Annotated in this window: 53 protein-coding genes and 2 pseudogenes (2 of these 55 cut by a window edge); 36 read left to right on the forward strand and 19 right to left on the reverse strand. The window is 67.3% G+C overall.

Annotated elements, in window-relative coordinates; all coding sequences use genetic code 11:
* The 8 genes and pseudogenes from putA to ACP694_RS13490 all read left to right on the forward strand — a co-directional run.
* On the forward strand, positions 1 to 3,002 hold the 3' portion of the coding sequence (gene putA / locus ACP694_RS13455; protein WP_426013126.1) for a bifunctional proline dehydrogenase/L-glutamate gamma-semialdehyde dehydrogenase PutA. Its footprint begins 91 nt before the window's first position; 3,002 of the gene's 3,093 nt are visible here — the last part of the coding sequence; its start codon lies off the left edge, out of view; the stop codon is at positions 3,000 to 3,002.
* A gap of 36 nt (positions 3,003 to 3,038) precedes the next feature.
* Positions 3,039 to 3,299: an antitoxin gene (locus ACP694_RS13460; protein ID WP_426013128.1), complete on the forward strand. Its 261-nt coding sequence runs from the start codon at positions 3,039 to 3,041 to the stop codon at positions 3,297 to 3,299.
* A gap of 190 nt (positions 3,300 to 3,489) precedes the next feature.
* A complete protein-coding gene (locus ACP694_RS13465; protein ID WP_426013129.1) occupies positions 3,490 to 3,594 on the forward strand; it encodes a hypothetical protein in 105 nt (34 codons plus the stop codon).
* A gap of 29 nt (positions 3,595 to 3,623) precedes the next feature.
* A pseudogene (locus ACP694_RS13470) lies at positions 3,624 to 3,722 on the forward strand (hypothetical protein); the annotation flags it as partial.
* Between the two features lie 36 nt (positions 3,723 to 3,758).
* The gene (locus ACP694_RS13475; RefSeq protein WP_426013131.1) at positions 3,759 to 4,013 is read left to right on the forward strand and encodes an antitoxin; all 255 of its coding nucleotides are present in this window, start codon (positions 3,759 to 3,761) and stop codon (positions 4,011 to 4,013) included.
* A 19-nt stretch (positions 4,014 to 4,032) separates the two neighbouring features.
* Entirely contained in the window at positions 4,033 to 4,308 is a 276-nt protein-coding gene (locus tag ACP694_RS13480; RefSeq protein ID WP_426013272.1) for a type II toxin-antitoxin system RelE/ParE family toxin, read from the forward strand.
* 238 nt (positions 4,309 to 4,546) lie between these two features.
* Positions 4,547 to 5,869 carry a glycoside hydrolase 5 family protein gene (locus tag ACP694_RS13485; protein ID WP_426013132.1) on the forward strand — a complete coding sequence of 441 codons (1,323 nt, stop codon included), beginning with the start codon at positions 4,547 to 4,549 and terminating at the stop codon, positions 5,867 to 5,869.
* 220 nt (positions 5,870 to 6,089) lie between these two features.
* The gene (locus ACP694_RS13490) at positions 6,090 to 7,685 is read left to right on the forward strand and encodes a carboxylesterase/lipase family protein (RefSeq protein ID WP_426013134.1); all 1,596 of its coding nucleotides are present in this window, start codon (positions 6,090 to 6,092) and stop codon (positions 7,683 to 7,685) included.
* 143 nt (positions 7,686 to 7,828) lie between these two features.
* Here ACP694_RS13490 and carA read toward each other — a convergent pair whose 3' ends face one another.
* Positions 7,829 to 8,995, reverse strand: coding sequence for a glutamine-hydrolyzing carbamoyl-phosphate synthase small subunit (gene carA, locus ACP694_RS13495; RefSeq protein WP_426013135.1), 1,167 nt, complete (start codon positions 8,993 to 8,995; stop codon positions 7,829 to 7,831).
* A gap of 267 nt (positions 8,996 to 9,262) precedes the next feature.
* On the opposite strand from carA, the gene ACP694_RS13500 reads away from it, so the two are divergent.
* The 3 genes from ACP694_RS13500 (at position 9,263) to ACP694_RS13510 (ending at position 10,847) form a co-directional block, all read left to right on the forward strand.
* The gene (locus ACP694_RS13500; protein WP_426013137.1) at positions 9,263 to 9,550 is read left to right on the forward strand and encodes a DUF1272 domain-containing protein; all 288 of its coding nucleotides are present in this window, start codon (positions 9,263 to 9,265) and stop codon (positions 9,548 to 9,550) included.
* Positions 9,551 to 9,723: 173 nt separating this feature from the next.
* Positions 9,724 to 10,419, forward strand: a complete 696-nt coding sequence (locus ACP694_RS13505) for an HAD family hydrolase (RefSeq protein ID WP_426013139.1) — start codon at positions 9,724 to 9,726, stop codon at positions 10,417 to 10,419.
* A 131-nt stretch (positions 10,420 to 10,550) separates the two neighbouring features.
* Positions 10,551 to 10,847: a hypothetical protein gene (locus ACP694_RS13510; RefSeq protein WP_426013141.1), complete on the forward strand. Its 297-nt coding sequence runs from the start codon at positions 10,551 to 10,553 to the stop codon at positions 10,845 to 10,847.
* Between the two features lie 84 nt (positions 10,848 to 10,931).
* On the opposite strand, the gene ACP694_RS13515 is transcribed toward ACP694_RS13510, so the two are convergent.
* The 4 genes from ACP694_RS13515 to ACP694_RS13530 form a co-directional block, all read right to left on the reverse strand.
* Entirely contained in the window at positions 10,932 to 12,053 is a 1,122-nt protein-coding gene (locus ACP694_RS13515; protein ID WP_426013142.1) for an acyltransferase family protein, read from the reverse strand.
* A 132-nt stretch (positions 12,054 to 12,185) separates the two neighbouring features.
* A complete protein-coding gene (locus tag ACP694_RS13520) occupies positions 12,186 to 13,595 on the reverse strand; it encodes a peptidoglycan DD-metalloendopeptidase family protein (protein ID WP_426013273.1) in 1,410 nt (469 codons plus the stop codon).
* Positions 13,596 to 13,824: 229 nt separating this feature from the next.
* Positions 13,825 to 14,520, reverse strand: coding sequence for a response regulator transcription factor CtrA (gene ctrA, locus ACP694_RS13525; protein ID WP_426013144.1), 696 nt, complete (start codon positions 14,518 to 14,520; stop codon positions 13,825 to 13,827).
* 429 nt (positions 14,521 to 14,949) lie between these two features.
* Complete coding sequence (locus ACP694_RS13530) at positions 14,950 to 15,708, reverse strand: LytTR family DNA-binding domain-containing protein (RefSeq protein WP_426013146.1); 759 nt, start codon at positions 15,706 to 15,708, stop codon at positions 14,950 to 14,952.
* Positions 15,709 to 15,831: 123 nt separating this feature from the next.
* On the opposite strand from ACP694_RS13530, the gene ACP694_RS13535 reads away from it, so the two are divergent.
* The 4 genes from ACP694_RS13535 (at position 15,832) to ACP694_RS13550 (ending at position 19,988) form a co-directional block, all read left to right on the forward strand.
* Entirely contained in the window at positions 15,832 to 16,815 is a 984-nt protein-coding gene (locus ACP694_RS13535) for an alpha/beta hydrolase family protein (protein ID WP_426013148.1), read from the forward strand.
* A 290-nt stretch (positions 16,816 to 17,105) separates the two neighbouring features.
* On the forward strand, positions 17,106 to 18,443 hold the full coding sequence (fliI, locus tag ACP694_RS13540) for a flagellar protein export ATPase FliI (protein ID WP_426013150.1): 1,338 nt from the start codon (positions 17,106 to 17,108) through the stop codon (positions 18,441 to 18,443).
* Entirely contained in the window at positions 18,443 to 18,862 is a 420-nt protein-coding gene (locus ACP694_RS13545; protein ID WP_426013152.1) for a flagellar export protein FliJ, read from the forward strand. The genes fliI and ACP694_RS13545 overlap by 1 nt, the downstream gene beginning before the upstream one ends.
* A 70-nt stretch (positions 18,863 to 18,932) precedes the next feature.
* Entirely contained in the window at positions 18,933 to 19,988 is a 1,056-nt protein-coding gene (locus ACP694_RS13550) for an endo-1,4-beta-xylanase (protein ID WP_426013154.1), read from the forward strand.
* A gap of 100 nt (positions 19,989 to 20,088) precedes the next feature.
* Here ACP694_RS13550 and ACP694_RS13555 read toward each other — a convergent pair whose 3' ends face one another.
* Both ACP694_RS13555 and ACP694_RS13560 read right to left on the reverse strand, forming a co-directional pair.
* Complete coding sequence (locus tag ACP694_RS13555; RefSeq protein WP_426013156.1) at positions 20,089 to 20,361, reverse strand: GNAT family N-acetyltransferase; 273 nt, start codon at positions 20,359 to 20,361, stop codon at positions 20,089 to 20,091.
* 119 nt (positions 20,362 to 20,480) lie between these two features.
* A complete protein-coding gene (locus tag ACP694_RS13560) occupies positions 20,481 to 21,671 on the reverse strand; it encodes an acetyl-CoA C-acyltransferase (RefSeq protein ID WP_426013157.1) in 1,191 nt (396 codons plus the stop codon).
* Between the two features lie 303 nt (positions 21,672 to 21,974).
* Between ACP694_RS13560 and ACP694_RS13565 the strand changes: the two genes are divergently transcribed.
* Entirely contained in the window at positions 21,975 to 22,478 is a 504-nt protein-coding gene (locus ACP694_RS13565; protein WP_426013159.1) for a winged helix-turn-helix transcriptional regulator, read from the forward strand.
* A gap of 608 nt (positions 22,479 to 23,086) precedes the next feature.
* On the opposite strand, the gene mnmA is transcribed toward ACP694_RS13565, so the two are convergent.
* Genes mnmA through ACP694_RS13585 form a run of 4 tightly spaced genes read right to left on the reverse strand, consistent with a single transcriptional unit; the run spans position 23,087 to position 27,568 of the window.
* Positions 23,087 to 24,310: a tRNA 2-thiouridine(34) synthase MnmA gene (gene mnmA / locus ACP694_RS13570; protein WP_426013160.1), complete on the reverse strand. Its 1,224-nt coding sequence runs from the start codon at positions 24,308 to 24,310 to the stop codon at positions 23,087 to 23,089.
* A gap of 57 nt (positions 24,311 to 24,367) precedes the next feature.
* Positions 24,368 to 25,291: a flagellin gene (locus ACP694_RS13575; protein ID WP_426013162.1), complete on the reverse strand. Its 924-nt coding sequence runs from the start codon at positions 25,289 to 25,291 to the stop codon at positions 24,368 to 24,370.
* Positions 25,292 to 25,300: 9 nt separating this feature from the next.
* Positions 25,301 to 27,415, reverse strand: coding sequence for a flagellar hook-associated protein FlgK (gene flgK / locus ACP694_RS13580; RefSeq protein WP_426013164.1), 2,115 nt, complete (start codon positions 27,413 to 27,415; stop codon positions 25,301 to 25,303).
* A gap of 3 nt (positions 27,416 to 27,418) precedes the next feature.
* A complete protein-coding gene (locus tag ACP694_RS13585) occupies positions 27,419 to 27,568 on the reverse strand; it encodes a hypothetical protein (RefSeq protein ID WP_426013166.1) in 150 nt (49 codons plus the stop codon).
* Positions 27,569 to 27,818: 250 nt separating this feature from the next.
* Between ACP694_RS13585 and ACP694_RS13590 the strand changes: the two genes are divergently transcribed.
* The 15 genes from ACP694_RS13590 to ACP694_RS13660 all read left to right on the forward strand — a co-directional run bounded on the left by ACP694_RS13590 (position 27,819) and on the right by ACP694_RS13660 (position 43,102).
* Positions 27,819 to 29,513 (forward strand): flagellar hook-length control protein FliK, encoded by a 1,695-nt coding sequence (locus ACP694_RS13590; RefSeq protein WP_426013168.1) that lies wholly within the window; start codon positions 27,819 to 27,821, stop codon positions 29,511 to 29,513.
* An 11-nt stretch (positions 29,514 to 29,524) separates the two neighbouring features.
* On the forward strand, positions 29,525 to 30,220 hold the full coding sequence (locus ACP694_RS13595; protein WP_426013169.1) for a flagellar hook assembly protein FlgD: 696 nt from the start codon (positions 29,525 to 29,527) through the stop codon (positions 30,218 to 30,220).
* 117 nt (positions 30,221 to 30,337) lie between these two features.
* A complete protein-coding gene (gene flgE, locus ACP694_RS13600) occupies positions 30,338 to 32,008 on the forward strand; it encodes a flagellar hook protein FlgE (RefSeq protein ID WP_426013171.1) in 1,671 nt (556 codons plus the stop codon).
* A gap of 169 nt (positions 32,009 to 32,177) precedes the next feature.
* Positions 32,178 to 32,459, forward strand: a complete 282-nt coding sequence (locus tag ACP694_RS13605) for a DUF1153 domain-containing protein (protein WP_426013173.1) — start codon at positions 32,178 to 32,180, stop codon at positions 32,457 to 32,459.
* Between the two features lie 345 nt (positions 32,460 to 32,804).
* The gene (gene fliF / locus ACP694_RS13610) at positions 32,805 to 34,454 is read left to right on the forward strand and encodes a flagellar basal-body MS-ring/collar protein FliF (RefSeq protein WP_426013175.1); all 1,650 of its coding nucleotides are present in this window, start codon (positions 32,805 to 32,807) and stop codon (positions 34,452 to 34,454) included.
* On the forward strand, positions 34,454 to 35,473 hold the full coding sequence (gene fliG, locus ACP694_RS13615; protein WP_426013177.1) for a flagellar motor switch protein FliG: 1,020 nt from the start codon (positions 34,454 to 34,456) through the stop codon (positions 35,471 to 35,473). The genes fliF and fliG overlap by 1 nt, the downstream gene beginning before the upstream one ends.
* A gap of 12 nt (positions 35,474 to 35,485) precedes the next feature.
* Positions 35,486 to 36,133: a flagellar assembly protein FliH gene (locus ACP694_RS13620; RefSeq protein ID WP_426013179.1), complete on the forward strand. Its 648-nt coding sequence runs from the start codon at positions 35,486 to 35,488 to the stop codon at positions 36,131 to 36,133.
* A 5-nt stretch (positions 36,134 to 36,138) separates the two neighbouring features.
* Positions 36,139 to 36,474, forward strand: a complete 336-nt coding sequence (gene fliN, locus ACP694_RS13625; RefSeq protein ID WP_426013181.1) for a flagellar motor switch protein FliN — start codon at positions 36,139 to 36,141, stop codon at positions 36,472 to 36,474.
* 90 nt (positions 36,475 to 36,564) lie between these two features.
* Positions 36,565 to 37,932, forward strand: coding sequence for a sigma-54 interaction domain-containing protein (locus tag ACP694_RS13630; RefSeq protein WP_426013183.1), 1,368 nt, complete (start codon positions 36,565 to 36,567; stop codon positions 37,930 to 37,932).
* Between the two features lie 138 nt (positions 37,933 to 38,070).
* Positions 38,071 to 40,182, forward strand: coding sequence for a flagellar biosynthesis protein FlhA (gene flhA / locus ACP694_RS13635; RefSeq protein WP_426013185.1), 2,112 nt, complete (start codon positions 38,071 to 38,073; stop codon positions 40,180 to 40,182).
* 208 nt (positions 40,183 to 40,390) lie between these two features.
* Positions 40,391 to 40,909 (forward strand): hypothetical protein, encoded by a 519-nt coding sequence (locus ACP694_RS13640; protein WP_426013187.1) that lies wholly within the window; start codon positions 40,391 to 40,393, stop codon positions 40,907 to 40,909.
* Between the two features lie 117 nt (positions 40,910 to 41,026).
* Positions 41,027 to 41,419 (forward strand): DUF4282 domain-containing protein, encoded by a 393-nt coding sequence (locus ACP694_RS13645; protein WP_426013189.1) that lies wholly within the window; start codon positions 41,027 to 41,029, stop codon positions 41,417 to 41,419.
* A gap of 100 nt (positions 41,420 to 41,519) precedes the next feature.
* Positions 41,520 to 41,975: a helix-turn-helix domain-containing protein gene (locus ACP694_RS13650; protein ID WP_426013191.1), complete on the forward strand. Its 456-nt coding sequence runs from the start codon at positions 41,520 to 41,522 to the stop codon at positions 41,973 to 41,975.
* 310 nt (positions 41,976 to 42,285) lie between these two features.
* Positions 42,286 to 42,921, forward strand: coding sequence for a glutathione S-transferase family protein (locus ACP694_RS13655; protein WP_426013193.1), 636 nt, complete (start codon positions 42,286 to 42,288; stop codon positions 42,919 to 42,921).
* 28 nt (positions 42,922 to 42,949) lie between these two features.
* Entirely contained in the window at positions 42,950 to 43,102 is a 153-nt protein-coding gene (locus ACP694_RS13660; RefSeq protein ID WP_426013195.1) for a hypothetical protein, read from the forward strand.
* Positions 43,103 to 43,211: 109 nt separating this feature from the next.
* Here the strand turns inward: ACP694_RS13660 and clpB are convergent, their stop codons facing one another.
* From clpB to prmC, 4 genes and pseudogenes are all read right to left on the reverse strand, one after another.
* Positions 43,212 to 45,800, reverse strand: a complete 2,589-nt coding sequence (gene clpB / locus ACP694_RS13665; protein ID WP_426013197.1) for an ATP-dependent chaperone ClpB — start codon at positions 45,798 to 45,800, stop codon at positions 43,212 to 43,214.
* 94 nt (positions 45,801 to 45,894) lie between these two features.
* Complete coding sequence (locus tag ACP694_RS13670; protein WP_426013199.1) at positions 45,895 to 46,635, reverse strand: M48 family metallopeptidase; 741 nt, start codon at positions 46,633 to 46,635, stop codon at positions 45,895 to 45,897.
* 1,077 nt (positions 46,636 to 47,712) lie between these two features.
* Positions 47,713 to 47,970 (reverse strand): annotated as a pseudogene (locus tag ACP694_RS13675) (DUF4167 domain-containing protein); the annotation flags it as partial.
* 301 nt (positions 47,971 to 48,271) lie between these two features.
* Positions 48,272 to 49,120, reverse strand: a complete 849-nt coding sequence (gene prmC, locus ACP694_RS13680) for a peptide chain release factor N(5)-glutamine methyltransferase (protein WP_426013201.1) — start codon at positions 49,118 to 49,120, stop codon at positions 48,272 to 48,274.
* Positions 49,121 to 49,204: 84 nt separating this feature from the next.
* Between prmC and ACP694_RS13685 the strand changes: the two genes are divergently transcribed.
* A complete protein-coding gene (locus ACP694_RS13685; RefSeq protein ID WP_426013203.1) occupies positions 49,205 to 49,453 on the forward strand; it encodes a type II toxin-antitoxin system ParD family antitoxin in 249 nt (82 codons plus the stop codon).
* A gap of 4 nt (positions 49,454 to 49,457) precedes the next feature.
* Complete coding sequence (locus ACP694_RS13690) at positions 49,458 to 49,760, forward strand: type II toxin-antitoxin system RelE/ParE family toxin (protein WP_426013205.1); 303 nt, start codon at positions 49,458 to 49,460, stop codon at positions 49,758 to 49,760.
* On the opposite strand, the gene ACP694_RS13695 is transcribed toward ACP694_RS13690, so the two are convergent.
* Positions 49,752 to 50,528, reverse strand: coding sequence for an MOSC domain-containing protein (locus tag ACP694_RS13695; protein ID WP_426013207.1), 777 nt, complete (start codon positions 50,526 to 50,528; stop codon positions 49,752 to 49,754). The two genes, ACP694_RS13690 and ACP694_RS13695, sit on opposite strands and share 9 nt — an antisense overlap.
* A 109-nt stretch (positions 50,529 to 50,637) precedes the next feature.
* On the opposite strand from ACP694_RS13695, the gene ACP694_RS13700 reads away from it, so the two are divergent.
* Positions 50,638 to 51,900, forward strand: a complete 1,263-nt coding sequence (locus tag ACP694_RS13700; protein WP_426013209.1) for a YihY/virulence factor BrkB family protein — start codon at positions 50,638 to 50,640, stop codon at positions 51,898 to 51,900.
* Positions 51,901 to 51,987: 87 nt separating this feature from the next.
* Entirely contained in the window at positions 51,988 to 52,518 is a 531-nt protein-coding gene (locus ACP694_RS13705; RefSeq protein ID WP_426013211.1) for a GNAT family N-acetyltransferase, read from the forward strand.
* Between the two features lie 600 nt (positions 52,519 to 53,118).
* Here the strand turns inward: ACP694_RS13705 and prfA are convergent.
* The 3 genes from prfA to ACP694_RS13720 form a co-directional block, all read right to left on the reverse strand.
* Entirely contained in the window at positions 53,119 to 54,186 is a 1,068-nt protein-coding gene (prfA, locus tag ACP694_RS13710) for a peptide chain release factor 1 (RefSeq protein WP_426013213.1), read from the reverse strand.
* Between the two features lie 73 nt (positions 54,187 to 54,259).
* Entirely contained in the window at positions 54,260 to 54,736 is a 477-nt protein-coding gene (locus ACP694_RS13715) for a molybdopterin-dependent oxidoreductase (RefSeq protein WP_426013215.1), read from the reverse strand.
* A 64-nt stretch (positions 54,737 to 54,800) separates the two neighbouring features.
* Entirely contained in the window at positions 54,801 to 55,400 is a 600-nt protein-coding gene (locus tag ACP694_RS13720; protein ID WP_426013217.1) for a LysE family translocator, read from the reverse strand.
* Between the two features lie 96 nt (positions 55,401 to 55,496).
* On the opposite strand from ACP694_RS13720, the gene ACP694_RS13725 reads away from it, so the two are divergent.
* Positions 55,497 to 56,669: the 5' portion of a PLP-dependent aminotransferase family protein gene (locus ACP694_RS13725; protein WP_426013219.1), read on the forward strand. The gene runs 207 nt beyond the window's last position; only the first 1,173 of its 1,380 coding nucleotides appear in the window; the start codon lies at positions 55,497 to 55,499; its stop codon lies off the right edge, out of view.

Raw genomic sequence — 56,669 nt, forward strand, 5'->3', positions numbered from 1 at the left:
AGGATCGCGCCGCCATCCGCGCCGAGGCCGAGGCCCTGGTGCGCGGCGCCCGCCGCAGCGTCCGCAAGCAGGGCGTGGTCGAAAGCTTCCTGCAGGAGTTTTCGCTCGGCACCCGCGAGGGCCTGGCCCTGATGTGCCTGGCCGAGGCCCTGCTGCGCACCCCTGACGACGACACCCGCGACAAGCTGATCGCCGAGAAGATCGGCTCGGCCGACTGGGCTTCCCACTTGGGCGGCAGCGACAGCCTGTTCGTCAACGCCTCGACCTGGGGCTTGATGCTGACCGGCAAGCTGGTCGAGCCCGACGACCAGGCCCAGCGGGATTTGCCGGCGTTTATCAAAAAGATCGCCGGCCGCCTGGGCGAGCCGGTGATCCGCGCCGCCGTCGGCCAGGCCATCCGCATCATGGGCGAGCAGTTCGTGCTGGGCCGCACCATCGAGGCGGCCATCAAGCGCGCCGCCCACGACAACGACATCTGCAGCTTTGACATGCTGGGCGAAGGCGCCCGCACCGCCGCCGACGCCGCCCGCTATGAGAAGTCCTATGCCGACGCGATTCAAACCGTCGGCAAGCTGTCCAACCGCGCCGGCCCGGAAGCCGGCCACGGCGTGTCGATCAAGCTGTCGGCCTTGACCCCGCGCTATGAGGCCACGCAAGAGGCCCGCGTCTGGGACGAACTCTATCCGCGCATCCTGCGCCTGGCGCTGATCGCCGCAGAGCATGATTTAAGCTTCACGATCGACGCCGAAGAGGCGGACAGACTGGCGTTGTCGCTGAAGCTGCTGGACCGCCTGTGCCGCGAGCCGGAACTGGGCGACTGGACCGGCCTGGGCCTGGCTGTCCAGGCCTATCAGAAGCGCTGCCCCGAGGTGATCGCCCGCCTCACCGCCCTCTCCAAGGAAACCGGTCGCCGCCTGATGGTCCGCCTGGTCAAGGGGGCCTACTGGGACAGCGAGATCAAGCGCGCCCAGGTCGCCGGCCGGCCGGACTATCCGGTCTACACCACCAAGCCCGCCACCGACCTGTCGTACCTGGTCTGCGCCAAGGCCCTGGTCGCTGCCGCGCCCCACCTCTATGCCCAGTTCGCCACCCACAACGCCCACACGCTGGCGGCCGTGGTGCGCATGGCCAAGAATTCCGGCGTCAAGATCGAGCACCAACGCCTGCACGGCATGGGCGAGGCGCTCTATGCCGCCGCCGACGACCTCTATGACGGCGTCACCCTGCGGGCCTACGCCCCGGTGGGCGGCCACGAGGACCTGTTGCCCTACCTGGTCCGCCGCCTGCTGGAGAACGGCGCCAACACATCGTTCGTCCACGCCCTGCTCGACGAGCGGGTGCCGGTTGAGCAGGTGGTGGTCGATCCGATCACCGCCGTGGAAGCCCACCCCGACCGCCACGCCAAGATCCCGACGCCGACCGATATCTACGGTCCGTGGCGCCGCAACAGCGCTGGCGTCGACCTGTCGGTGAAGGCGGCGCGCGACCGCCTGGCCGCCCACCTCGTCGAACTGGACAAGCTGACCCTGTCGTCCGGCCCGCTGATCGGCGGCAAATTCACGGCCGGCGCGCCGCCGATGCCGGTGGTCAGCCCCGCCGATCCCGACCGCGTGGTGGGCGTCGTCTCCGAGGCCCAACTGCCGCAGATCGACCAGGCTTTCAAGCTGGCTCGCGCCGCCCAGCCCGCCTGGGATCAGGCCGGCGGCCCCGCCCGCGCCGTGGTCCTGCGGTCGATGGGCGACGCCCTGGAAGCCAATATCGAGCGCCTGATCGCCATCCTGTCACGCGAAGCCGGCAAGACCCTGCCCGACGCCGTGGCCGAGGTGCGCGAAGCGGTCGATTTCTGCCGCTACTACGCCAAGCTGGCCGAGGAGCAGTTCGGCCTGGCTGGCGAGACCCTGACTGGACCGGCCGGCGAGACCAACACACTGCGCTTGGCGGGCCGGGGCGTCTTCGTCTGCATCAGCCCGTGGAACTTCCCGCTGGCGATCTTCACCGGCCAGATCGCCGCCGCCTTGGCGGCCGGCAACGCCGTGCTGGCCAAGCCTGCCGAGCAGACGCCGCTGGTCGCCTATGAGGCGGTAAAGCTCTATCACGCCGCCGGCCTGGACCACCGCCTGCTGGCCCTGCTGCCAGGTCGCGGCGAGACGGTCGGCGCGGCCCTGACCGCCCATGACGGCCTGGACGGCGTGGCCTTCACCGGCGGCACCGACACCGCCTGGCGGATCAACCAGACGCTGGCCCAACGCCAAGGCCCGATCGTGCCGTTCATCGCCGAGACCGGCGGCCTGAACGGCATGTTCGTCGATACCACCGCCCAGCGCGAACAGGTGATCGACGACGTGATCCTGTCGGCCTTCGGCAGCGCCGGCCAGCGCTGCTCGGCCCTGCGGCTGCTGTTCCTGCCGGAAGACACCGCCGACGGCTTGATCGAGGGCCTGAAGGGGGCCATGGACGCCCTGGTGATCGGCGACCCGGCCCTGGCTGCCACCGACGTCGGCCCGGTGATCGACGCCGAGGCCAAGGCGGCGCTAGACAAGCATCTCGTCCGCCTGAGACACGAGGCCAAGGTCCTGCACCAGCTTACGGCCCCGGAAGCCGGGACCTTCTTCGCCCCGGTCCTGGCCGAGATCCCCGCCGCCGACTTCCTGGAGCGCGAGGTGTTCGGCCCGGTGCTGCACGTGGTGCGCTATCGGCCCGAGGACCTGGAGCAGGTGGCCGGCGCCCTGGCGGCCCGCCGCTACGGCCTGACCCTGGGCGTTCACTCGCGGATCGAGCGCTTCGCGGCCGACGTGCAGCGCCTGGTCCCAGCCGGCAACTGCTACGTCAACCGCTCGATGACCGGCGCCGTGGTCGGCGTCCAGCCGTTCGGCGGCGAGGGCCTGTCGGGCACCGGCCCCAAGGCCGGCGGGCCCCATGCGCTGCTGCGCTACGCCGTGGAGCGGGCGCTGAGCGTCAACATCACGGCCCAGGGCGGGGATCCGGCGCTGCTGAATCTGTGAGTTGACGATCTCGGCCAGGGGCGGGATTCTGCGTCCATGGCCGATGGATTTGATCTTCACCTGGACGACGAACGGGCCGCCAAACTCAAGGCTCTGGCAGACCGGCTCAACATGTCACCGGAGGACTATGCGGGCCTGTTGATCGATCGGGACCTCGCGAACAGTAATTCGGGGTGGGTCGATCCAGACCCCGCCATCGATGAAGCCATAGCGGACGAGGTTGAGCGCACGGGCGAGGCCATTTCCTGGCCAGAATTTCAGGTGCGGCTCCGGACGTTCGGCGGCCGAGAGGGGTGATCTATTCCATCACCGTCTCTCCTCGGGCAGGCAAGGACGCCGAACGCCTGAACGGGAGACTGATGGAATACGACACCGCCATAGCCGCCCGTTTCGGCGATCTAATGGGCCAGATGCTTATCAGCCTGACCAGACATCCTTTGAGAGGCCGCCCCGTCGGCCCCACGACCCGCGACCCGCGACCCGCGAAGTGAATATTCCTTTCGGACAAGGTGGCTACATCATCCGCTACCGGGTCACTTCCGACCGGGTGATCATCACCCGGATCTGGCACGGGCTAGAAGAACGCCGGTGAGGCTGGACCGCCGCCACTCGGACCTGTCGGCCGGCGGGCCGCATGCCCCGCTGCGCTATGCGGTGGAGCGGGCGCTGAGCGTCAACATCACGGCCCAGGACGGGCATCCGGTGTCGTTGAATCTGTGACTTGACGCCGCCGGCCCAGGGCGGGATTCTTCGCTCATGGCTGACGGCTTTGATCTTCATGTGAACGCTGAAAAGACCGCCAAGCTGAAGGCTTTGGCGGATCGGCTGGACATGTCTCCGAAAGACTATGCCGCCTTGCTGATCGATCGAGAGATCGATCAGGCCGGGCAAGCGCCGATCGATCCTGATCCGGCTATTGACCGGGCTATCATTGAACGCATGAAACGGACCGGCGAGGGAACGGCTTGGCCCGAACTGCGCGATCGGCTTCGCGCGCGCCACCGCCTGTAACGCTCTGCCCCGCCCGGTCATCCTTTCACGCGAAGCGCACGCCGATGTGGCACGCGTCCACGACTGGCTGTTCGAGAAGCATCCTCTCGCGGCCGATCGCTTGCTCGACGTGCTGGCCCAGGCCTTCGAAAGTCTCGGCGAGATTTCGGATCGGGGACGCCCCATCGATGCCGACGGTCTTCGCGAGTTGATCGTGCCCTTCGGCTCATCAAGCTACGTCGTGCGTTACGAACCCGCTGGTGACAGGGTGCGCGTTTCTAGGGTCTGGCATGGGCTGGAAAAACGAACGCCTTGAGTTAGCAAGCCGTCGCTTCTCTGGCCGGCCTCTCGCAGGGCTCGGCGGTCAAGGGCGTAAGGATCAATCCGGCATCGCACTTCTTCGACAACAGCTGTCGCGCCGATCGAACGGGCCGACCACGCTGTACAAAGGCTAAAGGGAGCAGCCTGGGCCATTCTTTCAGAAATCAAGTTCTGGAGTCCCCTCCCCCGCGCCACCGCCCTCCGCTAGTGTAGGCAAAACGGGGGAGCCAACCATGCTGTCGAGACGCCACCTGATGATGGCCGGAGCCGCCCTGATGGCCGTTGGCGACGCGCAGGCCGCCACGCCCGCAAAGGGCTTCGTCACCGTCCGCGACGGCCACCTGACCCTCGACGGCAAGCCCTATCGCTTCGTCGGCGCCAATCTCTGGTACGGGGCCTGGCTGGGCTCCCCAGGCAAGACCGGCGACCGCGCCCGCCTGGGGCGCGAGCTGGACCGGCTGAAGGCCTTGGGCGTCACCAATCTGCGGGTGCTGGGCGCGGGCGAGCGGTCGCCGGCCAAGGTGGCGATCGACCCGACCTTCCGTGGGCCCGGCGAGGACTATGACCAGGATCTGCTGACCGGCCTCGACGTGCTGTTGGCGCAAATGGCCGAGCGCGGCATGAAGGCGGTGATCTATCTCAACAACTTCTGGGACTGGTCAGGCGGCATGCCGGCCTATCTGCGCTGGACCGGCAATGGCGACTGGTTTCAGCAGGGCGATCCGGCCCACCCGTGGCCAGAGTTCGCCGACTATTCGGCGCGCTTCTATGGCGACGCCAAGGCCCAGGTCCTGTTCCAGAACTATGTCCGCGCCTTGGTGACCCGCACCAACGGCGTCACCGGCAAGGCCTATCGCGATGACCCGACCATCATGGCCTGGCAGCTGGCCAACGAGCCGCGGCCGGGCGGCAGCGAGGCGTTCGGGGTCGCCAACCTGCCGACCTATTATCGCTGGATCGCCGAGACCTCGGCCTTCATCAAGGCGCTGGACCGCCGCCACCTGGTGAGCACCGGCAGCGAGGGCGACATGGGCTGCCTGCAGCGCGAGGCCTGCGTGGTCGAGGCCCACAAGCCCGCTAGCATCGACTACCTGACCCTGCACGTCTGGCCCAACAACTGGAACTGGATCGACTTCAAGGATCAGCCCGCGACCTACGCCGCCGGCGAGGCGAAGTGCCGCGACTACATCGCTCGCCACATCGCGCTGGCCAAGGGGCTGGGCAAGCCCCTCGTGATCGAGGAGTTCGGCCTGATCCGCGACGATCGCGCCTTCACGCCCGGCGCTCTGGCCACGTTCAAGGACCGGTTCTACGGCATGGTCTTCGACACCGCCCTGGCCGACATGAAGGCCGGCGGCCCGATCGCCGGGACCAACTTCTGGGCCTGGAACGGCGAGGCCCGCGCGGCCCATCCGGACGCCTGGTTCAAGATGGGCGACCAGGCCTATGTCGGCGATCCGCCGCAGGAGGAGCAGGGGTTGTTCGGGGTGTTCGACGCGGATGTCTCGACGTTGGAGATCATCCGCGAGCACGCAGAGGCGGTGGACGCACTCTAAGTCCTCCCCCTGTGGGGGAGGTGTCGGCGAAGCCGACGGTGGGGGGAGTGTCGGTGAGGTGGGTCTACTCCCGCCACCGGCGCCTTCGCGCCGCCTCCCCCACGGGGGGAGGACCTGCTCGGCTGGCGCTCCGCCCTCCCCAAAAAGTGGATGTCACCGGTGTCATGATCCGTGATAGCCCTTCTTCCGAGCGCGAGCCCAACCGCGCCGGAGCAAGCTCATGGACCACCTGAATGTCGATCGCCGCGGCCTGATCGCCGGCGCGGGCGCGGCCCTGGCCTTGGCCTCGACGCCGGCCTTCGCCGCCGCCAAGGCCGGTCCCGTCGTCGCCACCACGGCGGGCAAGGTGCGTGGAGCCAGCGCCACGGGCGTCCAGGTGTTCAAGGGTCTGCGTTACGGCGCCGACACCGGCGGCGCGGCGCGGTTCACGCCGCCCGTCAAGCCCAAGCCTTGGACCGGCGTCGCCGACGCCCTGGCCTTCGGCGCGGCGTCACCGCAAAGCGGCAAGGGCGAGGAGGGCGAGACGCTCAGCGAGGACTGCCTGTTCCTCAACGTCTGGACCCCAGCCTCAGAGGGCAAGAAGCGCCCGGTGATGGTCTACATCCACGGCGGCGCCTACAACACCGGCTCGGGGGCCAGCCCCTGGTATGACGGCACGAAACTGGCCAAGCGCGGTGACGTGGTGGTGGTGACGGTCAATCACCGCCTCAACGCCTTTGGCTACCTCTATCTGGCCCGCCTCTTCGACGACCCTTCCGTGGCTGACAGCGGCAATGCCGGCCAGCTGGACCTCGTCCTGGCGCTGCAATGGGTGCGCGACAATATCGCCGCGTTTGGCGGGGATCCCGGTAATGTCATGCTGTTTGGCCAGTCCGGCGGCGGCGCCAAGATCGCCACCCTGATGGCCATGCCGTCGGCCAAGGGCCTGTTCCACCGCGCCGCGACCATGAGCGGCCAGCAGGTCACGGTCGGCGGCCCGTTCAACGCCACCAAGCGCGCCAAGGGCTTCGTGGACAAGCTGGGGGTCAAGGACCTGGCCGCCCTGCGCGCCCTGCGCGCCGACCAGTTCCTGGCCGGCCTGAAGGCCGTCGATCCCATCGCCGGCAGCGGCGGGGTCTATATGGGTCCGGTGCTGGACGAGCGGAGCCTGACCCGCCACCCCTTCTTCCCCGACGCCGCGCCCCAGAGCCTGGACGTGCCGATGATGGTCGGCAACACCCATGACGAGACGCGCGGCTTCGTCGGTTATGACAAGAGCCTGCTGGACCTGACCTGGGACCAGGTCATCGCCAAGTTGCCCAGCCAGTTCAACGCGCGCGTCGACATCGACCCCGCCACGGTGGTGGCGGCCTATCGCAAGATCTATCCGGCCTATGCCCCGTCCGACGTCTATTTCGCCGCCGCCACGGCCGGCCGCTCGTGGAAGGCGGCGATCATCCAGGACGAGGAACGCGCCAAGGCCGGCGCCCCCGCCTTCGCCTATCAGCTCGACTGGCGCGCCCCCAAGGACGGCGGCGTCTGGGGCGCCCCCCATACGCTGGACATGCAGCTGGTGTTCGGAAATCTCGACGCGCCCGGCGTGATCACCGGCTCAGCGCCCGACGCTGTGGCCTTGCATGAGCGCCTGGCCGACGCCTTCATCGCCTTCGCGCGGACGGGTGATCCCAACTGCCCGGCGATCCCGAAGTGGGAGCCCTACACCCTGCCGAGGCGGCAGACGCTGGTGTTCGACAACACCACCCGGATGCAGGACGACCCGCGCGGGGCGGAGCGCGAGCTGTTCAACAAGGTCCCGTTCACGCAGTTCGGGACGTAAAATCCTCCCCCGATGGGGGAGGCGATCGCGAAGCGATCGGTGGGGGGAGTTTTAGGGTCGGCAATCCTGCAGGCGGTCACCTGCCGAACACTCCCCCCCTCTGTCGCCCTTCGGGCGACACCTCCCCCACAGGGGGAGGATTTTTACTTCGCCTGATCCATCAGACCCGCGAACCGCTCGAACAGGTACAGACTGTCCGTCGGCCCCGGCGAGGCCTCAGGATGGTGCTGCACGCTGAAAACCGGTTTCCCCGTCACGGCGATGCCGGCATTGGTGCCGTCGAACAGCGAGACGTGGGTCTCGGTCACCGCCTCGGGCAGGCTCGCGCTGTCCACCGTGAAGCCGTGGTTCATCGAGACGATCTCGACCTTGCCGGTCGTCAGGTCCTTCACCGGGTGGTTGGCGCCGTGGTGGCCCTGTTCCATCTTCACGGTCTTGGCGCCGACAGCCAGGGCCAGCATCTGGTGGCCCAGACAGATGCCGAACACCGGCTTGCCGCTGGCGACGAGCTTCTGGATCTCGGGCACCGCATATTCGCCGGTCGCGGCCGGATCGCCCGGGCCGTTTGACAGCAGCACGCCATCGGGATTGCGCGCCAGGATGTCCTCGGCCGAGGTGTCGGCCGGCACGACCGTGGCGCGGGCGCCGACATGGGCCAGGGCGCGCAGGATGTTGCGCTTGACGCCATAGTCGAGGACCACGACCTCATATTTGGGCTTGTCCAGCTTGGCGTAGCCTTCCGGCCAGGACCACAGGCCCTCGTCCCAGGTGAAGGTCTGGGTGGTGGAGGCGTCCTTGGCCAGGTCGAGGCCTTCCAGTCCGGCCCAGGCCTTGGCCTTGGCGACCAGGGCGTTGAGGTCGAACTCACCGCTCGGGCTGTGGGCGATGACGCCGTGCGGCATGCCGGTCTCGCGGATCTTGCGGGTCAGGGCGCGGGTGTCGACGCCCGACAGGCCGATCATGTTGCGGCGCTTCATCCAGCCGTCGAAGTCGCTGTCGGCGCGCCAATTGGCTTGGTGGGTCGGGGCGTCGCGGAAGATCGCGCCGCGGGCCGCCGTCTCGGCCCCGCCGGCCATCTGTTCGAGGTCCTCGACATTGGTCCCGACATTGCCGATGTGCGGGAAGGTGAAGGCGACGATCTGGGCCATGTACGAGGGGTCGGTGAGGATCTCCTGGTAGCCGGTCATGGCGGTGTTGAAACACACCTCGCCGACCGCGTCGCCCGTCGCGCCGCAGCCGAGGCCTTGCAGGATCGTGCCGTCGGCCAGGGCCAAAATTCCGGTGACGCCGGGGAGAAGGTCTTGGGACATCTCGGAAAGCGCCTCCAGAACGCTGGCCCCGAAGGGCCGATCATTGTCGCAAAAAGGCGGGTCGGAGATAACCCCCACCCGCCGCGCAAACGGCGGCGTGTCTAGGGGGGTATGACGGGGGGGTCAACCCTTTCGATCACGGCGCGGCGAGCGCGCTCCCACATTCCCGTGATCGGCGAACTTGCTCTCTCGCGTTCGCGCGCCATCGGCCCTTATGGTGCGCGGGTCAACGCGTATCAAGACACGCGATCAAGGGAGGAGGCGACCATGCTCGAACTTCGTCCCAATTGCGAGTGCTGCGATCGCGACCTGCCGCCCAGCAGCGACCAGGCCCTGATCTGCACCTTCGAATGCACCTTCTGCATCGACTGCGTGGAGAGCCGCTTTTCCGGCGTCTGTCCCAATTGCGGCGGCGGATTGTCGGCGCGGCCGATCCGGCCCGCGTCGGCCCTGCACCGTTTCCCGGCCTCGCTGAAGCGCGTCTACAAGGCCCATCCCGCCTGCGCCAGGCTGCGACCACCGTCGCCCCAGGCGTCTGCGCCCTCCTGGGCCTAGAGCATCGCGCGGAAAAGTGGCCACCGGTTTTCCGCAAAAGCGATGCGAAAACAAAAGTCTAGAGCAAGCCGCGCGATTCCTATATTGCGCGGCTTGCTCTAGGAGGAACGCCGCCGACCCTTCCCTCCTCTCCGGACCCGTCGTATCACCCGCCTCCGATCCGGAGCGCTTCCATGCCCATCACCACTGTCGGCGTCGATGCCGACGACACCCTCTGGCACAACGAGACCCTCTTCCGCCTGACCCACAAGCGGTTCGTCGAGCTGCTGGCGCCCTATGGCGATGAGGCCCAGATCGACGCCAGCCTGGTCGAGACCGAGCAGCGCAACCTGCGGCTCTATGGCTACGGGGCCAAGGGCTTCACCCTGTCGATGATCGAGACCGCCATGGACCTGACCGACAGCCAGGTCAGCATCGGGGTGATCCGCCAGATCCTGGCGGCCGGCCGCGAGATGCTCAGCGAACCCGTCGAGCCGCTGCCCGGCGTCGAGAAGGCCCTGGCGACTTTGTCCGAACGCTACCGGCTGGTGCTGATCACCAAGGGCGATTTGCTACACCAGGAGCAGAAGCTGGCGGCTTCCGGTCTGGGCGACCTGTTCGCCGCCGTCGAGATCGTCTCGGAGAAGGACGCCGGCACCTATCGCCGGGTTTTCGCCCGCCACGGGACCGGACCCGAGCAGGCGGTGATGGCCGGCAATTCGGTGAAGTCCGACATCCTCCCGGCCCTTGAGGCCGGCGCCTGGGCGGCGCTGATCCCCTACCCGCTGGTCTGGGCGCACGAGGCGGCGACCGCGCCAAAGGACCATGCGCGGTACGGCGAGTTGGGGTCGATTTCGGCGCTGCCGAGCTGGGTGGACAGTCTTTCTTGAACCCTCTCTCTTTGAGAGAGGGAGGGGCCCATGGCGAAGCCATGGGAGGGTGAGAGGTTACACCGCTGACCGGCGTGCCGGCAGGGCATGACGGATAGCGCCCGGTCTGCTTTCGACCCGTTGCGGATTCCGTGAAGCTGCCGCAAACATCGCGTATGCCTGAGCTACTCCACGAGTATTGGGAAAGCGGACACGGCGGCGAATTCGGACCGGTCCGTGAGCGCAGCGATCAGCTGCGCCCTGGCCTGACACCTCACGCCCGCAGGGTTTTTGAACTCCGCGCGTCGTCATGGTACGAGGCGATGCAGCTCTACAATGAACAGCTTGACTATGGCGATTACGTGCCTGTCGAGGGGCTCGACGATCACTTCTACACAGATGAAGAGGCGGCCCAACAAGAAGCCTATCTAGCTGTCCGCCACGTCTGAAACCTACCCATAACTGACCGTCCGAGCGCCCATTGCGGGCGCGGCGCGAAATCGTCCAAGGTGTAACCTCTCACCCTCCCACCGCTACGCGGCGGGTCCCTCCCTCTCTCTATGAGAGAGGGTTCGTTTTTGGCCCAGCCGTGAAATCCAGTCGCGCGCCGGCCGTTCGAAGAGCACCAGCGACAGATAGGCCAGCGGGATCAGCGCCACGATGCTGGCCAGCACCAGCCAACGCATGGCGTCGCCGTTGTCGCCCAGATGCCAGGTGCTGAGCCCCAGCCAGTTCAGCACCATCTTCAGGAAGATCGGATGCAGCAGATAGAGGGTAAAGCTCAATTGCGCCCACGGCGCCAGGCGGCGACTGACCCCGCCCTGCGTCCCTGCGGCATCGGCGGCGACGCCGGCCAGGCCCAGGGCGTAGACGAGCAGCAGCAGCCAGGTGCGCTCGACGCGGATCATCGACAGCCCCAGGAACAGCGCCAGCAGGCCCCACATCCACAAGCGCGCCAAGGGCAGCCGCCCCAGTATCGGCCTCAGTTGGAACCCCAGCATGCCGATCAGGAACCCCGGCACAGCGCGCAGCACCCCAAAGTTCCAGGTCCACTGGTGAAAGGGCATCGGCCCGTCGGGATTGAGCAGCAGCACCGTCAGGCTGACGCCCGCCGCCAAGGCCGTCACCACCCATCCGCGCGCCGTGATCCAGAACAGCAGCGGCAGGGCGATATACATCCCCATCTCGGCGCTGATCGCCCAGCTGACGAAGTTCCAGGTCTGGGCGTGGCAAACGTGCCAGGCGTGGATGAAGATGATGTTGGGGACGATGCAGGCCAGGTCGTAGCGCTTGGGATCGCGATCGGCGACCAAACCCGCTTGCCCTGCGGCCCAGACGGCGACGAACACCGCAAGCGTCGCCCAGTGCAGCGGCCCCAGCCGCGCCACCCGCTTCTTCAGGAAGGTCCCGTACTTGCCCCAGGTCGTCAGCCGCCCGGCATAGACCGCCGCCATCACATAGCCGGAGATCACGAAGAACAGGTCGACGATCAGGCTGAAGCCCTTGACCATGTCGTCCACGGCCTGCCAGCGCCCATCCAGATTGATGAAGCGGTTGAAATGGAACACCACGATCATCAGCGCCCCGACGATGCGCAGGGCGTCGAGGTGCAGCATGTCCTCGGAGTCGGGTTTCAGAGGTGGGAAAGATTTCATGCGCCCTCTGGATGGGACGCGGCGGGACGATGGTCAAGCTCGCGTGATGGCGGGGACACGCCCTTGCGGCGTGTCCCCTTCCGCAACCGCTGAAGCTAAATGGGGACACGCCGCAAGGGCGTGTCCTCAGCATTACCGCAACGTCGGGCCCTTGGTCTTGTCCAGGCTGGCCAGGGCCAGTTTTGGGGTCGCCTTGTCGTCCGCGTCGCCGCCATCGGCCAGCAGCCGGTCGATATGCGCCCGCTGGGCCTTGAAGCGGCTCAGTTCGCCGCCCGCCAGGATCGTGCCCTGTGGGACCTTGGCGCCGATCGGGTTAACGCGCTGGCCGTTGAGCCAGACCTCGTAATGCAGATGGGGACCGGTCGCCAGGCCGGTCTGGCCGACATAGGCGACGACTTGCCCCTGGCGCACATGGACGCCCGGACGGATGCCGGGGGCGTAGCGCGAGATGTGGCCGTAGCCGGTGTCCCACTGGCCCGAATGGCGGATACGCAGCCAGTTGCCGTAGCCGCTCCAGCGGCGAGCCTCCAGCACCACGCCGTCGCCGGCCGCAAGAATGGGCGTGCCGGCGCCGGCGCCGAAGTCTACGCCCTGGTGAGCGCGGGTATAGCCCAGCACCGGGTGCTTGCGCGGCCCAAAGGTGGAGGTGATGCGGGCCCCGTCAACCGGCGTGCGCAGCAGGAAGCCCTTAATGTTCTTGCCCAGCTCATCGAAGAACTGAGGCTTGCCATCCCCCCCTGCTCCATTGCGACCATCGCGGTCGAAGGCGTAGAACTTCTGGCCCTTGACCTCGGCATATTCCAGGTCGCCGGCCTCGACCGTGCGACCGCTCTCGGTGACCTTGCGGTCGAACACCAGGCAGAACCTGTCGCCCTCGCGGATGTCGCGCGAGAAGTCGATCTTGTGCGAGAACAGCTGAGCCGCCTGGCTGATCACCGCCGGCGTGCCGCCGACATTGGCGACGCTCTCATAGAACGAGCCCTCCATCCGGCCGCAGGCGACCTTGGTCTCGTCGCTGACCTTTTCCTCAAGCTCCCGCAGCTTCATCGCGCCGTCGAAGGTGCGCGAGACGGTCAGGGTGGAGGACGGGCCGGTGCGCATCGACAGGCCGATCAGGCGGGCGGCGCCGGCCCCCCTTCTACCATTGGGCCCATTGCGGCGCTCGGCGATGGCGGCCTCGAAGGCCATGCCGGCCTTGATGTTAACGGTGTCGATCGCGCCCTGTAGAGAGGCCACCACCTGGTGGGCGTCATTGGGGGCGATCCCTGTGCGCAGCACGGCGCTTTCCAGGGTCTCGCCGGGACGCACCTTGACGGGGATCGATTGCGGACGGTCGAAGCCAGGCTGGGCCTCGGCGCTGGCGAAGGCGTTGTGCTGCAGGATAGCCATGGCGGCGGCGTCGAGCGGGGCGCGGACCAAGGCGATCGGGGCGTCGGGCGCCGTAAGCTTCCAGCCCAGGCCCAGGGCGGCCAGACCGGCGATGGCGGTGAAGACGCGCGGAGCCCAACGCAAGGTCGGCCGCCTCGGATCGAATTCCTGCATCATGCCCCCGTTCGGTAGCGATGCCGCGTGCGTTCAAGAATGACACGGCTGGGATGCCCCCCAGCAAGCCTCGCGCCGGAAAGTGACGGATGAGACCGCCCCTGGACAAGGACTATCAAGTGCTTTGGGCGTTTTGTCACGGATAGGGTTAATCCGTTGATCTGGCAGAGAAAAACGCCCGCCTCCGGAGAGACGGGCGCCTTGATCTCTCGACATCGCGCGGGACGGTTTAGGCCGCGGCGACTTGCTCGTTCGGGTCGCGCAGGACGTAGCCCCGGCCCCAGACGGTTTCGATGTGGTGCTTGCCTTGGGCCGAGGCCGCCAGCTTCTTGCGCAGCTTGCAGATGAAGACGTCGATGATCTTCAGTTCCGGCTCGTCCATGCCGCCGTACAGGTGGTTGAGGAACATTTCCTTGGTCAGGGTCGTGCCCTTGCGCAGGGAGAGCAGCTCCAGCATCTGGTATTCCTTGCCGGTCAGGTGGACGCGGTTGCCCGTCACCTCGACCGTCTTGGCGTCCAGATTGACCACGATGTCGCCGGTCTTGATCACCGACTGGGCGTGACCCTTGGAGCGACGGACCACCGCATGGATGCGGGCGATCATCTCGTCCTTGTGGAACGGCTTGGTCATGTAGTCGTCGGCGCCGCCCGAGAAGGTCTTGACCTTCGTGTCGATTTCCGACGTGCCCGACAGGATCATGATCGGCGTGTTGACCTTGCCCACCCGCAGGGTGCGCAGCACGTCGAGGCCGCTCATGTCCGGCAGGTTCAGGTCCAACAGGATCAGGTCGTAGTCATAGATCTTGCCCAGATCCACGCCCTCTTCGCCAAGATCCGTCGTGTAGACGTTGAAGCCTTCAGACTTCAGCATCAGCTCGATGGTCTGCGCGGTGGCGCTGTCATCCTCGATCAACAGTACGCGCATGCAGCCCTCCCCGCCCTTGGGCGGCATTATTCGACAGCGTGGCGGAATACCGCCGGTGAAACCCGTCCTGCACTGTGCGGGACAGTTAATTTAAGACTGGTTAATGGTGAATAATCTCGCTGAGGAAATGGTTAATCTGATTTGCGAATCGGGCGCAAGCGCCCAGCGAGTCGTTTGTCGCATTGGTCGCGGCGGCCTGTGGATCGTTCGTCAAGACGATTCCTTTTGGGTCAAAAGCCGTGAAATCCAGCCCCGCAAAGCTCTTCGACATCGCCTCAGGCGCGTTTCCTGACCATCGCGCCGTTCATCTGTGGGGCGAGATTGCGGCGTTCTGTCGCGAAGATTTTCGAACGGTGATCGCCAGAACTTTTCGGCGGGGCGCAAAGCGCCTGCCACGGTCGCGACGTCCTGCCGCAGAAGCTTGACCTATTATTTTTCGGGTGGGAGCCATCCGGCGTCCCGCAGCCGCGCCACCGAGGTCCGCGAGACCGGCGCCGACAGGTCGCCTCGCAGAACCAGGCGCAGGTTGCGGCCCTCGGCGGCCACACCGACCACCGCGGCGCGCGCCACCCACCAAGAGCGATGGACCCGCATGCCCTCGCGCGCGTCCAGGCCGGCGATCACCCGCTCGAACGGACCGGCCACCAGGCGCGAGCCCGTCAGGGTGTGGACCCGCACATAGTGGTCCTCCATCCGCAGACACAGCACCTCGCCAGCCGGAACGTCGCGTGAGGGCCGGCTTTCCAAGGCGACAGGTGTAAGCGACCGCGCGGCGCGCAGCCGGCGGCCCAGGATCATGAAGACCAGGACCGGAACCGACAGCACTAGGCACTGGCTGTACCAGTCCCACGGCGTATACGCCTTCAGTTGCGGCCACAGAAGGGTGGCCAGCCAACTGACGAAGACCGCCAGTAGACCGCAGGCGACGGGCGCCAGGATGGCGAGGCTCAGGCAGGGCGGGACCCGGCTGCGTTCCGACCAGGCCTCGGCCAAGCGAAGCGACATGCCGAAGATCATCGTCCCGACCCAGAAGCAAACGACGAAGTGGAAAACGCGGGGTCCCGGCGGGCCGTTATAATAGCTGCCAAAGGGTCCGATCACGCCGAGGAACGCGCCCGCCACCGAGGCGACGCCCAGGTTGATGGCCCATTCGCGGGCGGTTCCGAAGAAAGGCGTCCTGGCGGTCATGCTGCTCCTATAGCGGCGGTTGGCCGGTTCGCGAACCCGTTCGCCCATCCGCGCAGGCGCGCTGGCGGAGAGCGTTCGGTCTCGGCATGGCTTGGTCAGGTTTCACTTCGCCCAAGGACATCCATGTCGATCCGCTCCCTTCTTCTGCCGCCCGTCGCCGCCCTGGCCTTGCTGGCCTGCGCCGCCCCGGCCCTGGCCGCCAATGCCGGCTTCACGGTGGTTCAGGTTCCCGACCCGCAAGGCCCGCCGATCATGGTGGGCGTCTGGTATCCCACCGACGCCCCCGCCACGCCGATGGACCTGGGCATCGGCGCCCAGACCGTGGCGCGCGGCGCGCCGCTGGCCGGCGATTACCTGCCGCTGGTCGTCATGTCGCACGGCAATGGCGGCTTCTTCGGCGGCCATGCCGACACCGCCCAGGCCTTGGCGGAGGCCGGCTTCGTGGTCGCCGCCCTGACCCACACGGGCGACAACTATGCCGACCAGAGCCGAGCCACCGACATGGCCAACCGCCCCCGCCAATTGTCGGTGCTGATCGGCTACATGCTGACCGCCTCGCCGATGAAGACCGCCCTCGACCCCGAGCGGGTCGGCGCCTTCGGCTTCTCGTCTGGCGGCTTCACGGTGCTGGCGGCGGCAGGCGGCGAGCCGGACCTGAGCAAGATCGCGCCGCACTGCCAGGCCCATCCGGACTTTTACGACTGCAAGCTGCTGGCTGAGCATCCGCAGTCCGAAGAAGCGCTAAAGGCCACTTGGGTGCACGACGCCCGCATCAAGGCCGTGGTCTCGGCCGCCCCGGCCCTGGGCTACATCCTCGACCTGCGCCACGTGAGCGTGCCCGTGCAGTTGTGGCGAGCGGCCGACGACCAGATCCTGCCCGATCCGTTCTATGCCTCGACCGTCCGCGCCAACCTGCCCAAGGCGCCCGACTATCATCTGGTGGCCGGCGCCGGGCATTTCGACTTCCTGACGCCTTGCAACGCGGCGGGTCTGGCCACGGCGGGGTTCATCTGCGCCAGCGCCCCAGGTTTCGACCGGGCCGCGTTCCATGTGGATTTCAACAAGGCCGTGGTGGAGTTCTTCGAGGCGAACTTGGCGCGGCGCTGAAGCGAATATCCTTTTCCCCTTACGGGAGAAGGTGGCCTCCGAAGGAGGTCGGATGAGGGGTCGCACCGCCCTGTCCGAAAGCCTTGGAGCGCACGGCGATCGCCCGTCGCCCCCTCATCCGTTGGCTTCGCCGCCACCTTCTCCCGCAAGGGGAGAAGGAAGGGACGGTCATAACGCCGCAGCTCCAACCCCACGCTCCAGGTCGCAAGACCCAATTAACCATGTCAGCCCTACTTCACGGCCCATTAACGCGCGGGGTCGAAGCTTGACCCGGAGCTCGGGAGTCCTGCTTGCGTAGCCTGATCGCCGCCGTCGAACGTATCGATCCGCTGACCATTTCCGGTCGCGTCGCCGCCGTGAACGGCCTCTTGATCGAGGCGCGCGGCGGGCTGACGCGGCTGGCGATCGGCGCGCGGGTCGAGATCGACCGGCTGAACCTGCCGGTGCTGCCGGCTGAGGTGGTCGGCTTCCGCGAAACCCGCGCCCTGCTGATGCCGTTCGGCCCCGTCGAGGGCGTGGCCCCCGGCGCCGAGATCCGCATCATGCCCGAGGGCGCCGCCGTGCGTCCGACCAAGGCCTGGCTGGGCCGCATCATCAACGCCTTTGGCGAGCCCATAGACGGGCTCGGCCCCTTGCCACAGGGCGAAGTCCCCTACCCGCTGAAGGCCCCGCCTCCGCCCGCCCACGCGCGCGGCCGGGTCGGCGAGCGCATCGATCTGGGCGTGCGGTCGATGAACGTCTTCACCACCACCTGCCGCGGCCAGCGCCTGGGCATCTTCGCCGGCTCGGGGGTCGGCAAGTCGGTGCTGCTATCTATGCTGGCCAAGGAGGCGACCTGTGACGCCGTCGTCGTGGGCCTGATCGGCGAACGGGGCCGCGAGGTCCGCGAGTTCATCGAGGAGACCCTCGGCGAGGAAGGCCTCAAGCGCGCCATCGTCGTGGTCGCCACCTCGGACGAGCCTGCCCTGACCCGCCGCCAGGCCGCCTACATGACCATGGCGATCTGCGAATATCTGCGCGACCAGGACCAGGAAGTGCTTTGCCTGATGGACTCGGTGACCCGCTTCGCCATGGCCCAGCGCGAGATTGGCCTGGCCGCCGGCGAGCCTCCGACCACCAAGGGCTACACCCCCACCGTCTTCACCGAACTGCCCAAGCTGCTCGAGCGGGCCGGCCCCGGCCCGATCCGCCCCGACGGCACGACCGCCGCCCCGATCACCGCGATGTTCACGGTGCTGGTCGATGGCGACGACCACAACGAGCCGATCGCCGACGCCACCCGAGGCATCCTCGACGGCCACATCGTCATGGAACGGGCCATCGCCGAACGCGGGCGTTTTCCCGCCATTAACGTGCTCAAGTCCATAAGTCGGACCATGCCCGGTTGCCAGACCCTGGAAGAGCGCGAGGTCGTCAAGACGGCCCGCCAAACCATGTCGGCCTACGCCAACATGGAAGAGCTGATCCGCATCGGCGCCTATCGGGCCGGGGCCGACCCGGTCATCGACCGCGCCATCCGCCTGAACCCCGCCGTGGAAGCCTTCCTGGGCCAGGACAAGGACGAGGCCACCAGCCTCGACGACAGCTTCGGCTATCTCGCCCATATCCTGCAAAGTGACGCCGCCTGATGACCAAGTGGGCCGACTCCCTGATCCGCATCTCGAACCACGAGGTGGAGACGCTTCAGAAGCGGTTGTCCGAGATCGTCGATCGTCGCCAGACCGCCGAGATGCGGGTCGCGTCGCTCGACGCCGAGGCCGAGGCCGAGGCCCTGGGCGCCCAGGGCGACATCCAGGCCGGGTGGTACATGATCGGCTTTCGCCAGGGGTTCAAGATCCGCCGCGACCAGGCCCTGCTGGAGATCGACCAGACCCTGATCGAGGAAACCGGCGCGCGCGACGCCCTGGCCATGGCCTTCGAGAACCTCAAAAAATACGAACACGTCGCCGAGGCCGCCAAGCTCGCCAAGGCCAAGCTGGTCGGCAAGCTGGAGAGCGCCGCCCTCGACGAGTTGGGCCTGCGCAGGATCGCCGCCGGTGGGCGGTAGCGCTGACAGCCTCTATTCGCCGCGCCCGGAGCCCGGGACAGGCACATGTGCCTGTCCCGGTCCGTCGCGCTTGCACCGCCTAGACCGCCGCGCAGTGCTGACAGGCGCCCTGGCCCTGTCCGCCTGCGGCCCCGGCGCCAAGAGCCAGACCGTCCCCGCGGACCTGCCGCCGCTGAAGACCATGGCGCCCTTCCGGATCGGAACCTGCGTCCAGGCCCTGCATCTGGACGACCCGGCGCTCGCCGGGCTGGTGGCCCGCCAGGTCAGCCAACTGACCCCAGAGTGGGAAATGAAGATGGAGTACATCGTCCAGCCGGACGGCTCTTTCCGCTTCGACGCCCCCGACCGCATCGCCGCTTTCGCCCGCGCCCACGGCATGGGCCTGCTGGGCCACACCCTGGTCTGGTACGCCCAGGCCCCGCCGGCCTTCCAGGCGCTGGACGAGAGCCGCATCAAGTTCGTCGACGCCTATCGCAACTACATCCTGGCCGTCGCCGGTCGTTATCGCGGCCAGGTGGTCGGCTGGGACGTGGTCAACGAGGCCGTCGCCGAGGACGGTAACGGCTGGCGCGACAGCCTGTGGTCCCAGAAGCTGGGAGCCTTCGAACACATCGCCCTGGCCTATCGCACCGCCCGCGAGGCAGACCCGCAGGCCGTGTTGCTGCTCAATGACTACAATCTTGAATACAATCCGCGAAAGCGCGCGACCTTCCTGAAGCTGGCCGAACGGCTGCTGTCCTCCGGCGCGCCGCTGACCGGCCTGGGAACCCAGATGCATGTCGCCGCCGATATCGAGCCCAGCAAGATTCTCGAGATGATGCGCGACTTGGCCAGCCTGGGGCTGCCGATCCACGTCTCCGAACTCGACATCTCGCTGAGCGAGGCCGAGAACAAGCTGCTGTCGCGATCGGATTTGCAACGTCGCCAGGCGGCGGTCTATGGCGAGACCGCGCAGGCCTTCATGGCCCTGCCCGAGCGCCAACGCTTCGCCTTCACCCTATGGGGCCTGCGCGACCGGGACTCGTGGCTGCGCAAGGCCCACCCCACCGACGCCCCCGCGCCGTTCGACGACGCTGGACGGCCCAAACTCGGCGCTGCGGCTCTGGTCGAGGCGTTCCGGGGCTAGAGCATTTCCCGACCTGACTGCGTCAGGCCGTGAGCTCTAATCTTCTGTTTTGACGCATTTTTCTTCCCGCGAACCGGAACCACTTCGCTCGAAAAATGCTCTAGCCGGCGATCATCTCGGGATCGTTCCGGCGCAGCCAGGCGGAGGCATAGCTGCACATTGGCACGATCTTCATGCCCTCGGCCCGGGCAGTCTTGGTCACCTCGCCCATCAGGCGTCCGGCCGCGCCGGTGCCGCGCAGGGCGGGGTCGGCCTCGACATGGGCGATCACCAGGCGAAGGCCGCTGCGCTGGTAGTCGGCGAAGGCGATCAGGCCATCGACCTCCAGTTCGTAGCGGCTCTTGGCGGGGTTATGGCTGAATGCGTCGGTCATCAGGGGTGAACGCGGATCATGGGAAGAGGATGCGGGGTGCGGTTGGGGACACACACTCATCCCACGGCTCGTGGCTCGTTGGCGACGACGCGGGATGAGTGTGTGTCCCCGTCAGCAGCTCAAACCAGCTCTATCGCCATCGCCGTGGCCTCGCCGCCGCCGATGCAAAGCGACGCCAGGCCCTTCTTACCGCCGCGCGCCTGCAAGGCCGCGATCAGGGTGCAGAGGATGCGCGCGCCCGAGGCGCCGATCGGGTGGCCCAGGGCGCAGGCGCCGCCATTGACGTTCAGCTTCTCCGGATCGATGCCCAGTTCCTGCTGGGCGATCATCGCCACCACGGCGAAGGCCTCGTTGACCTCGAACAGATCGACCTCGGCGACGCTCCAGCCGGCCTTGGCCAGGGCCTTCTTCATGGCCGGCACGGGGGCGGTGGTGAACAGGCCCGGCTCGTGGGCGTGGGCGGCGTGCGACACGACGCGGGCGACGATCGGCAGGCCCAGACGCTGGGCGACGCTCTCGCGGGTCATTACCAAGGCGGCGGCGCCGTCGCTGATCGACGAGGAATTGCCCGCCGTGACGCCGCCATCGCGACTGAAGGCCGGGCGCAGGGTCGGGATCTTGGCGGCGTCGGCCTTCAGCGGCTGCTCGTCTTGCGTGACGGTTTCGACGCCCTTGCGAGTGGCAATGGTCACCGGCGTGATCTCGGCGGCGAAGGCGCCCGAGGTCACCGCTTGCCGGGCCTTGGCCAGGCCGGCGATGGCGTAGGCGTCCATGGCGTCGCGGTCGAACTGATAGGCCGCCGCGCTGTCCTCAGCGAACGAGCCCATCAGCTTGCCGGGCGAGTAGGCGTCCTCCAGCCCGTCCAGGTACATGGAATCCCACATCTGGTCGTGGCCGATGCGGGCGCCGGCGCGGTGTTTGGTCAGCAGGTAGGGGGCGTTGGTCATGCTCTCCATGCCGCCGGCCACGATGATCTGGGCGCTGCCGGCCAGCAGGGCGTCGTGGGCCATGATCGCGGCCTGCATGCCGCTGCCGCACATCTTGTTGACCGTCGTGGCCTCGACCGACAGCGGCAGGCCCGCGCCCACAGCCGCCTGGCGGGCTGGCGCCTGGCCAAGGCCTGCGGGAAGGACGCAGCCCATGAAGATCTGCTCGACCAGTTCGCCCGACACGCGCGCCCGCTCGATCGCCGCCTTCACGGCCGTCGCGCCCAGCTCCGTGGCCTTGGCCCCGGCCAGCGCGCCCTGGAAACCGCCCATCGGCGTGCGAGCGAACGAGACGATGACGACGGGATCAGAGACATTGGACATGGATAAACTCCGGCCTTGGAAATTCGTGGCGGAATAAACCCCCTTGGGCGCGGCTGGCGCAAGGGTCTCGCGCAAAAAGCGACCGACGGCGGGAGCGGATGTCCTTGGCCGTCGGCAGAAATCGGCAAAGCCAATTTCTGATTCAAAAAGTTGGAACGCGATAGCCGTCGAAACCGGGTTCCACTTTCGACTATCGCGCTCCGCAGGGGGCAACTGAGACAGTCAATTGCTTTAAGAAACCTACGTCGTTCGTCTGCAAAAGCAACCCTTGCATTCCCCCGCGGAAGGCTTCACCTTCGCGTGATGGGCCGCACCGCTGACTACACCAACGAACGTTGCTCTATCGCAGCCACCCTTGAGGTGGTCGGAGACCCCTGGACTCTATTGATCCTGCGCGACGCCTTCCAGGGCGTGAAGCGCTTCGAGCAATGGCAGGAACGCCTGGGCGTGGCCCGAAACGTGCTGGCCGCGCGACTCAAAAGCCTGGTGAGCAACGGCGTGCTGGAGCCCCGCCGCTATTCCGAGCGCCCGCCGCGCCAGGAATATGTGCTGACCGCCAAGGGCCGCGCCCTGTCGCCGGTGCTGCTGACCATGGCCGAATGGGGCGACCAGCACGTCTATGGCGTCGGCAAGGGACCCGTCCACTTCGTCCACAAGACCTGCGGCCACGACTTCCACCCGCACCTGGCTTGCGAGGCGTGCGGAGCCATGGTCGAAGGCCGCGACCTGACCCGCGTGGTCCACGACCAGCCGGCCATGACGGTCGGCGAGGCGCTGGAAGCCTCGGTCGCCATCGCGGCGGCGTGAGTGACGGCCCGCGGGTATCGAAATCCTCGAACACGTCCATCAACTCGAGGACCAACAGGGCGAGGCCCCCATAATCCAGGCCACTGACCGCCTGGCCGATGCGCACCCCCTGGGCCTTGGGCGAAGTCCCGTGGTGATCGGCGTCGAACACCGACTGCAGGACACGCCAGGCAGCGAAGGCGGCCAGGCCGCAGCCGACGGCGGTAATCAGTACCTATCCCAGGGGCCAGTCCGCCCAAGCGCGCAACACGCCCGTCGCGCCCTCGGCGCTGGGCGCTGGGCGCTGGGCGTCCGATCTGTGGCGGCCAGCAACACGATGGCGCCAATGCCCAGATACACCAGGCCCCGCGCGGCAAAGCCAAGGCGCGAGGCGATCTCGATGAGCTTGGGCAGGGCCAGCCGGCGCCGCTTGATGTCTGCTTTCCTGAACGCGCATGAGGGCGCGGGCGCCGCTAACGGTCAGGTCGAAATGGTGTTCCGGGCACGGAGGCTGGCATGGTGCGAAGCATGGCGTCCTGGCCTCAGATCGCAGCTCTCAAATCCTCTCATCCCGACTTTCGCCAAGATGAGGAGAATGGAGGACGGTTTCGCTGTGAATCGAACCGATTCTATAGCGCGATCTGCGCCCGTTCCGTCGCCACGATGAAGCCGCCGCCCAGCACGCGTTCGGGATCGGCGGGGTCGTAGAGCACGCAGGCCTGGCCGGGGGCGACGCCCTCTTCGAGCCCGTCGAACACCAGGCGCGGCTGGCCATCGACCAAGGCCAGATGGCCCGGGACGGGTTCGCGGGTCGAGCGAACGCGGGCCAGCACCGGCGCGCCAGCCGCAGCGGCGGCTTCCAGGCTGTCCTCAGCGCCCAGCCAGTTCGCCTCCTTCAGCGATAGCGCCTGGGTCAGCAGCGCCTCGCGCGGCCCGACGATCACCTGGCGCTTGTCGGCGTCGATCCTGACCACGAACAGCGGGTCGCCGACCGCGATGTTCAGGCCCCGGCGCTGGCCGATGGTGTAGCGGGTGACGCCCTCGTGGCGGCCCAGCACGCGGCCGTCGATGTGGACCAGGTCGCCGGGGATCGCGCCGTGCGGCCGGATGCGGTCGATCACCGTGGTGTACTTGCCCTCGGGCACGAAACAGATGTCCTGGCTGTCGGGCTTGTCGGCCACGGTCAGGCCCAGGGCGGCGGCCACCTGGCGCACCTGGCTCTTGGGCATGCCGCCCAGCGGGAAGCGCAGGAATTCCAGCTGCTCGGCCGTGGTGGCGAACAGGAAGTAGCTCTGGTCCTTCGAAGGATCGGCCGCACGCCGCAGCTGCGGGCGGTTGCCGCCGCCGGTCATCGTCCGCTGCACATAATGCCCGGTCGCCATGGCCTCGGCGCCCAGATCCCGCGCGACATCCAGCAGGTCGCGGAACTTGACCGTCTGGTTGCAGCGCACGCAGGGGATCGGCGTCTCGCCGCGCAGATAGGCGTCGGCGAACTCCTCGATCACCTGTTCCTTGAAGCGGCTCTCGTAGTCGAGAACATAGTGCGGAATGCCGATCCGCTCGGCGGCCATCCGGGCGTCCAGTATGTCCTGGCCGGCGCAGCAGGCGCCTTTCTTGGTGATCGCCGCGCCATGGTCATAGAGCTGCAGGGTGACACCCACCACGTCATAGCCGGCCCGGGCCAGCAGGGCGGCGGTGACGGTGGAGTCCACGCCCCCCGACATCGCCGCGACGATCCGCGTCCCGACCGGCAGGCCGACGGCCCCGCGCGCCTGCTCGACGGCGCGGTCGAGGATGGCGGGGTCGGTCTTGGCTGTGTCGAAGGTGGCGATGTCGGCGTCCATCGCCGCCATATAGCGGTTTGGGCTGCGTTTTGCGAGGTTGTGTGGGGGGGCGTCCTGCGCCTTTGACTACTTCAGCACGTTCAGCAGCGACGAGTTCTGCAAGGACGCGAACACCTGGGCCGAGGCCTGGACGGCCAGCTTGGCGGACTCCAGGCGGGTGATGGCCTCGGCCATGTCGACGTCGGTGATGCCGCCGACCATGGTCTTCAAGGTGTCGGCCCGATTGGAAAGGTCGGTCTTGGCGGTGTCGAAGCGCGCCTGGTTGAGGCCATTCTTGGCCTGGTCGGTCGTCAGGGTGGTCTTTACGCCGTCGAAGGTGGGCAGCAGGCCGGACAGGAAGGTGGACTGGGCCTGGGTCAGCTTGCCGGTGAACGGGCCGTTGACGTCGACATAGGCCTGGACCTGCTTGAAGGCGTTGAACACGCCGGTGCCCAGCTTGTCGGCCAACACGCCGGTGTCGACCGAGGTGGTGTCGTCGATGCGGTTGCTGGTGATGTATTGGTCGTTCTGAAACAGCGAGGCGGTGCTGGCCGCGGCGGTCAGGTCGGGCATGCTGGTGGCCGTGGTCGCTTGGGTGTCGGACTTGGCGCCCGAGAACAGGTAGCGGCCGTTGGACTTGGCGTTCAGCCCCTGGATCACATCGCCAAACGCGCCGCTCAAGGCCTGCATCATGGTTTCGGCGCTGCCGGCGGCGACGGCGTTGGCGATCGAGTCCCGCGCGCTCTGCATGCCGTCCGAGATCTGGCCGATCGAGGTGTCCTGCATGTCCAGGCGATTGGCGACCTGGGTGGACTGCTCCAGAAAGCCGGCGACCTTGGCTTGGGCCGAGCGCATTGCGGTCAGCACCTCCGCGTTCTTGGCGTAGCCCTTGAGGTCGGTGGCGTTCTTCTGGCTGGAAACCTGCTCGCCGGCGATGTTCTGCAGAACCTGCGCGCGCATCAGGTTGCTGGTCATCACGCCGAAATTGCCGGAGGTGGAGACGCGGGTCATGGCTTAACCTCAAACGATGCCGACAAGGACATCGTACATGTCCTTGGTCGCCTGGATCAGGCGGGCGGAGGCGTTGAACGCCTGCTGAAAGGTGGTGAGATTGACGAGCTCCTCGTCGAGATTGACGCCCTCCTGCGACTGGCGCTGGGCGTTGACCTCGGTCTGGACGGACTCGGCGGCTTCCTTGCGGCTGATCGCGGCGGCCGACTTGCGAGCGATCGAGCCGCTGAAATCGGCAGCGTAGGTCAGGACGCTCTTCTTCGACCCCGCCGCGTCGCCGGCCTGGGCGAAGCTGGCGAGGCTGTCGCCGGCCTTGGCCAGGGCCAGGGCTCCGCGGCCATCGCCGACCGCCAGGGCAGGCGCGCCGGCCGCCACGGTCAGGTTGAGTTTGGCGAACGGCAGCCTGGACGGGTCGGACTTCATCGCCGGATCGACCTTGTACAGGCCGCCCCGCGTGCTGCGCTCGCTCAGGCCCACGCCGAACAGCTGGCTGAGCGAAGGACCCGAGACGCCGCGCTGGGTGGTGTCTTCCACGACCGACAGGCTGACGGGCGAGGCGGTGTTGGAGGTGAAGCTCAGCTCGCCCTTCGCGCCGAGGGCGAAGGCGCCATAGAGGCCAATGCCGTTGTTGCGCGAGTTCAGCGCGTCGATCGTCTCCTGCATCGTGCCCGTCCCCGTGGGGATGGTCACCTGCACGTCGCGGATACGGCTGCCGTCGGTGTCGGTCATCCGAAGCGTGATGGTCTGGCCGGGCGCGAAGCCGCTCTGGTCGCTGGCGACCATGCCTGTCTCGTAGGGCGAGTAGCCGCTGTTGCGGACCACGTCATTGAGGCCAAAGAACTGGCTGAAGCCCTTGCCGGCCTTGGTCGAAGGGGTGGTGGCGTCGTCGGCGATGGCGATGCCGTTGGTCGAGAGCGTGGTGTTGAGGCTCAGCGACCCATTGGCGAAGGAGGCCGTGGCCGTGCCGCCCAGGGCGGTATTCAGTTGAGTGGTGAAGTTGGCGTTGGTGAAGGCCGGCCCGGCCGCGCCGTTGACCGTCATCGTCCCGGCGGTGAAATCCACATCGACGCGCTGGACGATCGCGCCCGCAGCGTTGGTCACGGCGATGGTGGTCTTGCCGGTGAAGTTCTTGAAGGCGGTGGCCGGATCCAGGCCGGTGTTCTTGCCGGTCATGGTGGCCGGGGCGGGGACCGAGCTGGAGGCGTTGGAGGCGCGGTTCAATTCCTCGGCCGCCCGGCTGACGAATTCGCCCAGTTGGTCCGAAAGGTTTGGTAGTTCCTTGTTGCGCAGCTCCAGCAATCCCTGGATCTCGCCGTTGGCGACATACAGCGGCAGGGTCTGTCCACCGCTGTTGGCGGTGGTCACGGTCAGATAGCCGTTGGCCGGGCCCGATTGATTGTAGGTCACGGTCGCCGGGCCGTTGTCGGCCAGGCTGACGCCTTCAGCCGAGCGGACGATGACGCCGCCATTGGCCCGGTCGCTGACCTGCACGTCCATATAGGTTGAGAGCTCGTCGATCAGGCCGCTCTGGATATTCTCCGAGCCGGTGCCGTCGGCGCCGGCCATCTTGGCGCGGGTGATATCGACGTTGAGGGAGTCGATCTGCTTGAGCAGGTCATTGACCCGATCGACGTCGGCGCCCAGGCGGTTGTCGGTGTCGGTGATCTGGCCCGACAGCGACGCGGTGATGCGCTTGCTCTCGCTGAGGAAATTGTCGAGCTGGGTCGTGGCGGTGCTGCGCAGCAGGGTCGAGGACGGCTCGGCGACCGCAGCCGAGAAGGCCGTATAGACGTCGTCGAGCGTCGAGAAGTAGTTGCTGGCGGCGCTGGGGTCGCCAAACAACTTCTGGGCGTTGTCCATGGCGGTAGCGATGGCGTTGGCCTTGCCGGCGCCGGACGCCCCGTTCAGGCTGGCGGCGGCCATGAACTTGTCGGTGGCGCGCTTGATGGCGTCAACATTGACGCCCACGCCCATGCCGTTCGATACCAGGTTCGACTGGGCGATCGTCTTGCGGACATAGCCCGGCGTATTGATGTTGGCGACGTTGTCGGACGTGACGCGCAGGCCCGTCTGGGCCGCCATCATGCCCGAGGTCGCGATATTAAGGATGGTGTTCAACGACATCGGCTATTCTCCAGCCCACTCGGCAAACCACGAACGGCATGACGCGGCCTTGCCCGGCGAAAACTGCCGGGCGTGGCGGGGGGCGACCCCTTCGATCATGTGCAAGCCATTGAATTTCATGGCGTTCCGTTCCTGACGCAGCGTGAGCGACACGACCCTATCCGCAAGGAGGGCGCCAACTGCGGGGGCGGCAGGGCGACGCGGCAAGCCACGCCCCTTTCAGCGTGTTTGGCCCGGCAAAAAGCGCCGTGGTCGGTCTATCTGAAGTGGTAAACGATTCATTAAAGCGAGTAAAACCAACAGGTTGCATGATTTTGGCGAGTTGGCCCGACCGTTGCTGTTGGAGAAACGGATCAAGGCGTCCCTTTCGGAACCGCCATTCACCGTGGACTTCATCCGCCGCATGAACGCGATCGCTGCTCCCACTCCCGTTGCCTCGATCCCGGCGCCCGTCGTCGGGACGCAGGACAAGGATACGGCCGAAGGCTTCGGCGCGCTGCTGGCCCAAGCCGGAAGCGCGACAGCCGCCAATGACAAGGCCGCTCCGCGAGACACCAAGCTGCAGGACAGCAAGGCCGCCGCCGACCGGGCCGCTGATCGCGCCGCCGACGCCAAGTTGGCCGAAAAGGTCGCCAACAAGGCTTCCGACCGCGCCAACGACGCCAAGGCGTCAAGCAAGACGCCCGACACCAGGACGGCCGACACCAAGACGGCCGACAAGACCTCGGGCAAGCTCGACACGCTCAAGACGTCTTCCAAGGACAACGCCGACGGCAAGCTTGCCGACAGCCAGGACCAGACCGCCGACACGACGGACGCCGACGGGGTCAAGGACGCCCGGGTCGCCGACGCCACCGCCGGGCAAGCCGCCGCCGCCGCCCAGGCCGCCGCGGCCCTGATCGCCGCCATGCAGGTCGCCCAGGTCCCGGCGCTTAACCCGCTCGCCGCCGCCGCCCAGGCCGCCACCGCCGCCGACGCCCTCACCTTGGCCACGGACGCCGCGCCGACGACCCCGGTCGCGGTCTCCGCCGCCCTGGCCACGCCGGCCGAGACCGCGCCGGCTGCGGACCTGCCGGAAACGCCGGCCGCCTCGGCGATCGACCTGGCCGCCGCTGCTGTCGCCCAGGCGACGACCCCCGGCCCGGCGGCGAAGACCGCCAGCGCCGCCGCGACGGCCGCGCCCCCGGCCTCCACACCGGTCAGCGACACCGTCGAGGCCGCCCTCGCCGCCCTCGCCCCGCCCACCGGCACCATCCCGCCGCCGCCCGCCGCCGCGCAGGCCGCGCAGGCTGCGGCGCGCCAGGTCATCGCTCCAGAGATCGCCTCGATCAGCGGCAAGATCGTCAAGGCGGTCGAAGAGAAGGCGCCCGCCGCCGCCGCGACCAACACCGTCGCCGGCGCCTTGCAGGACGCGGTCGAGGCGACCTTGGCCGAAGCGGTCCAATCGGCCCACGCCGCCACAACCGGTCAAGGCGACGCCGACACTGGCAAGGACAAGAGCGGCGCCCAGGGCGCGGCCCTGGCCGAGGCCGCGCCGGCCGCGGCGCCCGACGCTTCGGCCCCGACCTTCGTCGCGCCAGGCACCACCGCAGCGCCGGCGCCCGCCCCGATCGCCGCGACGCTGGCCAAGGCCGCCGTGACGCCGGAGACGGTCAGTCACCTGACGACCGAGATCACCGGCAAGGCCCAGCTGGGCAAGACCAGCCGCTTCGACGTCGTGCTGCAGCCGGAAGGCCTGGGTCGCGTCGATGTGCGCATCGAGATCGCCAAGGACGGCAAGCTGACCGCCGCCCTGAACTTCGACAACCCGCAAGCCGCCGCCGACATGCGCGGCAAGTCGGGAGAGTTGCGCCAGGCCCTGGCCCAAGCCGGCTTCATCGTCGCCGACACCGCCCTGAGCTTCGACACGTCGAGCCAGCACGGCGGCCAGAACCAGAACGCCTTCTTCAACTTCCAGGGCGGCGAGAACGGCCGTCAGGCCTTCAACGGCCGCGCCTTCCAATCGGCGCTTGGCGAAGACCTGCCCACCATATCTCCGTCCGCCCTGTTGCCCGGCCTGCGCGTCGCCGAGCGCAGCGGCGTCGACGTGAAAATCTAGGAGAGACCGCCATGGCCGTCGCCGCTACCAACACCACCAGCAACACCGCCACCGACAAGATCAACACGTCGCGGACGTCGCTCGCCAGCAACCAGCAAACCTTCCTGAAGCTGTTGACCACCCAGCTGAAGAACCAGGATCCGCTGGCGCCGACCGACACGGCCCAGATGACCAGCCAGATCACCCAGATGACCGGCGTCGAACAGCAGTTGGTGACCAACGAGTTGTTGACCGCCCTGGTTGGCATGAATTCCGGGGGTGGCATCAGCGAAGGCGTCAACCTGATGGGCAAGCAGGTCACCGCCGAGACCGCCAAGTCGGTGCTCAAGGGCGGCGAGGCCAGCTGGAGCTACACCCAGAGCCGCGGCGGCACCGGCGTAAAGATCGAGGTCCTCGACAAGTTCGACAAGGTCATCGCCACCGTGCTGCCGGACGACATGGCCAGCGGCGACCACACCTTCAAGTGGGACGGCAAGAGCGCCGATGGCGTCAAGCAGCCGGACGGCGGCGCCTACACCATCAAGGTCACGGCCACCGACGCAGCCGGCTCGGCCATCCCGACAACGGCCAAAGGCCGTATCGAAGGCGTCGTCACCAAGGTCACCAACGAAAGCGGAACCAACATGGTCTGGATCGGCGACACCAAGGTGCCGCTGGACTCCGTGATCGGGGTCACCAACGCCCCGGTCGCCACCGCCACGACCTGACACGTCGCCACCCATGAATGGGCGTCAGAATGACGCCGTCGCGGCCTCCCCGGAGCGCCCAAACGCAAACCGCGCTGAACCCCTCGACCCATTGACCCTCATCGCAGGAATACAGTCATGAGCATCAACAGCGCCATGCTCTCGGGCGTTTCGGGCCTGATCTCCAACTCGTCGGCCCTGGCCGCGATCTCGGACAACATCGCCAACGTCAACACGGTTGGCTACAAGCGCAGTTCGGCGAACTTCTCGACGTTGGTCACCGCGCAGAGCAAGAGCGCCACCTACAGCGCCGGCGGGGTGAAGGCCCAGACGCACCAGTTTGTCAGCCAGCAAGGCCTGACCCAGTCGACGAGCTCGAACCTGGACCTGTCGATCGCCGGCTCGGGCTTCTTCGTTGGCACCGAAAAGCCGGAAGGCCTGACCGCCACCGATACGCGCTCGTTCACCCGCGCCGGCTCGTTTCAGCTGGACAATCTGGGCTATCTGAAGAACGACGCCGGCCTCTATCTGCAAGGCTGGCTGGCCGATCCGGTGACCGGCACGATCACCCCCGATCCGTCGGACCTGACGCAACTGTCGTCGATCAATGTGGGCACGGTCGGCGGCACCGCCGAGAAAACCACCCGTATTGGCGTCAACGCCAACCTGCGCTCCGAGCAGCCAGTGTCCGCCGCAGCCAATGCGGCCGCCACCAAGACCGCTGTGGTCGATAGCGGCGGCGGCACAGCCAACTACTCGATCTATTACAGCCCCACGGGCGCGGGTAACCAGTACAGCGTCGAAATCCGCAAGGCCGGCGTCGCGGTTTCGACCGGCACGGCGACCTTCGATCCCGTCACCGGCAACCTGTTGTCGACCACCCTGCCGGGCACGCCCCCCAACATCACTGTCGCGCCCGGCGTCACCGTCACCCAGACCCAGATGGGCCTGAACACCAAGGCCGACGCCATCGCCAGCGGCGCCTATGACCCGACCACCCGCTCGATGTCGGACTACGCCCTGGACAACACCACGGGCGTCAAGCCGGACTTCGAGATTCAGATTCCGGTCTCCGACTCCAAGGGCGGCCAGCGCACCATCACCCTGTCGCTGCTGAAGGGTCCGGGCCCCAATGAATGGTTCGCCGAACTGCGCGCCAAGCCGGGCGACCTGGACAACAACGCCAATGGCCAGATCGCGTCGGGCAAGGTGACCTTCACCACCGACGGCAAGCTCGCCTCGGTCGGCAACCTGTTCGGCGGCATCACCCCGACGGCGATCACGATCGGCGCGTCCGACCCGACAGTGACCACCTCGACGCCGCGCTGGGCCGACGGCCTGGGCATCGACGCCCAGAACCTGCAGGTCGACCTGGCCAACGCCGCCGGTGGCCTGACCCAGTACAACAGCCAGTCGGTCGTCCAGTCGGTGAATACCAACGGCACCGCGTTCGGCAATCTGACCAATATCGAAGTCGACGACAAAGGCTATGTCTCGGCGATTTTCGACAACGGCGTGACCCGCCGGATCGCACAGGTGGCGATCGCGACCTTCTCGAACCCCAACGGATTGAAGGGGGTGAACGGAAATGCGTATCGCGTCACGAACGAAAGCGGCACCTACAGCCTGAAGACTCCGGGCGGTGGCGGCGCGGGCTCGATTGCTCCGTCCACCCTCGAAGCCTCGACCGTCGACCTGTCGACAGAGTTCACCGGCTTGATCACGACACAAAGAGCCTACTCGGCGTCGTCGAAGATCATCACTACAGCCGATCAGATGCTGGAAGAACTTCTCAGCATTAAGCGGTAATTACAGGTCTTAACCGACTTTAATTAGCCTGTGTCGAATTGAGACATCACTGGAGCAGGGAGAAAGTCATATGTTTCAGCCTTTCTTTACTATTGGAATTAAGCCGATGTTATTTCCCGGCGCCTATATTCCTCTCCAACAGTGATGGTTGTGGGAAAGGCGTAAAGCCATGTTGCAGCAGCAGCGCACGAACAGCCGGGGTGAGAAGTACGTGATCGGTCCGACCGGCGCGCCACTAACTCTCTCCGACTTGCCGCCTCCGGAAACCCAACGTTGGGTGATCCGGCGCAAGGCCGAGGTGGTCGCCGCAGTCCGCGGTGGTCTGCTCTCGCTCGACGAGGCGTGCGATCGGTACAAGTTGACTAATGAGGAGTTCCTCAATTGGCAGCAATCGATCGAACGGCACGGTCTGGCGGGTCTTCGGACGACCCGGCTTCAGCAGTACCGCTAGAGCATTTTTCGAGCGAAGTGGTTCCGGTTCGCGTGAAGAAAAATGCGTCGAAACAGAAGATTAGAGCTCACGGCCTGACGCAGTCAGGTCGGGAAATGCTCTAGCCGCGGGACTGGACGGCCATGGCGTGCAAGGGCTTCGGCTCTTGTCAGCCTTCCATGAGATAGATCAACGGCCGCGTCCCCTGGGGCGCGGCCGCGACCTTTTGGCGCCTGTGGCGGCGCTTGCCAGGGCCCTTTGTAAACGACCCGTTTACCTTGCACTGGGTAAATCCTGCCTAGCGACGGCGTGCTTCGGTGCGCAGCTGGCGTCCTATCGGGACGCTCTTTCGGGGCAGGGCGTAGGTTGGATAGATTCCTGAGCGCGATTCAGAGATTTGGCGTCGGCCGTCTGGCCGCCCTGATCGGCGTCGCCGCTGGCGCGATCGCCGTGATCGCGGCCGTAATGCTGATGATGAGCAAGCAGCCTAATGAGCTGCTGCTGTCCAATGTCGATCCCAAGGAATCAGCCGCCGCCACCCAGGCGCTCGACACCGCCGGCATCAAGTACGAGACCAAGAGCGACGGCTCGACGATCTATGTCGCCCGCGACAAGGTCAACGCCGCCCGCCAGCTGATCTTTACCAAGGGGCTCGTGACCTCCGGGTCGGTCGGTTACGAAATCTTCGACACCGGCAGCGCCCTGGGCCAGACCGACTTCGTCCAGCAGCTGAACCGCCAGCGCGCCCTGCAGGGCGAGCTCGAACGCACGATCCAGGGCTGGGACGGCGTGCGCGCCGCCCGCGTCCACCTGGTCATGCCCAAGCGCCAGCTCTTCGAGGAAGACGCCGCTCAACCGACCGCCGCCGTCAGCATCAGCATGGGCCGCGAGCCCTCGGCCGACATGGTCCGCGCCATCCAGAACCTGGTGGCCGGTTCGGTTTCGGGCATGAAGCCCGAAGCCGTCGGCGTGATGGACCAGCACGGCAAGACCCTGTCTGCCGGCAATAACGACAGCCTGGCTGGCAAGGCCGCCCAGGACGCCAAGAGCGAGGCCGAGGCCCGCATCGCAAAGACGGTGCAGGACATGCTCGACGGCGTGCTCGGTCCGGGCAAGGCGCGCGTCAAGGTCACCGCCGATCTGGACCTGAGCCGGGTCACCATGCAGGAGCGCAAGTTCGACCCGGACGGCCAGGTCATCCGCTCGGAAAGCACCAACGAGAACAGCGCCAGCGAGAACAAGAACGACGACAACGGCGGCGTCACCTCGACCCAGAACATCCCCGGCCAGACCCCGAACGGCTTCCAGCCGCTGGGCTCCAAGTCGGCCGGCAACGAGAGCGTCACCAACTACGAGATCGGCGAAACCACCAAGACCACCGTCCAGGAGCCGGGTCAGGTGACCAAGCAGGCTGTGTCGGTGGCCATTGACGGAATGACCGCCCCCGCGGGCAAGAACGGCAAATTGGGCGCCTATACCCCGCGCAGCGCCGAGGAAATGGCGAAGCTGGACCAGATGGTGAAGACCGCGGTCGGTTACGACGCCGCGCGCGGCGACCAGGTCTCCCTGGTCAACGTCGCCTTCCCGCAACCCGAGGACCAGGGTCTGGGCAAGGCCGGCCTGATGGCGGGCTTTGACAAGAACGACATCATGCGGATCGCCGAACTCGGCGTGCTAGCGGTCGTGGCGCTGCTGATCCTGCTCTTCGCGGTCCGGCCGTTCCTCAAGAGCCTGATGGGTCCTCCGCCAACCCCGCTGGGCATGGCCCTGAACGGGCCGCAGGTGACCCGCATGGTCACCCTCTCTGACGGTTCGACCCAGGAAGTGGTCATCGACCAGTCGGGCGAGGCGATCGCCATCGCCGGTCCGGCCAGCGACATGGACAACCGGATCGACATCGCCAAGATCGAGGGCCAGGTGAAGGCCTCGTCGATCAAGCGGGTGTCGGAGTTCGTCGAAAAACATCCTGACGAGTCCGTCGCGATCCTGCGCACCTGGCTGCACGAGTCCGAATAATGGCCAAGGGCGCGATCACCGACGTCAAGAAGCTGTCCGGGCCCGAGAAGGCCGCGATCGTGCTGCTCGCCCTGGGTGAGGACCACACCGCGATCTGGGAAGCCCTGGACGACGAGGAAATCAAGGAAGTCTCACAGGCCATGGCCGGCCTGGGCTCGATCTCGGCGTCGGTCGTCGAGGAGCTGCTGGTTGAATTCGTCTCGGGCATGAGCTCGACCGGCGCGATCATGGGCTCCTACGAACAAACCCAGCGCCTGCTGTCGGCCTTCATGCCGCCGGAGAAGGTCGACCAGCTGATGGAGGAGATCCGCGGTCCGGCGGGTCGCACCATGTGGGACAAGCTGGGCAATGTGAACGAGGCGGTGCTCGCCAACTATCTGAAGAACGAATATCCGCAGACCGTCGCCGTGGTTCTGTCGAAGGTGAAGTCCGACCACGCCGCGCGCGTTCTGGCGTCCCTGCCTGAGGACTTCGCCCTGGAATGCGTCACCCGCATGCTGCGGATGGAGCCGGTGCAGCGCGAGATCCTCGACAAGATCGAGCAGACCCTGCGCACCGAATTCATGTCGAACCTGGCGCGCACCTCCAAGCGCGACAGCCACGAGATGATGGCCGAGATCTTCAACAACTTCGACCGCCAGACCGAGGCGCGGTTCATCGCGGCCCTGGAAGAGCGCAACCGCGAGGCCGCCGAGCGCATCCGCGCCCTGATGTTCGTGTTCGAGGACCTTTCGAAGCTCGACCCGGGCGGCGTCCAGACCCTGTTGCGCGCCACGGGCAAGGAACAACTGGCCCTGGCCCTGAAGGGCGCCTCGGACAAGCTGCGCGAGATGTTCTTCTCCAACATGTCGGAACGCGCCTCGAAGATCATGCGCGAGGACATGGAGAGCATGGGCCCCGTGCGTCTGAAGGACGTCGACCAGGCCCAGGTCGCCATGGTGCAGGTCGCCAAGGACCTGGCCGCCAAGGGCGAGATCATGCTGGCCGGGGCCGGCGCCGAAGACGAACTGATCTACTAGGGAGATGGCTGAATGACCGACATCCCCCACAAGCGCTTCACCTTCGACACCGTGTTCGACGATCGCGGCGGCATGAGCGCGCCGGTTCGCGTGCAGAAGAACTTCACGCTGGAAGAGCTGGAAGCCGCCAAGGCCCAGGCCTTCGCCGAGGGCGAGCAGTCGGCCGTGGCCCGCGCTGAGCGCGAGGCCGCCGCCGCCCTGGCCCAGGTTGGTCAGGTCGTGCACGAGGCCTTCTCCACCCTGACCGCCGTGGCCCACGAGCACCGCGAAGGCTCGGCGATGCTGGCCCTGGCCTGCGGCCGGGCCATCGCCGACGCAGCCCTGGACCAGTTCCCGCAGGCCCCAACCCAGGCGGCCCTGGTCGCCTTGGCCCGCGAGGTCGAGGCCAGTCCGAAACTGACTGTCCGCGTCGCCCCGAATCTGGTCGAGCGCACTCAGGCGGCCTTGGAGACCACGGCCCACGCCATTGGCTATCCCGGTCAGATCCTGGCGAGGGCCGACGCCCACTTCCCGCCCGCCGCCTTCCTCCTCGACTGGGGTGACGGGCGCGCGGCGTTCAACCCCGCAGACGCGGCCGCCCGCGTCACAAAGGCCCTCGAAGCCGCCATCGCGGCCGAGGGTCTCCACGCCGAACCCCTGCTTCCCGCTAGCGAAAGCTGACCCCGATGTCCGAAGACAATCTCACCCTCGACGAATTCGGCGGCAGCATGCTGGCCTCCGAAATGCCGGTCGAGATGTCCGACAAGATCGCGGCGGACCTGGCGCCGGTGTTCGACGTCCCCGTCAACATCTCCGCAGTGCTGGGCCGGGCCCACATGTCGGTGGCGCAGCTGCTGCAGCTGACGGCCGGTAGCATCCTGGAGCTCGATCGCAAGGTCGGCGAGGCGATCGACATCTATGTGAACAACCGCCTGGTGGCGCGCGGCGAGGTCGTCGTCGTCGACGAGCGCCTGGGCGTGACCATGACGGAAATCATCAAGGACGGCGACGCCGCCGGCTAAGGCCAAGCGACGTCGACTACCGCTTAAACAGTTGCACTGCCCCTTCTTCAGCGGGGTTAGGGGCGGCAAAGCCCCAACGGAGAGAAAACGATGCGCCTCCTGGTCGTCGGAAAACTGAACGGACAGCTCTCGGTCGCCGTGAAGATGGCGATGAACACCGGGGCCAAGGTCTCGCATGTCGAGACCACGGAAGCGGCTACGCATGCGCTGCGCGCCGGGCAGGGAGCCGATCTGCTGATGGTCGACTACACGCTCGACATCGCCGGCATGATCGCCGCCAACGAGTCCGAGCGGATCCGGGTGCCGGTCGTGGCCTGCGGGGTCGACGCCGATCCGGTCAAGGCCGCCGCCGCGATCAAGGCCGGGGCGAAAGAGTTCATCCCGTTGCCGCCGGACGCCGAGCTGATCGCCGCCGTGCTAGCCGCCGTCACCGACGACAACCGTCCGATGATCGTCCGCGATCCGGCCATGGGCGACGTCATCCGCCTGGCCGACCAGGTGGCGGCGTCAGAAGCCTCGATCCTGATCACCGGCGAAAGCGGCTCGGGCAAGGAGGTCATGGCCCGCTATGTCCACGCCAAGTCGCGTCGGGCCAAGGCGCCGTTCATCAGCGTCAACTGCGCCGCCATCCCCGAAAACCTGCTGGAGAGCGAACTGTTCGGCCATGAGAAGGGGGCCTTCACCGGCGCCCTGGCCCGGCGGATCGGCAAGTTCGAGGAAGCCAATGGCGGCACGCTGCTGCTCGATGAAATCAGCGAGATGGACACCCGCCTGCAGGCCAAGCTGCTGCGCGCCATTCAGGAGCGCGAGATCGACCGGGTCGGCGGCTCCAAGCCGGTGAAGGTCGATATCCGCATCCTGGCCACCTCCAACCGCGACCTGACGGCTGCGGTGAAGGACGGCTCGTTCCGCGAGGACCTGCTCTATCGCCTCAACGTCGTGAACCTGCGCCTGCCGCCGCTGCGCGAGCGTCCGGGCGACGTCATCACCCTGTGCGAGCACTTCGTGAAGAAGTATTCGGCCGCCAATGGCGTCGCCGAAAAGCCGATCTCGGCCGAGGCCAAGCGTCGGCTGATCGCCCACCGCTGGCCGGGCAATGTGCGGGAACTGGAAAACGCCATGCACCGCGCGGTGCTGCTGTCGCCGGGCTCGGAGATCGAGGAATTCGCCATCCGCCTGCCCGATGGCCAGCCCCTGGCCCCGGCCCCCGACACCTTGGTCGCCCGCGGCGCCCAGATGGCGGCCGACGCCATCTCGCGCACCTTCGTCGGCTCGACGGTGGCCGAGGTCGAGCAGACCCTGATCATCGACACCCTGGAGCACTGCATGGGCAATCGCACGCACGCGGCCAACATACTGGGCATCTCGATCCGCACTTTGCGCAACAAGCTGAAGGAATATTCCGAAGCCGGCGTCGCCGTACCCGCGCCCCAGGGCGGCGTGACCAACGCCGCCTAGCCGTCGAGTTCGCCGGCCCTGTCGGAGGGCCGCGACCATCGGTCCGGCGCCCGACATGGCTAACTTTCACTAAGGACGTGGCGGCCCCCCGCAAATCGCTTCATCGCGATCGGGGCCTCCACCGGACCCAGGATCTGCATGGCTGACGCCGCCGTCCCCAAGACCGCCTCTTCCATGCCCAGCGCCAGCTCGCTGTGGGCGGGGATCCTGCGCGGCGAAATGGGCCTGGCCCTGGGCATCGTCGGCATCATCGTCCTGCTGATCATCCCCGTCCCGGCGATGGTGCTGGACCTGTTGCTGGCCATTTCGCTGACCGGCTCGGTGTTGATCCTGATGACTGCTGTGCTGATCAAGAAGCCGCTGGAATTCACCTCGTTCCCGACCGTGCTCCTGGTCGCCACCCTCTACCGGCTGGGGCTGAACATCGCCTCGACGCGCCTGATCCTCGGCCATGGCCAGGAAGGCTCGCACGGGGCCGGCGCGGTGATCGCGGCGTTCGGCAACCTGATGATGCAGGGCAATTTCGTCATCGGGGTGATCGTCTTCATCATCCTGGTGGTGGTCAACTTCATGGTCGTCACCAAGGGTTCGGGCCGGATCGCCGAAGTCGCCGCCCGCTTCACGCTCGACGCCATGCCCGGCAAGCAGATGGCCATCGACGCCGACCTGTCGACCGGCCTGATCGACCAGGACACCGCCAAGCAGCGCCGCAAGGATCTGGAGCAGGAAAGCACCTTCTTCGGCGCCATGGACGGCGCGAGCAAGTTCGTGAAGGGCGACGCCGTCGCCGGCCTGATCATCACCGCCATCAACATCATCGGCGGCATTCTCATTGGTGTCGTCCAGCACAAGATGCCGATCGGCGAGGCCTCGGCCAGCTACACCCTGATGACCATCGGCGACGGCCTGGTCAGTCAGATCCCGGCCCTGATCATCTCGATCGCCGCCGGCCTGGTGGTCTCCAAGGCCGGCGTCGAAGGCAGCGCCAACGCCGCCCTGATTACCCAGCTGGCCATGAACCCGGTGGCCCTCGGCATGGTCTCGGCCTCGTCCGGCGTCATCGCCCTGATCCCGGGCATGCCGATCATCCCGTTCGCCGCCCTGTCGATCGGCTCGGGCTATCTGGCCTATCGCCGCGCCATGACGGCCAAGCAGCCCAAGCCGCTCGACCCCGCCGCCATGGCCGCCCTGGCCGAGGGCTCGGCCGAGCCGGAGGAGGAGCCAATCAGCGCCTCCCTGGCCATAGACGACGTCAAGATCGAGCTGGGCTACGGCTTGCTGACCCTGATCAACGACCTGGACGGCCGCAAGCTGACCGACCAGATCCGCGCCCTGCGCAAGACCCTGGCCACCGAGTTTGGCTTCGTGATGCCGCCGGTCCGCATCCTCGACAACATGCGCTTGGCCAACCAGGGCTACGCGATCCGCATCAAGGAGATGGAGGCCGGGGCCGGCGAGGTCCGGCTGGGCTGCCTGATGGCCATGGACCCGCGCGGCGGCCAGGTGGAGTTGCCCGGCGAGCACGTGCGCGAACCCGCCTTTGGCCTGCCCGCCACCTGGGTGGAAGAGGCGATGCGCGAGGAGGCCACCTTCCGCGGCTACACCATCGTCGATCCGGCCACCGTGCTGACCACGCACCTGACCGAGATCCTCAAGGAGAACATGACCGACCTGCTCTCCTACGCCGAGGTGCAGAAGCTGCTGAAGGACCTGCCGGAGGGCCAGAAGAAGCTGGTCGACGACCTGATCCCCTCGGTGGTCAGCGCCACCACCATCCAGCGCGTGCTGCAGGCCCTGCTCAAGGAACGCGTGTCGATCCGCGACCTGCCGCAGATCCTGGAAGGGATCGGCGAGGCCGCGCCGCACACCGCCTCGGTGACCCAGCTGGTCGAGCAGGTGCGCGCCCGTTTGGGGCGTCAGCTGTGCTGGTCCAATCGCGGCGAGGACGGCAGCTTGCCGATCATCACCCTGTCGGCCGAATGGGAGCAGGCCTTCGCCGAGGCCCTGGTTGGTTCGGGCGAGGACAAGCAGTTGGCCCTGGCCCCTTCGCGACTGCAGGACTTCATCCGCGGCGTCCGCGACGCCTTCGACCAGGCGGCCATGGGCGGCGACAGCGCCGTGCTGCTGACCAGCCCCGGCGTGCGGCCCTATGTGCGTTCGATCATCGAGCGCTTCCGCGGCCAGACCGTGGTGATGAGCCAGAACGAGATCCATCCGCGTGCGCGTCTGCGCACGGTGGGCATGGTTTAGGGGCGATCGCCGCTCCACGATTGGGGACGCGCGCATGCGCGCCTCCCCGTCCCAACCCACGCCCTATCCAGATTGTGGCGCTCAACCTCAGGCCGCCACATTTCGCCGCGAAATGGTCACGCTCTGTTACCGACTATTTCGGAACCGTGACTGATTAGGTCGCGTTTTGTTTGGCAAGGCGGGGGCCTGCAAGACGGAGCGCAAAACCATGAAGACCAAGATCGCCATGTTCGCCGCCGCCGCGACGCTTTCGCTGGCTGGCGCTGCATTCGCCCAATCGACGGCCCCGGCCGCGCCGACCAATCCGACGCAGCTGCCGCCAGCCACGACCTCATCGACCACCACCACCACGACGGCCCCGGCCAAGGCGACAACCGCCGCGCCGGCCATGCCTTCGGCCACCGCGCCGGCTCAATCCACCACGAGCAGCACGACGACCTCGACCACGGCGGCTGACGCCGACGCGGCCGGTACGCCGTCCTCGGCCAATGTGGCCCTCGACCTGAAGGTCGGCTCGGCGGTGAAGGATCCTTCCGGCGCCGTGGTGGGCGTCATCTCTGGCGCATCGGCCGGCGCTGACGGTTCGACCAATGTGGTCGTGACCAGCGGCGAGAAGAAGTTCGCCCTGCCCAAGGCCAGCTTCAGCGCGGGCGCCGACGGCAGTCTCGCCACCACGGCCACCAAGGCCCAGATCGACGCCACCCTGGCCGGCGCCAAGCCGCAATAAGCCAGGCCTGCGGCGATAGACGGTCCGGAGCCCGCTCGGCATTGCCGAGCGGGCTTCACGCTGCTAGCGATGCAGCTTACCGGGCGGGTGTGTTTCCGCTGACATGAGGGGTGTCGGATGGCTCCGGCCAACAAATCCAACGCGCGCGGCTCGAACGGTCTGTTCTGGGACCTGCTGACGTTCGATCGGCTCGTCACGGGACCGGTGATCCATCTGATCTACTGGGCGGGTCTGGGCGTCGTGGCGCTGTTCGCCTTTTCCGTGGTGGGCGCCGCCGTCGGCCTAGCCCTCAAGGAGCCTGGCCCACAATCTCTGCTGCTGGCTTTCCCAGTGCTGATCGCTGGCCTGCTGGTCGCCGCGGCCATGGTGCTGCTCTGGCGCGCCTTCTGCGAATTCTACGTCGCCATCTTCCGGATCAGCGAAGACCTCCGCGCCCTGCGCCAGGCCAGCGACGCCGACCACGCGGTGGCCGCCGTGACCCGTCCGCCGGCTCAAAAGCCGCTTGGCTAGCGACATCGGCCTGTGACCAAACAACACGGTATACAGAAAATAACCACCTTGGCTTGAGGGGGCGCCCCGTCCCCGGCGTCTAAGCGAAAGGAGGCCTGTTGTGTCTCCGACCGAGGAGACGCCTTTGGCCGCCGATCACGAACCTCACCTCGTCGATATCCACGTGGGCGCGCGGGTGCGCATGCGCCGCAAATCGCTGGGCCTGAGCCAGACCCAACTGGCCGAGAGCGTTGGCATCACCTTCCAGCAACTTCAGAAATACGAGCGTGGCGCTAATCGGGTCAGCGCCTCCAAGCTCTATGGTATCGCCGTGACCCTGCAGGCTTCGGTCGCTTGGTTCTTCGAGGGCCTGTCGGTCGTCGATCTGGCTAACGCCACCGACGAGCAGATGCACGACGAGCGCCGTACAAAGAGCCTGCAGCGGTTCATGATGTCGAGCGAGGGGGTCGAGCTGGCCACCCTGGTGCCGAAGATCCCCCTGCATCAACGCCGCCAAATCCTGGCCCTGGCCAGGAGCCTGGGCGAGACGGAGGACGCGTCCGCCAAGGTGGGCTGAGGCCTGGGCGCCTTCGCGCGCCGGGGCCGCGAGGCTGGTTCCGCTCATGCGGGCGAGTGCGCGGTCAGACGGGCGTCAAAACAAAATATTAGAGCTCACGGCCTGACGCAGTCAGGTCGGGAAATGCTCTAGCAAGCGGTTCGAGCACTGAAGTCGGGTTCGGGATTTCCGAGGATGCAACCTTGGGCACGCGGCGATGAGCCGCGCTCCAAGCCACCTGAAACGGCGCGAAGATCGGATAGCACCGATCGTCGAGATTGCTTCGCCGAGGCCGCGCGCTAGGATCGCGCCTCGTTCCACGGAGGCCGCCATGACCGACGAAATCGTCTTCTACACCAACCCAATGTCGCGTGGCCGGGTCATCCGCTGGATGCTCGAGGAAGTCGGCGCGCCCTATCGCACCGAGGTGCTCGACTATGCCTCGTCAATGAAAGCCCCCGCCTATCTGGCCATCAACCCGATGGGCAAGGTGCCGGCCATCACCCATCGCGGCGTCACGATCACCGAGGGCGCGGCGATCTGCGCCTACCTGGCCGACGCCTTCCCTGAGAAGGGCCTGGCCCCACCCGTGAGTTCGCCCGAGCGCGGGACCTATTATCGCTGGCTGATGTTCGCCTGCGGGCCCGTGGAATCCGCAGTCACCAACAAGTCGCTCGGCTTCGAGGTTCCCGCTGATCGCAAGCCCATGGCGGGCTATGGCTGCCTGGAAGACACGCTCGACGCTCTGGAGACGGCGGTCACCGGCAAGACCTACATCGCCGGCGACAGGTTCTCGGCGGCCGACGTCTATGTCGGTTCGCAGATCGGCTGGGGCATGATGTTCGGCTCGATCGAGAAGCGCCCGGCGTTCGAGGCCTATTGGGCCGGGATCAGCGCCCGGCCGGCCGCCAAGCGCGCCGCCGAGATCGACGACGCCCTGATCGCGGCGGCTCAGGCGGCCTCCTGAAACCCGCTCCCGGAGGAGATCTGGTGATATGATCTCGCCCAGGACCTGGATCACCGCGCGCTGGTTCTGGGCGCGGCCGCCGGGAGTGTCGTTCGGGGCCGGCGGGTCTTCCTCGCCGTACGAGATGCTGCGGCTCGCTAGAGCATTTCCCGACCTGACTGCGTCAGGCCGTGAGCTCTAATCTGTTGTTTTGACGCATTTTTCTTCACGCGAACCGGAACCACTTCGCTCGAAAAATGCTTCAGCGGAGCGGACGATGATCACGTCCGCCCCGCTGAAGCCTCGCAAGCCTACTGCAGGGTCGCCTTGCCGATCGCCAGGCCACCGTCGCCGGTCCCTACGGCGATCACGCCGCCATCTTCCAGTTCGCCGGCCAGCAGCCGCTTGGCGATTGGGTCGATCAGGTCTTTCTGGATCACCCGCTTGAGCGGGCGCGCGCCATAGACCGGATCATAGCCCTTGTCGGCCAGCCACTGCAGGGCGCCGGCATCCAGCGACAGCGTCATGCGACGCTCGGCCAGCATCTTGTCGACCCGTTGCAGCTGGATGCGGACGATGTCGCCCATGTTGGCGCGGGAGAGCCGCTTGAACAGGATGATCTCGTCGATCCGGTTGAGGAACTCGGGACGGAAGTGGCCGCGCACCGTGTTCATCACCAGAGGCCGCACCTCTTCCACATCCGAACCGTCTTCCTGACCGGCCAGATATTCCGAGCCAAGGTTGGAGGTCATGATGATCAGGGTGTTCCTGAAATCGACCGTCCGACCCTGGCCGTCCGTGAGCCGGCCGTCATCCAGCACCTGAAGCAGCACGTTGAAAACGTCCGGGTGAGCCTTCTCGATCTCGTCGAACAGCAGCACCTGATAGGGCCGCCGGCGCACGGCCTCGGTCAGGGCCCCGCCCTCGTCATAACCGACATAGCCGGGGGGCGCGCCGATCATCCGGCTGACCGAGTGCTTCTCCATGTATTCGCTCATGTCCATGCGGGTGATCGCATGCTCATCGGCGAACATGAACTCGGCCAGGGCCTTGGTCAGCTCGGTCTTGCCCACGCCCGTCGGACCCAGGAACAGGAACGAGCCGATCGGCTTGGACGGGTCGTGCAGGCCCGCGCGAGCGCGCCGCACGGCGTCGGACACCGCCTCCAGCGCCTCGTCCTGGCCGACGACGCGGCCGCGCAGGGCGTCCTCCATCTTCAGCAGCTTCTCGCGCTCGCCTTCCAGCATCTTCTCGACCGGCACGCCCGTCCAGCGGCTGACCACGGCGGCGATCTGCTCGGCGTCGACGACCTCGGGGGTCAGGGCCTTCTGGGTCCCGCCCTCGCCGCTCTCGGCTTCCGCCAGGCGGCGCTCCAGGGCGGGGATCTCGCCATATTGGATCTGGCCGGCCCGCGCGAAGTCGCCGGCCCGCTGAGCGGAGGCGAGATCGGCGCGCAGGCGGTCCAGAGCCTCGCGGGCCTGGGCGGCGCCGCCGACCTTGTCCTTCTCGGCCTTCCAGCGGGCGGTCATCTCGTCGGAGCGGAACTGCAGGTCATCGACTTCGACTTCAAGGTTTTCCAGGCGCTGCCTGGAGGCCGCGTCAGTTTCCTTGCTCAGCGCCTCGCGCTCGATCTTCAGCTGCACCAGGCGGCGGTCGATCTCGTCCAGTTCCTCGGGCTTGGAGTCGATCGCCATCCGCACCCGGCTAGCGGCCTCGTCCATCAGGTCGATGGCCTTGTCCGGCAGGAAGCGGTCGGCGATGTAGCGGTTGCTCAGGGTGGCGGCGGCGACCAGGGCGGAGTCCGAGATCCGCACGCCGTGGTGCACCTCGTACTTTTCCTTCAGCCCGCGCAAGATCGAGACGGTGTCCTCCACCGTGGGCTCGCCGACGAACACCGGCTGAAACCGGCGCGCCAGGGCGGCGTCCTTCTCGACGTGCTTGCGGTACTCGTCCAGCGTGGTGGCGCCCACGCAGTGCAGCTCGCCGCGCGCCAGGGCGGGTTTCAGCAGGTTGGAGGCGTCCATGGCCCCCTCGCTCTTGCCGGCCCCAACCAGCGTGTGCATCTCGTCGATGAACAGGATGATCGAGCCCTCGGCGGCGGTGACCTCGCCGAGCACGGCCTTGAGCCGCTCCTCGAACTCGCCGCGATATTTCGCGCCGGCGATCAGGCTGCCCATGTCCAGCGACAGCAGCTTCTTGTCCTTCAGGCTTTCGGGCACATCGCCCTCGACGATGCGCTGGGCCAGGCCCTCGACGATCGCGGTCTTGCCGACGCCGGGCTCGCCGATCAGGACGGGATTGTTTTTGGTGCGGCGGCTCAGCACCTGGATGGTGCGGCGGATCTCCTCGTCGCGGCCGATCACCGGGTCGATCTTGCCATCGCGAGCCGCCTGGGTCAGGTCGCGGGCATAGCGCTTGAGGGCGTCATAGCCGTCCTCGGTCGAGGCGCTGTCGGCGGTTCGACCCTTGCGAACGGCGGCGGCGGCGGTCTCCAGGCCCTGGGCGCTAGCGCCGGCGTCCTTTAGGATCTTGGCCGCGTCGCCGCCTTCCTTGGCGATGGCGATCAGCAGGCGTTCGGTGGTGACGAAGGCGTCGCCGGCCTTCTTGGCGCCTGTCTCGGCCGCGTCAAACACCCGTGCGGTGTCGGGCTTCATGAACAGCTGGCCGCCCGCGCCGTCGACGCGCGGCGTCTTGGCCAGCAGGGCGTCGGTCGCGGCGTCGGCGGCGTCGGGCCGCCCGCCGGCGCTCTGGATCAAGGCGCGACTGAGGCCGTCCTTCTCCTCAAGCAGCACCTTGAGCAGGTGTTCAGGGCCGAGCTGCTGATGGCCCCGGGCTAGCGCCAGGCTTTGAGCGGATTGCACGGCGGTCTTGGCGCGGTCGGAATAGAGGTCGATTTTCATGATATCCCCAATGTCGGCGGATTCGGCCGCGTCGCCTTGATCAAGCGCAACGCGGCTTCAGGGGATGTAGTGTGGCCGATGGGCCACACAAGCGTCACCAGCCGCGGCCGGCGATATATGTTTGCAGCGCCGCGATCCGCGAGGCGTCCGACGGGTGGGTCGAGGCGAACTGCGGGCTGTTCGAACCGCCTTGGGCCTGCATGTGTGTCCACAGCACCACCGCCTCGCGCGGCCGGTAACCGGCCCGCTGCATGAAATCGACCCCCAACCGGTCGGCCTCCAACTCCTGCTTGCGCGAGAACGGCAGCAGGAAGCCGTACTTCGCGCCCGTCGCGCCATAGCTGTTGATCGCGCGCGCCGCGTCTGACGAGCCGGCCGCCACCCCCAGAACGCCCAGCACCAAGCTCGAGGCCACGGTCTGCGACTGTCGCTCGGCGGCGTGGTGGGCGACGACGTGACCGGCCTCATGACCGATCACGGCGGCCAGTTGGTCGTCATTGTCGACCAACTTGACCAGGCCCGTGGTGACCCCAACATGACCGCCGGGCAGCACGAAGGCGTTGGGGGCTGTATCCTCGAAGACCGCATAGTCCCACGGCCGGCCGCCCAGCCCCGCCGCGTCGACCACGCGCTGGCCCACGGCCCGCACCCGGGCGGTCGCCGCCTTGTCCGGGCTGACCTTGCTGGTCGCCAGGGCCTGGCTCCAGGCCTGCTCGCCGGCCTTGGCCAAGCTGGCGTCGTCGATGATGGTCATCTGCTGGCGACCCAACTCGGGATTATAGGCGCAAGCCGACAGGGTCAGGGCGGCGAGGGGGAGGAGCAGAACCGGGCGCATGGGGTCTCCGACGGTCTTTCCGAAAGGGTCCAAATCCCTAGCGACAAAGCTTCCGCCATTTCAACCCCTCACGTCGCATCGGCGGGGCGGCCGCAGGCGCTCGGCCCGGCACGGCATCATCCCCCGCCTGCGGCGGAGGATCAGACGCCGATGGCGGTCACAGCACGGCGGTCAAGCGTCGTCCGACCCAGGCGCGGCGCCTTCGAAGCTGCGTGGGGCGCGGCGACGCTTGGGCTTGGCCGGGGCGGCCTCGGCGTCGGCGGCCAGCACCGATGAGGTCGAGACCGGGCCGGCGTCCGCGGCGGGCTCGGCGCGCGGCGTCTTGCGGCCCAGGAAGGCCGGGGCGTGGCTGACATCGCCGTCCTGGCTGCGCAGCAGCGGCGAGGAGGGAGCCTCGCTGGTCAGCGGCGTGGCCTGGGGCTCGATCACCGCCATCGGATCACGGTCGCGGGGCGCGCGCTCGCGGCGCGGACGCTCGCGGCGGGCTTCGGTCGGCGCGGCCTCGACGGCTTCGGCGATGACGGCGGGACGGTCTTCACGGACGCGGTCCTCGCGAGGGCGCTCGTCACGGAAACGATCTTCGCGCGGCGCGCGCTCCTCACGCGGCCGGTCGTCACGGGGACGCTCTTCACGTGGCGGACGATCATCACGAGGCCGATCTTCCCGGGGCCGATCTTCCCGGGGCCGGTCGTCACGAGGACGGTCGTCGCGGGGGCGGTCATCACGGGGGCGGTTGTCGTCGCGCGGACGCTCGTCGCGTTCGCGCCAACGGTCGCGGCGGCCTTGACCCTGGCCTTGGCCGCCTTGGCCCTGACCGTCAAAGCGGTCACGGTTTTGGTTGTTGTTATTGCTATTGTTGTCCCGCGGCCGGTCGTCGCGCGGCCGGTTCTCGAAGCGGTCGCGGCGGCCCTCGTTGGTCTGGCCGTCGTTGCCGTTCTCGCCGTCGCCCTGGGTCTCGGTCTGGACGACTTCGGGGATCTCGGGCTGTTCTTCCGGCTCGGCCTCGAAGTCGATCTCGTAGGCCGAATAGGCGTCCTTGCCGATGATGTCGCTGACGGGGCGATTCGGCTGAATGGCCCGCAACACGCGGAAATAGTGCTCGGCGTGCTGCAGATAGTTCTCGGCCAGAACCCGGTCGCCGGACGACGTCGCGTCGCGGGCCAGTTGCTGGTACTTTTCATAAACGCCTTGGGCGGCGCCGCGCACCTTCACGCCTTCGGGGCCGTTCGAATCGAAGGCCCGGTTGGCGTTGTGCTGCTGAGGCTTGCCGCCACTCACCATGCCGCCGCGATTATTGCGGCCGCGCTGGCGCTTCATGCCCTTGAAATCTCTCATGTTCTCTTCTGAACCTGTCCGGCGGCGATCACTGTCACGTCCGGCTGTTTGGTCTCTTCGAGCGGGGTGGAACCCTGCGGTTCGGCCTTCGATTGTCTAGAGACGCTGGTTTCCGTAGAGCCTCCGCCCGGTTCGGGCGCGGCGATCAGCCTGTTGGGCCGTTCGCGCCTGCCGGGGGAGCCTTGCGATCATCGAAGACGACCGCTTTTCCCGTCACCCGGCGTTTTGGAAGGAGGCCTTATCCGTCTAGCGCCTCACGCCGGGCTTTCCAAGGGATTTTTCGACCCTCTCGCCGGCCCGCCTATTTCGTGCCGGTGACAACGCGGTCGTGGACCGAAAGGTCCTTGATGGTCCGTACGTTCTGGCCGCCGGCTTCCTTGAACAGTGTCTCGACCGCTTCGGACTGGTCGTAGCCGATCTCGACGGCGAACATCGCGCCGGGCTTGAGCACCCGCAGGATCTCGCCGGCCAGGAAGCGGTAGGCGTCCAGGCCGTCGGGACCGCCGTCCAAGGCCAGGCGCGGCTCGTGGTCGCGCACCTCCGGCTCGAGGCTCTCGATCACGTGGGTGGCGATATAGGGCGGGTTGGAGACCACCAGGTCGAAGCTGTCGTCGCCCAGTCCGTTGGTCCAGTCGCCGCGCATCAGGGCCACGCGGCCGGCCAGGTCCAGATTGGCGGCGTTCTCGCGCGCCACGGCGAGGGCCTCCTCGGAGACGTCGATTCCCAGCCCCTTGCCGGCCGGCCGCTCGGCCAACACCGCCAGCAGGATCGTGCCCGAGCCAACGCCGAGGTCGAGCATGTTGAAGCTGATCTGCTCCGGAAACGCCTTCAGCACCTCGTCGACTATGACCTCGGTCTCGGGCCGCGGCGTCAGGACGTTCTTGTTGACCTGCAGCAGGATCTTCCAGAACCCCTTGCGGCCGATGATGTGGCTGACCGGCTCGCGCCGAGCGCGACGGTTCAGGAAGTCGTCGAGCGTCGCCTCCTGGTCTGGTGTCAGTTCGCGGTAGGGATCGGTGATGATGTCGGTGCGCGTGACGTCGGCGGCCACTTCCAGCAGCAGGCGGGCGTCGATCGCCGGCTGGTCGATCTGAACAGTCTTCAGACGTTCCTTGGCGGCGGTCCAGGCTTTGACGAGGGTCAGGGTCATGGGCGGCTCCTTAGCGCGTCGGCGGCGCCGGGGCGAGTTTGAGTTTGGTACCAGATTTTGGTAATATGTGGCTCGGAGGACCCGATGAGCAAGAATACCTCGATCGTTCTTAGTGACCACTTCCAGACCTTCATCGAAGGCCAGATCGGAGAAGGACGCTACGGCTCGGCCAGCGAGGTCGTGCGGGCGGGCCTGCGTCTGTTGGAGAACCAGGAAGCGCGTATGACGGCGCTAAGAGCCGAACTAGCCAAAGGCGTGGCGAGCGGGTTCATCCATGACTTCGACTTCGACGGCTTTATCGCGGAGAAGCTGCAAGGCGAAAGCGAAGCTTAGCGGAGTGAAGGCCTATCGGCTTTCGCACGACGCCCGGCGTGATCTCGACGATATCTGGGACTACTCACGCGACCATCGGGGTGCGCGGCGGGCCGCAAGCTACCTTCATGACCTGCGCGCCACCATCGGCTTGATCGCCGAGCGCCCTGGCGTCGGAACCGTGCTTGAGGCGCCTGACCACGCCTTTCGCAAGCGACCCGTCGGATCGCACTTCATCTTCTATCGTCTTGAAGCCGGTGTGATGGAGATCGTCCGAATTCTGCATCAGAACATGGACGCCACGCGCCGATTGCCAGGGCTAGACTAGCCCCACCCCATCCCCCTCGCGCACCGTCCCGCCCTCTTCCACCTTCATATAGATTCCGCAGAACATGTGGCCGTAATGGTCGAACAGCGCCTTGACCATTTCGATGTCGCGCTGCGCGGTGACCGGATCGACATGGATGGCCGCGCAGCGGACGATGGGCTTCAGCACCTGGGCCCGCGCCGCCCCGACCCGCAGGGCGTGGCCGGTCCAGTCGTTCTCGATCCAGGCCGGCCAGCCCTCGACATAGAGGTTGGCGCGGAACCGCAGCGGATCGACGGGGCGGGCCAGCTTGGCCGCAAGGTCGCGGACGCTGGCGAGATTGACGATGGACACATAGCCCGACCGGCTGTCCATGAACCGGTAGTCGCCTGGCCCCTCCACCACTCGCAGCGGACCCCTGATCGCGTCGCCCAACAAAGCCTCGAGCCACGCCTCGAAGCCGCGCCGCCCCGGCTCGCCCCGCAGGTCGCCGGCGAAGTCCGGCTGGCCCTGGGCGCTGGCGGTCAGCAGGCCGGTGGCGTCGTCATAGGCCGTGCGAGCCTTGGCGACGGCGGGGATCTTGGCCAGCACCGTGAACTTCATCTTCGAGATATGGGCCGGCACGTCGGGGTCAAAGCCGCTGGGCCCGTCCTCCACCGCATAGAGCCGGTCGCACGGAAAGCATTCGCCGGCCACCAGCTGCGCCGCCGCCAGCCGTTCGGGCGTGAACCCCTTCACGGGGTGGCGGTAGAGGCTGACGATACTCGCCTGCGGTGTTGGCGCTTGCATGGCCGGCAAGGTCGATGACGACTCAGGGCTTGGCAAGCCGCGAAACAGGGTAAGACCGGCGCAGGAACGGAGCGGCGCCCGGCGAGTTCCTCCCCCGGAGGGCCACACCATGACAGATAAAGCGCCGCGACGCCCCCTCCGGTCGTGGATCGCCTCGCGCCCCTATCACCTGGCCCCGTGGATCGCCCTGCTGGCCCTGGCGCCCTTCGCCCTGCCCCGCCGCGCGCCCGGCCCCACGGGCGCCGCCGACCGCCTCCCCAGCGAAACGCCCATCGAGAACCCGCCCGGCCTGTCCGAGGACCGGGCCATGCCGCCGCACGACTTCGACCAGGTCGAACCCCTGCGCGGCCGCGCCGCCCACCATCCCCACCACATCCCGATGCTGGGCTGGCGCGACATCCTGTGGCGCACCTTCCGCGAGATCGAGGCCGACCGCCTGCCGGCCGTGGCCGGGGGCGTCACCTTCTACACCCTGCTGGCCCTGTTCCCGGCCATCGGCGCCTTCGTGTCGCTATACGGCCTGTTCGCCGACGTCGGGGCGGTCGAGAAGCAGTTGCGGGAGATGTCCAGCGTCTTCCCCGCCAGCGTCGTCAACATCGTCGGCGAGCAGATGCTGCGCCTGGCCAGCCAGGAACAGACCAAGCTGGGCGTCGCCTTCGTGGTCAGCCTGCTGCTGTCGGTGTGGAGCGCCAACGCCAGCATGAAGGCGCTCTTCGACGGGCTGAACGTCGCCTATGACGAGGACGACAAGCGCAATTTCGTCACCAAGACCGCGTGGACCTACGCCTTCACCTTCTGCGCCCTGCTCTATGCGGGGGTGCTGGCCGGGGTGCTGATCGGCGCGCCGATCGTGCTGGAGCATGTGGGTCTGAGCAGCGCGGCGGTGATCTGGATCCCCCTGCGCTGGCTGATCGTGCTGGTGGTGACGACCGGCGCCTTCGCCATGCTCTACCGCTTCGCGCCCTGCCGCGCCCGTCCCCGCTGGCGCTGGGTGATCTGGGGATCGGTGTTCGGCGCGGCGGCCTGGCTGATCGGCTCGCTGGGCTTCTCGCTCTATGTCAACACCGTCGCCCATTATGACGCCACCTACGGCCCCCTGGGCGCCATCATCGCCTTCATGGTCTGGATGTGGTTCTCGATCATGACCGTGCTGGTCGGCGCCGAGCTGAACGCCGAGATCGAGCACCAGACCGCCATCGACTCCACCACCGGCCCCGAAAAGCCGATGGGCGAGCGCGGCGCCGCCATGGCCGACACCGTCGGCCTGGCCTTCCATCCCTGGGAATTCCTGCAGCGCGAGGCCGGCGTCGTCAAACGCGCCTCGGGCCGCTATTGGAACCAGGCCCGGGGTCGCAAGCCGCCGCCGGCCTGACAAAAATCCTCTGGTCCCGGCGGATGCCGGGATGAGCGGAGAAAAGGTGGCTTAAGCAGAAGGCCACGACCCGCTAAACCTCCACCCATGATCTTCGCCCCCGCCGCCGAGACCGACTTCCCCGCCCTCGTGGCCCTGGTCAACAGCGCCTGTCGCGGCCAGGGCGCGCAAGCCGGCTGGACCACCGAGGCCGGCTATATCGACGGCCAGCGCATCGACCTGGACAGCCTCCGCCAGGACCTGGCCGACGGTCCGGGCGCCACACTGCTGACCCTACGCGACGCGGCGGACGGCCCCCTGCTGGGCTGTGTCTGGCTGCAGCCGGACGGCGACAGTCCGGGCGAGGACGTCTGGTACCTGGGCATGCTGACCATCCGCCCCGACCTCCAGGACCGCAAGCTGGGCGCCGCCCTGCTGGCCCAGGCCGAAGCCCACGCCGCCCGGCTGGGCGCCAAGCGCGTCCGCATGACGGTGGTCCACCTGCGCGACACCCTGATCGCCTGGTATCAGCGCCGCGGCTACGCGCTGACCGGCGAACGCGAGCCGTTCCCGGTGGGAGAACGGTTCGGGACGCCGCGGCAGGCGCTGGAGTTCGTGGTGCTGGAGAAGGGGGTTTAGCTGAACCCTCTTTCCCGCCCCGCTCTGGGGAGGCAAGGCGCGTTTGGTCGACGCCCGCGCCCTGGCGCGGGCCACAACCTCGACGGCCTCCGACAGGGCCTGCGACCCGAACGATCGCGCGTCGGCAAGATAGGCCTCGATGCCCTCTTCGCTCTCCAGATAGTCGGCCGGGTCGAACGGTAATGTTTCCACGTCAGATTTCCCCGCATGACGGCCCAGGCCCTGCCGGCGAAGCCACCGTCCGCGTCGGCGAGGCCGCGCCTTGAAACCTTGATGGCGAGCTTGCTCTGGCGTCTGACGATGTCAAGGACGGGGCGGAGCGCCGCCGCGACGCGGCCGCCAGAGGCGGTCCTTGACATCGTCAGACGCCAGAGCTCCGATCCACCAAGGGTTTAAGGCGCATCCGCATCCGCTGAGGCGGATGCGGATGCGCCGTCAGCTGTTCTTGGTGTCGCGACCGTCGGGCTTGCGGGCGACGCCCTTGAGCGGCCCTTCGCTAGAGCATTTTTCGAGCGAAGTGGTTCTGGTTCGCGTGAAGAAAAATGCGTCAAAACAGAAGATTAGAGCTCACGGCCTGACGCAGTCAGGTCGGGAAATGCTCTAGTACCCCTCTTCCAGGCTCGCCAGCCGGGCGGCCTGGTCCTCGGCGATCAGGGGCTTGATGATGTCGTCCAGGGCATCGCCCTCCATCACCCGGGAGAGGTTGTAGAGGGTTAGGTTGATGCGGTGGTCGGTGACCCTCCCTTGCGGGAAGTTGTAGGTGCGGATGCGCTCGGAGCGGTCGCCGCTGCCGACCTGGGTCTTGCGGGCGTCGGAGCGTGCGTCGTCGAGGGCCTGGCGCTGCATGTCGTAGAGCCGGGCCTTGAGGTTCTTCATGGCCTTGGCGCGGTTCTGGTGCTGGGACTTTTCCGAGGAGGTGACGACCACGCCGGTGGGCAGGTGGGTGATGCGGACGGCCGAGTCGGTCTTGTTGACGTGCTGGCCGCCGGCCCCGGAGGAGCGGTAGGTGTCGATGCGAATGTCGGCGTCGTTGATCTCGATCTCGACGTCCTCGGCCTCGGGCAGCACGGCGACGGTGGCGGCCGAGGTGTGGATGCGGCCCTGAGCCTCGGTGGCCGGCACGCGCTGGACGCGGTGGACGCCGCTCTCGAACTTCCAGCGACCGAACACCCCGTCGCCGCTGACCGAGGCGATGATTTCCTTGTAGCCGCCCATCTCGCCCTCGGAGACGCTGTCGACCTCGACCTTCCAGCCCTGAAGTTGGGCGTAGCGCTGGTACATGCGGAAGAGATCGCCGGCGAACAGGGCCGCCTCGTCGCCCCCCGTGCCAGCCCTGACTTCGAGAATGGCGGAAGCGTTCTCGTCCTTGTCGCGAGGGGCCAGCATCAGGGCCAGGTCGCGCTCCATGACGGGAAGCTTCTCGTCGAGGGCCTGGATTTCGTCGGCGACCATGGCGGCCATTTCGGGGTCGGCGGCCATCTCCTGGAGGCCAGCGCGCTCGGCGGCCAGCTTGGCCAGGGCCTCGACGGCCTCGGCCACCGGGCGGATTTCGGCGTGCTCCTTGGAGAGCCTGACGATCTCGGCCCCGTCCGTCGCGGCGCCCATCCGGGCTTCCACCTCGCGGAAGCGGTCGAGAACTTGGTCGAGGCGGGCCTGGGGCAGTCGCAAGGGAGGGTCACATGGTCTGGAAGGGGTGGGGCGGTCTCTGTACCCCCAGCGATCGCCGCCGTCGAGTTCCGCCTCAGGGCACGGGCTTGACCTCCACCGAGGCCAACATGCGCACCGAACGCCCCGGGCGCAGGTCGCCGTCGACCACCAGCCGATACGGGCCCTCCTTGGCGTCGAGCGGCTGGCCGTCCTTGCTGTCGGCGATGATCACCGGATTGGTCCGATAGATCGGGTCGGTCTCGCCCAGGGAATAGGTCGCGGTGAAGCCGTCCGCGCCCTTGGCGACCACCACCTGGTTCAGATAGCGGCCCATCAGCCGGTCGCCCGACACCACGCCGGCCTTGAGCAGGGCGGCGTTGAGCACCGCGCCTTCGTAGGTGATCGGATGGCCGTGGGCGGTGAAGGTGGCCTTGGCGCGCGGCAGGGCCTTGAGGTCGGCCGGGGTCAGAACTACCGAGTCGCGACCGACCACTGTGACCTTGATGTCCTGGGCCAAGGCGGGGGTCCAGGCCAAGGCCAGGACAGCGGTCAGGATGAGCGGGAAACGCATGGGCGGACCTCGGATTGGCCACTGATGTGGGCCCGATCCGGCGTTCGAGGCAAGCGCTCGCCGCTCAACCGGTCTCGACAACCAGCGGATACAGCGAGGCGACCAGCAGCGCGGCCATGGTCAGGTTGAAGGTCCGCAACACGGCGGGGCGGTCGAGGAACCGTCTCATCCCTTGGCCGAAACCGGCCCAGGCCGCGCTGCAGGGCGCGCCGACCAGCATGAAGGTCCCGGCCACGATGAACACCGCGCTGCTCGAGCCCTCGGGCGTGTAGGTGCTGGCGGCCGTCAGGGCCATGGCCCAGGCCTTGGGATTGACCCATTGAAAGGCGGCCGCGCCGAGGAAGGTCATTGGCCGCGCGCCGGCCTCCCTGTCGCCGATCCCCTTGGCCGTGCCGATCTTCCAGGCCAGCCACAGCAGATAACCGCCCCCGACCCAGCGCAGCAACTCGTGCAGCACCGGCCAGGCCCTGAACACCCCGCCCAGTCCCAGCCCCATGGCCAGCACCATCACGCCTAGTCCCACGCTGATCCCCAGGATGTGCACGATCGTCGCCCGAAACCCGAAGTTCGCGCCGGACGCCAGCAGCATCATGTTGTTGGGGCCGGGCGTGCCAGCCGTGGCGAAGGCGAACAGGACGAAGGCGAGCAGAAGTTGGGCGGTCATGGCGGACACTCCAATCCGACGAATGTCACGGTAATCTTGCCGATTGCATCACGAGTCAAAAACTATATTGCTCCAGTGACAATTCTGGAGACCTGCGTGGCCGCCTGGACCCCGACCCTCCCGCCCGGCGACTCGCCGCTCTATGAGCGCCTGCTCGACGCGCTACGCGCCGACATCGCGTCTGGAGCCCTGAACGACGGTGACCGTCTGCCGCCGCAGCGCGAACTCGCCCATCGCCTGGGCCTGGGCTTGGGCACGGTGACCCGCGCCTATGTCGAGGCTGAGAAGGCCGGGCTGGTCAAAGGTCATGTCGGGCGCGGCAGCTTCGTGCGGAACGCGGCCACCGCCGGGCGGCCAGTGATGAAAGACCAGGGCCCGATCAATCTCAGCCAGAACATCGCGCCGGTCGGCCCCGGCGCGGCGCGGATCGTCCAGACCCTGGCCCGGCTGCAGCGCCGATCCGACCTGATCGACAACCTGGCCTACGCCCCATCGACAGGGCTTGAGACCCACCGCAGGGCCTTCGCGACCTGGCTGTCGCGCACCGCCGGGGTCGAACGCGCCGACTGGCGCCAGCTGATCTGCTGCGCAGGCGCCCAGCAGGCCCTGAGCCTGGCCCTGGCCGCCCTGTGCCGGCCGGGCGACGCGGTGCTGTGCGAGGCCGCCACCTTCCCCGGCGCCCGGGTGCTGGCCGACCACGCCGGCTATCGCCTGACCGGCGTGGCCATGGACGGCGAAGGCCTGCTGCCCGACGCCTTGGACCGGGCGGCGGCGAACGGGGCCAAGGCGGTGTTCGTCTTGCCCACCTTGCAGAACCCCACTGGCCGGATCATGGGCGCCGCGCGCCGCGCCGACATCGTGGCGGTCGCCCGCAAACGCGACCTGTGGATCATCGAGGATGGCATCTATGCGATCTTTGGTGGCGATCCCCTGCCCGCGCTGGTCGAGCTGGCGCCCGAACGGACGATCCACGTTTCGGGGCTCTCCAAGGCGCTATCGCCCGGCCTGCGGGTCGGCTTCCTGCTGGCCCCGCCGGGCGAGGTGTTCGAGCGGGTGATCCACGCGGTGCGCGCCCAATTCTACGCCCCCCCCAATTTCGGCGCCCTGATCGCCACCCAGTGGATCGAGGACGGCTCGGCCGACGCCATCGCCGGCGAGATCCGCGACGAGATGGGCCAGCGGCTGGCCCTGTCGCGTGGGATCCTTGGCCCGGCCATGGAGACCCCCGCCTCGGCCTTCAGCCCGCACATCTGGCTGCCGATGGACGAG

The sequence above is a fragment of the Caulobacter sp. DWR2-3-1b2 genome (assembly GCF_049896345.1).
Classification (GTDB): Bacteria; Pseudomonadota; Alphaproteobacteria; order Caulobacterales; family Caulobacteraceae; genus Caulobacter.

Bases quoted from the DNA above. Each gene is read 5' to 3' on its own strand.
- ACP694_RS13685 (WP_426013203.1), top strand. From the start codon at position 49,205: ATGAGCAAGAATACCTCGATCGTTCTTAGTGACCACTTCCAGACCTTC.
- ACP694_RS13660 (WP_426013195.1), top strand. From the start codon at position 42,950: ATGATCTCGCCCAGGACCTGGATCACCGCGCGCTGGTTCTGGGCGCGG.
- ACP694_RS13620 (WP_426013179.1), top strand. From the start codon at position 35,486: ATGACCGACATCCCCCACAAGCGCTTCACCTTCGACACCGTGTTCGAC.
- ACP694_RS13520 (WP_426013273.1), bottom strand. From the start codon at position 13,595: ATGCAGGAATTCGATCCGAGGCGGCCGACCTTGCGTTGGGCTCCGCGC.
- fliG (WP_426013177.1), top strand. From the start codon at position 34,454: ATGGCCAAGGGCGCGATCACCGACGTCAAGAAGCTGTCCGGGCCCGAG.
- ACP694_RS13640 (WP_426013187.1), top strand. From the start codon at position 40,391: ATGAAGACCAAGATCGCCATGTTCGCCGCCGCCGCGACGCTTTCGCTG.
- ACP694_RS13695 (WP_426013207.1), bottom strand. From the start codon at position 50,528: ATGCAAGCGCCAACACCGCAGGCGAGTATCGTCAGCCTCTACCGCCAC.
- ACP694_RS13545 (WP_426013152.1), top strand. From the start codon at position 18,443: ATGACCAAGTGGGCCGACTCCCTGATCCGCATCTCGAACCACGAGGTG.
- ctrA (WP_426013144.1), bottom strand. From the start codon at position 14,520: ATGCGCGTACTGTTGATCGAGGATGACAGCGCCACCGCGCAGACCATC.
- flgK (WP_426013164.1), bottom strand. From the start codon at position 27,415: ATGTCGTTGAACACCATCCTTAATATCGCGACCTCGGGCATGATGGCG.
- carA (WP_426013135.1), bottom strand. From the start codon at position 8,995: ATGTCCCAAGACCTTCTCCCCGGCGTCACCGGAATTTTGGCCCTGGCC.
- ACP694_RS13630 (WP_426013183.1), top strand. From the start codon at position 36,565: ATGCGCCTCCTGGTCGTCGGAAAACTGAACGGACAGCTCTCGGTCGCC.
- ACP694_RS13700 (WP_426013209.1), top strand. From the start codon at position 50,638: ATGACAGATAAAGCGCCGCGACGCCCCCTCCGGTCGTGGATCGCCTCG.
- ACP694_RS13515 (WP_426013142.1), bottom strand. From the start codon at position 12,053: ATGAAATCTTTCCCACCTCTGAAACCCGACTCCGAGGACATGCTGCAC.
- ACP694_RS13565 (WP_426013159.1), top strand. From the start codon at position 21,975: ATGGGCCGCACCGCTGACTACACCAACGAACGTTGCTCTATCGCAGCC.
- flgE (WP_426013171.1), top strand. From the start codon at position 30,338: ATGAGCATCAACAGCGCCATGCTCTCGGGCGTTTCGGGCCTGATCTCC.
- ACP694_RS13645 (WP_426013189.1), top strand. From the start codon at position 41,027: ATGGCTCCGGCCAACAAATCCAACGCGCGCGGCTCGAACGGTCTGTTC.
- ACP694_RS13655 (WP_426013193.1), top strand. From the start codon at position 42,286: ATGACCGACGAAATCGTCTTCTACACCAACCCAATGTCGCGTGGCCGG.
- ACP694_RS13530 (WP_426013146.1), bottom strand. From the start codon at position 15,708: ATGACCGCCAGGACGCCTTTCTTCGGAACCGCCCGCGAATGGGCCATC.
- ACP694_RS13560 (WP_426013157.1), bottom strand. From the start codon at position 21,671: ATGTCCAATGTCTCTGATCCCGTCGTCATCGTCTCGTTCGCTCGCACG.
- mnmA (WP_426013160.1), bottom strand. From the start codon at position 24,310: ATGGCGGCGATGGACGCCGACATCGCCACCTTCGACACAGCCAAGACC.
- ACP694_RS13505 (WP_426013139.1), top strand. From the start codon at position 9,724: ATGCCCATCACCACTGTCGGCGTCGATGCCGACGACACCCTCTGGCAC.
- prmC (WP_426013201.1), bottom strand. From the start codon at position 49,120: ATGACCCTGACCCTCGTCAAAGCCTGGACCGCCGCCAAGGAACGTCTG.
- ACP694_RS13490 (WP_426013134.1), top strand. From the start codon at position 6,090: ATGGACCACCTGAATGTCGATCGCCGCGGCCTGATCGCCGGCGCGGGC.
- ACP694_RS13535 (WP_426013148.1), top strand. From the start codon at position 15,832: ATGTCGATCCGCTCCCTTCTTCTGCCGCCCGTCGCCGCCCTGGCCTTG.
- ACP694_RS13670 (WP_426013199.1), bottom strand. From the start codon at position 46,635: ATGCGCCCGGTTCTGCTCCTCCCCCTCGCCGCCCTGACCCTGTCGGCT.
- ACP694_RS13555 (WP_426013156.1), bottom strand. From the start codon at position 20,361: ATGACCGACGCATTCAGCCATAACCCCGCCAAGAGCCGCTACGAACTG.
- ACP694_RS13475 (WP_426013131.1), top strand. From the start codon at position 3,759: ATGGCTGACGGCTTTGATCTTCATGTGAACGCTGAAAAGACCGCCAAG.
- ACP694_RS13500 (WP_426013137.1), top strand. From the start codon at position 9,263: ATGCTCGAACTTCGTCCCAATTGCGAGTGCTGCGATCGCGACCTGCCG.
- ACP694_RS13575 (WP_426013162.1), bottom strand. From the start codon at position 25,291: ATGACCCGCGTCTCCACCTCCGGCAATTTCGGCGTGATGACCAGCAAC.
- ACP694_RS13715 (WP_426013215.1), bottom strand. From the start codon at position 54,736: ATGCGTTTCCCGCTCATCCTGACCGCTGTCCTGGCCTTGGCCTGGACC.
- ACP694_RS13460 (WP_426013128.1), top strand. From the start codon at position 3,039: ATGGCCGATGGATTTGATCTTCACCTGGACGACGAACGGGCCGCCAAA.
- flhA (WP_426013185.1), top strand. From the start codon at position 38,071: ATGGCTGACGCCGCCGTCCCCAAGACCGCCTCTTCCATGCCCAGCGCC.
- fliN (WP_426013181.1), top strand. From the start codon at position 36,139: ATGTCCGAAGACAATCTCACCCTCGACGAATTCGGCGGCAGCATGCTG.
- ACP694_RS13485 (WP_426013132.1), top strand. From the start codon at position 4,547: ATGCTGTCGAGACGCCACCTGATGATGGCCGGAGCCGCCCTGATGGCC.
- ACP694_RS13605 (WP_426013173.1), top strand. From the start codon at position 32,178: ATGTTGCAGCAGCAGCGCACGAACAGCCGGGGTGAGAAGTACGTGATC.
- ACP694_RS13595 (WP_426013169.1), top strand. From the start codon at position 29,525: ATGGCCGTCGCCGCTACCAACACCACCAGCAACACCGCCACCGACAAG.
- ACP694_RS13720 (WP_426013217.1), bottom strand. From the start codon at position 55,400: ATGACCGCCCAACTTCTGCTCGCCTTCGTCCTGTTCGCCTTCGCCACG.
- clpB (WP_426013197.1), bottom strand. From the start codon at position 45,800: ATGAAAATCGACCTCTATTCCGACCGCGCCAAGACCGCCGTGCAATCC.
- ACP694_RS13705 (WP_426013211.1), top strand. From the start codon at position 51,988: ATGATCTTCGCCCCCGCCGCCGAGACCGACTTCCCCGCCCTCGTGGCC.
- ACP694_RS13590 (WP_426013168.1), top strand. From the start codon at position 27,819: ATGAACGCGATCGCTGCTCCCACTCCCGTTGCCTCGATCCCGGCGCCC.